Annotated in this window: 48 protein-coding genes and 1 other RNA gene (1 of these 49 running past the window's edge); 46 read left to right on the top strand and 3 right to left on the bottom strand. The window is 45.3% G+C overall.

What is annotated here, in order from left to right:
* The 23 genes from NSB25_RS15800 to NSB25_RS15690 all read left to right on the top strand — a co-directional run.
* Positions 1 to 1684, top strand: partial view of an aminotransferase class I/II-fold pyridoxal phosphate-dependent enzyme gene (locus tag NSB25_RS15800; protein WP_103237722.1) — the 3' portion only. It extends 305 nt beyond the left edge of the window; 1684 of the gene's 1989 nt are visible here — the last part of the coding sequence; its start codon lies beyond the left edge, outside the window; the stop codon is at positions 1682 to 1684.
* Positions 1685 to 1733: 49 nt separating this feature from the next.
* Positions 1734 to 2408 (top strand): hypothetical protein, encoded by a 675-nt coding sequence (locus tag NSB25_RS15795; RefSeq protein ID WP_103237648.1) that lies wholly within the window; start codon positions 1734 to 1736, stop codon positions 2406 to 2408.
* A gap of 382 nt (positions 2409 to 2790) precedes the next feature.
* A complete protein-coding gene (locus tag NSB25_RS15790) occupies positions 2791 to 4029 on the top strand; it encodes a 6-hydroxymethylpterin diphosphokinase MptE-like protein (protein WP_103237646.1) in 1239 nt (412 codons plus the stop codon).
* Positions 4030 to 4140: 111 nt separating this feature from the next.
* On the top strand, positions 4141 to 5106 hold the full coding sequence (locus tag NSB25_RS15785) for an NAD-dependent epimerase/dehydratase family protein (RefSeq protein ID WP_103237645.1): 966 nt from the start codon (positions 4141 to 4143) through the stop codon (positions 5104 to 5106).
* 8 nt (positions 5107 to 5114) lie between these two features.
* Complete coding sequence (locus NSB25_RS15780) at positions 5115 to 6707, top strand: aldolase catalytic domain-containing protein (protein WP_103237644.1); 1593 nt, start codon at positions 5115 to 5117, stop codon at positions 6705 to 6707.
* Positions 6704 to 7381: an acylneuraminate cytidylyltransferase family protein gene (locus tag NSB25_RS15775; RefSeq protein ID WP_103237643.1), complete on the top strand. Its 678-nt coding sequence runs from the start codon at positions 6704 to 6706 to the stop codon at positions 7379 to 7381. The genes NSB25_RS15780 and NSB25_RS15775 overlap by 4 nt, the downstream gene beginning before the upstream one ends.
* Positions 7378 to 8526, top strand: coding sequence for a 6-hydroxymethylpterin diphosphokinase MptE-like protein (locus NSB25_RS15770; RefSeq protein WP_103237642.1), 1149 nt, complete (start codon positions 7378 to 7380; stop codon positions 8524 to 8526). Before NSB25_RS15775 ends, NSB25_RS15770 begins: the two co-directional genes overlap by 4 nt.
* Complete coding sequence (locus NSB25_RS15765) at positions 8523 to 10121, top strand: cytidylyltransferase domain-containing protein (RefSeq protein ID WP_103237641.1); 1599 nt, start codon at positions 8523 to 8525, stop codon at positions 10119 to 10121. Before NSB25_RS15770 ends, NSB25_RS15765 begins: the two co-directional genes overlap by 4 nt.
* Positions 10122 to 10144: 23 nt before the next feature.
* The gene (locus NSB25_RS15760) at positions 10145 to 11182 is read left to right on the top strand and encodes an N-acetylneuraminate synthase family protein (protein WP_242982240.1); all 1038 of its coding nucleotides are present in this window, start codon (positions 10145 to 10147) and stop codon (positions 11180 to 11182) included.
* Positions 11183 to 11214: 32 nt separating this feature from the next.
* A complete protein-coding gene (locus NSB25_RS15755) occupies positions 11215 to 12375 on the top strand; it encodes a glycosyltransferase family 4 protein (RefSeq protein ID WP_103237640.1) in 1161 nt (386 codons plus the stop codon).
* Between the two features lie 119 nt (positions 12376 to 12494).
* Positions 12495 to 13631: a glycosyltransferase family 2 protein gene (locus NSB25_RS15750; protein WP_172454912.1), complete on the top strand. Its 1137-nt coding sequence runs from the start codon at positions 12495 to 12497 to the stop codon at positions 13629 to 13631.
* On the top strand, positions 13612 to 14733 hold the full coding sequence (locus tag NSB25_RS15745) for a polysaccharide pyruvyl transferase family protein (protein ID WP_146039943.1): 1122 nt from the start codon (positions 13612 to 13614) through the stop codon (positions 14731 to 14733). The genes NSB25_RS15750 and NSB25_RS15745 overlap by 20 nt, the downstream gene beginning before the upstream one ends.
* A gap of 41 nt (positions 14734 to 14774) precedes the next feature.
* The gene (locus NSB25_RS15740; RefSeq protein WP_103237637.1) at positions 14775 to 15896 is read left to right on the top strand and encodes a DUF5672 family protein; all 1122 of its coding nucleotides are present in this window, start codon (positions 14775 to 14777) and stop codon (positions 15894 to 15896) included.
* A gap of 6 nt (positions 15897 to 15902) precedes the next feature.
* Positions 15903 to 17021: a rhamnan synthesis F family protein gene (locus tag NSB25_RS15735; RefSeq protein ID WP_103237636.1), complete on the top strand. Its 1119-nt coding sequence runs from the start codon at positions 15903 to 15905 to the stop codon at positions 17019 to 17021.
* A 14-nt stretch (positions 17022 to 17035) separates the two neighbouring features.
* Positions 17036 to 18466 carry a DUF4422 domain-containing protein gene (locus tag NSB25_RS15730; protein WP_103237635.1) on the top strand — a complete coding sequence of 477 codons (1431 nt, stop codon included), beginning with the start codon at positions 17036 to 17038 and terminating at the stop codon, positions 18464 to 18466.
* A gap of 41 nt (positions 18467 to 18507) precedes the next feature.
* A complete protein-coding gene (locus NSB25_RS15725) occupies positions 18508 to 19827 on the top strand; it encodes a glycosyltransferase family 2 protein (protein WP_146039942.1) in 1320 nt (439 codons plus the stop codon).
* 348 nt (positions 19828 to 20175) lie between these two features.
* Positions 20176 to 21159 (top strand): Rpn family recombination-promoting nuclease/putative transposase, encoded by a 984-nt coding sequence (locus tag NSB25_RS15720; protein ID WP_146039941.1) that lies wholly within the window; start codon positions 20176 to 20178, stop codon positions 21157 to 21159.
* Between the two features lie 105 nt (positions 21160 to 21264).
* Positions 21265 to 21456, top strand: coding sequence for a hypothetical protein (locus NSB25_RS15715; RefSeq protein WP_103237632.1), 192 nt, complete (start codon positions 21265 to 21267; stop codon positions 21454 to 21456).
* Between the two features lie 76 nt (positions 21457 to 21532).
* Positions 21533 to 23980 carry an adenylyltransferase/cytidyltransferase family protein gene (locus NSB25_RS15710; protein ID WP_242982239.1) on the top strand — a complete coding sequence of 816 codons (2448 nt, stop codon included), beginning with the start codon at positions 21533 to 21535 and terminating at the stop codon, positions 23978 to 23980.
* Positions 23981 to 24237: 257 nt separating this feature from the next.
* Entirely contained in the window at positions 24238 to 24432 is a 195-nt protein-coding gene (locus NSB25_RS15705; protein WP_103237631.1) for a hypothetical protein, read from the top strand.
* Positions 24429 to 25688 (top strand): sugar phosphate isomerase/epimerase family protein, encoded by a 1260-nt coding sequence (locus NSB25_RS15700; protein ID WP_103237630.1) that lies wholly within the window; start codon positions 24429 to 24431, stop codon positions 25686 to 25688. The genes NSB25_RS15705 and NSB25_RS15700 overlap by 4 nt, the downstream gene beginning before the upstream one ends.
* Positions 25689 to 25875: 187 nt before the next feature.
* Complete coding sequence (locus NSB25_RS15695) at positions 25876 to 26817, top strand: sugar phosphate isomerase/epimerase family protein (RefSeq protein WP_103237629.1); 942 nt, start codon at positions 25876 to 25878, stop codon at positions 26815 to 26817.
* 187 nt (positions 26818 to 27004) lie between these two features.
* Positions 27005 to 27364 (top strand): transcriptional regulator, encoded by a 360-nt coding sequence (locus NSB25_RS15690; protein ID WP_103237628.1) that lies wholly within the window; start codon positions 27005 to 27007, stop codon positions 27362 to 27364.
* A gap of 128 nt (positions 27365 to 27492) precedes the next feature.
* Here the strand turns inward: NSB25_RS15690 and fliD are convergent, their stop codons facing one another.
* On the bottom strand, positions 27493 to 28791 hold the full coding sequence (gene fliD, locus NSB25_RS15685; RefSeq protein WP_103237627.1) for a flagellar filament capping protein FliD: 1299 nt from the start codon (positions 28789 to 28791) through the stop codon (positions 27493 to 27495).
* Between the two features lie 263 nt (positions 28792 to 29054).
* Here fliD and NSB25_RS15680 point away from each other — a divergent pair, with 263 nt between their 5' ends.
* The 15 genes from NSB25_RS15680 (at position 29055) to NSB25_RS15610 (ending at position 46260) form a co-directional block, all read left to right on the top strand.
* Positions 29055 to 30671, top strand: a complete 1617-nt coding sequence (locus NSB25_RS15680; RefSeq protein ID WP_103237626.1) for a xylulokinase — start codon at positions 29055 to 29057, stop codon at positions 30669 to 30671.
* Between the two features lie 71 nt (positions 30672 to 30742).
* Positions 30743 to 31444 carry an L-ribulose-5-phosphate 4-epimerase gene (locus NSB25_RS15675; RefSeq protein WP_103237625.1) on the top strand — a complete coding sequence of 234 codons (702 nt, stop codon included), beginning with the start codon at positions 30743 to 30745 and terminating at the stop codon, positions 31442 to 31444.
* A 112-nt stretch (positions 31445 to 31556) separates the two neighbouring features.
* On the top strand, positions 31557 to 32399 hold the full coding sequence (locus tag NSB25_RS15670; protein WP_103237624.1) for a transketolase: 843 nt from the start codon (positions 31557 to 31559) through the stop codon (positions 32397 to 32399).
* The gene (locus NSB25_RS15665; RefSeq protein ID WP_103237623.1) at positions 32399 to 33340 is read left to right on the top strand and encodes a transketolase family protein; all 942 of its coding nucleotides are present in this window, start codon (positions 32399 to 32401) and stop codon (positions 33338 to 33340) included. Before NSB25_RS15670 ends, NSB25_RS15665 begins: the two co-directional genes overlap by 1 nt.
* A gap of 282 nt (positions 33341 to 33622) precedes the next feature.
* Positions 33623 to 34528 carry an NAD-dependent epimerase/dehydratase family protein gene (locus tag NSB25_RS15660; RefSeq protein WP_103237622.1) on the top strand — a complete coding sequence of 302 codons (906 nt, stop codon included), beginning with the start codon at positions 33623 to 33625 and terminating at the stop codon, positions 34526 to 34528.
* Between the two features lie 170 nt (positions 34529 to 34698).
* Positions 34699 to 36063, top strand: coding sequence for a peptidoglycan recognition protein family protein (locus NSB25_RS15655; protein WP_242982238.1), 1365 nt, complete (start codon positions 34699 to 34701; stop codon positions 36061 to 36063).
* A gap of 112 nt (positions 36064 to 36175) precedes the next feature.
* Positions 36176 to 36844, top strand: a complete 669-nt coding sequence (gene rpe / locus NSB25_RS15650; protein ID WP_103237718.1) for a ribulose-phosphate 3-epimerase — start codon at positions 36176 to 36178, stop codon at positions 36842 to 36844.
* Entirely contained in the window at positions 36837 to 37610 is a 774-nt protein-coding gene (locus NSB25_RS15645) for a hypothetical protein (protein ID WP_103237621.1), read from the top strand. The genes rpe and NSB25_RS15645 overlap by 8 nt, the downstream gene beginning before the upstream one ends.
* Positions 37611 to 37983: 373 nt before the next feature.
* Complete coding sequence (metG, locus tag NSB25_RS15640) at positions 37984 to 39984, top strand: methionine--tRNA ligase (protein WP_103237620.1); 2001 nt, start codon at positions 37984 to 37986, stop codon at positions 39982 to 39984.
* 49 nt (positions 39985 to 40033) lie between these two features.
* On the top strand, positions 40034 to 40993 hold the full coding sequence (locus NSB25_RS15635) for an alpha/beta fold hydrolase (protein WP_103237619.1): 960 nt from the start codon (positions 40034 to 40036) through the stop codon (positions 40991 to 40993).
* Positions 40993 to 41478: a GNAT family N-acetyltransferase gene (locus NSB25_RS15630; RefSeq protein WP_103237618.1), complete on the top strand. Its 486-nt coding sequence runs from the start codon at positions 40993 to 40995 to the stop codon at positions 41476 to 41478. The genes NSB25_RS15635 and NSB25_RS15630 overlap by 1 nt, the downstream gene beginning before the upstream one ends.
* Before the next feature lie 58 nt (positions 41479 to 41536).
* A complete protein-coding gene (locus tag NSB25_RS15625; RefSeq protein ID WP_103237617.1) occupies positions 41537 to 42259 on the top strand; it encodes a YesL family protein in 723 nt (240 codons plus the stop codon).
* Positions 42260 to 42496: 237 nt separating this feature from the next.
* Positions 42497 to 43612, top strand: coding sequence for an ABC transporter ATP-binding protein (locus NSB25_RS15620; protein WP_103237616.1), 1116 nt, complete (start codon positions 42497 to 42499; stop codon positions 43610 to 43612).
* 107 nt (positions 43613 to 43719) lie between these two features.
* Complete coding sequence (locus NSB25_RS15615) at positions 43720 to 44808, top strand: PucR family transcriptional regulator (protein WP_103237615.1); 1089 nt, start codon at positions 43720 to 43722, stop codon at positions 44806 to 44808.
* Between the two features lie 165 nt (positions 44809 to 44973).
* Positions 44974 to 46260 carry a DUF6128 domain-containing protein gene (locus NSB25_RS15610; RefSeq protein ID WP_146039939.1) on the top strand — a complete coding sequence of 429 codons (1287 nt, stop codon included), beginning with the start codon at positions 44974 to 44976 and terminating at the stop codon, positions 46258 to 46260.
* Positions 46261 to 46272: 12 nt separating this feature from the next.
* On the opposite strand, the gene NSB25_RS15605 is transcribed toward NSB25_RS15610, so the two are convergent.
* Positions 46273 to 47193 (bottom strand): radical SAM protein, encoded by a 921-nt coding sequence (locus NSB25_RS15605; RefSeq protein WP_416385562.1) that lies wholly within the window; start codon positions 47191 to 47193, stop codon positions 46273 to 46275.
* Positions 47194 to 47340: 147 nt separating this feature from the next.
* An RNA gene (ffs, locus tag NSB25_RS15600) (signal recognition particle sRNA small type) lies at positions 47341 to 47440 on the bottom strand.
* 296 nt (positions 47441 to 47736) lie between these two features.
* Here ffs and NSB25_RS15595 point away from each other — a divergent pair.
* The 8 genes from NSB25_RS15595 (at position 47737) to NSB25_RS15560 (ending at position 57492) form a co-directional block, all read left to right on the top strand.
* Positions 47737 to 48693: an ABC transporter permease gene (locus NSB25_RS15595; protein WP_242982237.1), complete on the top strand. Its 957-nt coding sequence runs from the start codon at positions 47737 to 47739 to the stop codon at positions 48691 to 48693.
* Positions 48694 to 48707: 14 nt separating this feature from the next.
* A complete protein-coding gene (locus NSB25_RS15590; protein WP_207656122.1) occupies positions 48708 to 49613 on the top strand; it encodes a carbohydrate ABC transporter permease in 906 nt (301 codons plus the stop codon).
* A gap of 129 nt (positions 49614 to 49742) precedes the next feature.
* On the top strand, positions 49743 to 51365 hold the full coding sequence (locus tag NSB25_RS15585) for an extracellular solute-binding protein (protein ID WP_172454911.1): 1623 nt from the start codon (positions 49743 to 49745) through the stop codon (positions 51363 to 51365).
* 25 nt (positions 51366 to 51390) lie between these two features.
* Positions 51391 to 52563: an oligogalacturonate lyase family protein gene (locus tag NSB25_RS15580; RefSeq protein WP_103237612.1), complete on the top strand. Its 1173-nt coding sequence runs from the start codon at positions 51391 to 51393 to the stop codon at positions 52561 to 52563.
* Complete coding sequence (locus NSB25_RS15575; protein WP_103237611.1) at positions 52560 to 53573, top strand: glycoside hydrolase family 88/105 protein; 1014 nt, start codon at positions 52560 to 52562, stop codon at positions 53571 to 53573. The genes NSB25_RS15580 and NSB25_RS15575 overlap by 4 nt, the downstream gene beginning before the upstream one ends.
* Positions 53570 to 54499, top strand: a complete 930-nt coding sequence (locus NSB25_RS15570) for an AraC family transcriptional regulator (protein ID WP_172454910.1) — start codon at positions 53570 to 53572, stop codon at positions 54497 to 54499. Before NSB25_RS15575 ends, NSB25_RS15570 begins: the two co-directional genes overlap by 4 nt.
* Positions 54500 to 54523: 24 nt before the next feature.
* The gene (locus NSB25_RS15565) at positions 54524 to 56323 is read left to right on the top strand and encodes a hypothetical protein (protein ID WP_103237609.1); all 1800 of its coding nucleotides are present in this window, start codon (positions 54524 to 54526) and stop codon (positions 56321 to 56323) included.
* Between the two features lie 308 nt (positions 56324 to 56631).
* Positions 56632 to 57492 carry a tyrosine-type recombinase/integrase gene (locus NSB25_RS15560; protein ID WP_103237608.1) on the top strand — a complete coding sequence of 287 codons (861 nt, stop codon included), beginning with the start codon at positions 56632 to 56634 and terminating at the stop codon, positions 57490 to 57492.
* Positions 57493 to 57671 lie beyond the last annotated feature (179 nt).

The raw sequence follows: 57671 nt of genomic DNA, 5'->3' as shown, positions 1-57671 counted from the left end.
GATCAGGCAGCTTTTGGAAGCTGGTATTAAAGAAATTGTGGTAGTTGTGGGATATTTAAAGGAACAGTTTAAATATTTGCAGGATAAATATGGTGTGATTATTGTTGAGAATGATGACTATTATCGATACAATAATATTTCTTCTCTTTATGCGTCAAAAGACTATTTGAAAAATAGTTTTATTTGCTGTTCAGATAATTATTTTAATGTAAATATTTTTGAAGAATATGTTTATGATTCCTATTATTCCTGCAAATATACCAAGGAATATGCCGAGGAATATTGTGTTACCAAGATGGAAGGGGATTATATTGCAGAGATTCATAAGGGCGGAAGTAATGCGTGGTATACCATAGGGGAGGCTTATTTTTCAAAATCTTTCAGCAGCATTTTTCTAAAATATCTGGAGTCAGAATATGAGAATTCAGAAACTAAAAAGATGCTTTGGGATGATTTTCACATTAGACATATAGAAGAACTGCCTTTGCTGTTGGTGAAATATGATAACACTATTGTGCAGGAGTTTGACACGGTTGAAGATGTGGCAGCCTTTGATCCGGATTTCAGAAAATATCAAGACAGGATATTGGAGTCAAATGCAAATACAGCCGCAAAGCTGCCTACTATCTTTGTAAAATATGATGATGTGGAACGTTATAATTCTGCTGTAACAGATCAGCATTCAGGACGTCTCCATTTGAATGAAAATACATTTGGACCGAGTCCTAAGTGTATGGATGTCCTGAAAGAGATACGAGTACAGGATTTATATGAATATGATATGGCATCAAAGGACTTTCTGGTTGAGGAGATATCAAAGGTTTTTTCTATTCCGGAAGACGATATTTATATCCATAATGGTTCGGCGGAACTAATCAAATCTGTCTTTTCTATCACGTTGGAAAGAGGGGACAGCATTTTAGTTTCAAATCCGGGGTGGAGCTATTATGCGAGTCTGGCAAGGGAAAAATTCTGCAATGTATATTACTATGATGTTCTGAAAGACGATTATGCATATTATATGGATGTGGAAGACATTTTGAAAAAGGCAAAGCAGCATCAGCCGAAAATTATTGTCATTACAAGTCCTCATAACCCAACGGGGTGTAAGATAGATGGAAATGTACTCGAAATGATTATAAAGGAAAATCCGGATTCTCTGGTGTTGTTGGACGAGGCATATTGGGGATTCTCAGAGGAAAACATTGATGTACGCAGACTGGTAGAAACATATACCAATATTATAATATCCAGGACATTTTCCAAGTATTATGGGCTGGCAAATATGCGGGTGGGGTATGGCTTCTGCAATTCTAAGGTAAAACATATTTTCGGCTTGGATCTTCCATTATTCCGGGAGAGTACTCTATCCCGCAGGATGGCAGTAGCAGCAATGCATGAGGAAATATACTATGAGGATGTGACTCATAAATTAAATGAGATTAAGACATGGTTTATGGATGAATTGAATCAGCTTTCAGGTGTCAGGGTATTTCAGTCATGTTCCAACTTTGTGGCAGTTAAGATTGAAAATGCGGATATGCAAAAGATAAGAGAAATATTAAAAGAAAATGGTATTTTGATACGCCTGTTTGAGGATAAAGAAGAAGTGATTGCCAGAATTACGATATCTGAAATGGAAATTATGAAGAGAACAGTGGATATCTTTAAGGAAAATTTGTGAGTATTTTAAACATATTTATTCAAAATGGAATGGATAGGAGGGTATAGAAATGGTAAAGGTCCTGGATGAGTTTAGAAAAAGATTAGATGATGTAATGATAAAGGCGTTCGGACATAGAGTGGTTTTGTTCGGATATGGATATTCAGGGCGTTTTCTTGAGTGGTATGCGGAATATTATCATAGTATCAAAGTGGATTTTATCATCAAAGAGGGATATGCGAAGGACATACCATATGAATTTCCTATATTCAGAGATTCCTTATTTGAGTTTGACTATATGGATGTAAAAAATGCTTTGGTATGGTTGGCAATTCCAGAAGATGAGGAAGTAAAAAGGAAACTTGAGGAGGCCGGTTATATAAAAGATAAAACATATTTTAATTTTCTGGAGATTGTATATGGTAAGGATTACATATGTACAGAATCTGAGGAAAAGGATATTTTTACCCGAAAGAAAACAGGTATACGGGATGTACAGTTTATGGAATGGTTGGAATATGTATACGATTGCAATTTTGTCACAGCTATAGAAAGCAAGGATTTTGTAGAAGGGATAGCCGGGGGACATAGTTATCGAATAAGTACGCAAAAAGAAATTTTTCCAATTTTAGATAAATGTCACTGTATGCCGAAAGATGGGGACGGAATTTTTGATTTCGGTTGTGGTAAAGGCGGGGCAATGATTGCATTTTTGGATTATGGTTTCCAGAAGATTGGGGGGTAGAATATGAAGCACCCATTTATGAGGAACTGGTAGCTAATTTTAGAAAATTGGGTATTGGGCTGAATGATCATAAAAACATTATCTGCATACATGGGGATGCAGGTAAGATTACTGCAGAATTAGATGATTATAATTGGTTTTATTATTTTGATCCGTTTGGAAATCCTGTCTTTGAACAAACGATCAGCAACATATGTGATAGCTTGAAAAGAAAGCCAAGAAAGATACATATTATAAATATTAATCCCAGATTTAGTGATGCTATTTTGAGTAGCGGGTGCTTTGAATTGACAAACCAATTTCTGGCTACTACGCGTCAGAAGGTGGTGAATATCTTTGTTTCAAAAAGAGAGTATGAGCCAAAGGTATAACGGAGGTTGGAATGAAACGTTATTACTTATATGGGGCAGGACAGAACTGTAAAGGTGTAATTAAATTTTTTGGCGCAGAAAATATTACTGCAATCATAGACAGTGATGAAAAAAAGAATGGAAAGAAATTTGATGGCATTCCTATTGTTTCATTGCAACAGTATATTGCGCAGGAAAGTAATGAAGAAATTATTATTACAAGTGTTTTGGCGAATAAAGAAATTGCAGAAGTATTGGAATTTAATGGAATTAGAAATTATTACAAATGTCCTTATATGTTAACAGGATTTTATGAAAATGGAAAAGATATTGTGGATAAGTTAGAATTGAAAAAATATCCTGAAATAGTCTGTTGTAGCTGTAATCCAATATCAGAATCCATAGAGGAAGAGGTAAAAAAGAAAGATAGTAGTATTGTTTTTAAATATATAGACAGAGATAATCTGAAAGAAGTAAATAATAAAATCCCGATTTTGGTAACGAATGAAGATGACGAATATATCTGGAAGAAATTGAATAGGGCTGATGGACTGGAAAATGTGATAGATATCAATAATATTTATAGAGCAAAATATGGCTTTATTAATAAAGATATTGTCAAATTCAGAGATATTCATAAGGGAAAGCGTTGCTTTATAATTGGAAATGGCCCAAGCTTGAGATATACGGATCTGGAAAAATTGCGTGAGGAAAAAGAAATTTGTTTTGGATGTAACAGAATATATTTGGCATATCCCAATACAAATTGGAGACCTGATTATTATGTTGCAGTAGATCACATGATAATCCAGAATGATTATGCTAAAATACTGGAGCTTGGAGGGATCAGATTTGTCCGTCATTCTTATTGTCAGGTGGAAAATTGGGCAAAATACGGTATATATGAATTTAGAGGGTTGGCATGTCCGTCTCAACAACCACAAGTATCCTATGACATATTAGAAGGAATTTATATGGGGAATACAGTAGTTTATGATGCCTTGCAGATAGCCTTATATATGGGGTTCCAGGAGATTTATTTATTGGGTGTGGATATGACTACAGGTATAAGATATGAAGATGAGGGATCGCATTTTTATAAGTCTCCGGATACCAAAGAAAATCTGGGTACAAGTAATTCCTTGGAGGCGAGAAAGAATCTTGGATATGCAGCAGAAGAAATAGCAAAGTCGGGTTGGATATTACGAAACGCAACAAGAGGTGGAGAACTGGAAGAGGTGCCCAGGGTAGATTTTGATCTATTGTTTTAAATAAAGATAATCTTTTGAAGTACTTAAGCAAGTGCCATATAGAAGGGCGCATCGAAATATTATAATATAGGGAATTGGGGAAAATTAAGGCGTATAAGCGAAGCGTGGAATATGAAGGGAACAGATGTGATGAAGACAGATTTGGTTACAGGAGCAGCAGGTTTTATAGGGGCAGAAATAGCAAGAGAACTATTGAAACAGGGACGTCAAGTAGTGACAATTGATAATTTATCTACTGGAGCAGAGGAACATATACCTGAAAATGTAATTTTCATTAAAGGAGATACTTTTGATAAAGAAGTGTTAGAAAAACTGGAAAAGTATAATATTGAAAATATATATCACATAGCAGGACAAAGTGGTGGTATTACCAGCTACGATGACCCTGTATATGACATGAATTCTAATATCAAATCTACACTGCTGTTACTGGATTATGCTGCAGAACATAAGTGTCAGAGTTTTATTTATGCAAGTTCGATGGCAGTATATGGTGATGAAAATCAATGCCCTATTATAGAAGAAACAGCTATTATAAAGCCGAACACTTTTTATGGTATAGGGAAAATGGCAAGTGAAAATTATATGAGAATTTATGCCGAACAATTTGGAATAAAATGTACAGCACTTAGATTCTGTAATATTTATGGACCAGGACAGAATATGGAAAATCTGCGCCAGGGGATGGTCAGTATATTTATGTCTCAGGCGATAAAAAATAAACATATTCACGTGATGGGGAGCGAAAAGCGATTCCGTGACTTTGTATATATTGATGATGTAGTGAGAGCCTGTATTATGGCGGCTGATGGAAAAGAGAAAGAAAGATTCAATGTATATTCCATCGCAACAAATAGGAAAACAACTGTAGAAGAGTTAATTAGACTTATTCAGAAAGTAATGCCCTTTGAAGTGTCAGTTGAGTATAAGGGAAGTACGCCAGGGGATCAATTTGGTGTTTATTGCAGTTATGAATTGATTAAAAAAAATTTAGGCTGGACACCCAAAATAGATTTGCAGAACGGGCTTGCCAAAATGTCAGGATGGGCTTTAGGCGATAAACAGAAAGGAAAATAAAATGCCATATGAAAAGAATCCAGGTGTTGGACTGTACCTTAAGGGATGGGGGTTATGTCAATTCATGGAATTTTGGAAGAGACAAGATACAGTATATAATAGATGGTTTGATGGCGGCGAACATTGATTACATTGAATGCGGTTATTTGACAAATAGTGCGAGTGAAACAGCTTATGACACGACATTATTTAAAGAAGAGCAGCAGATAACAGATACTATCCGTGATATTCATAGGATCAAAAATTTGGTGGCAATGGTAGATTTTGGAAAGTATGATATTTCTGCTCTGGCAGAGAGGTCAGCAGACAGTCTGTTTGGTATTCGTCTGGCGTTTCATAAACACGATTCTGATAAAATAGAGGATGTCTGTTATCAGATTAAGAAAAAGGGTTATCACTTATTTATGCAGCCCATGCTGACAATGAATTATGCGGATGAGGAATTGGTGGAATTGATACATTCAGTCAACCGTATTCATCCATACGCATTCTACATAGTAGATAGCTTTGGCAGCTTAAAAGAGAATGATCTGCAACGTATGTTATATGTGGTGGACCATAACCTGGAGGATGATATCATTCTGGGATTTCATTCGCATAATAATCTCCAACTGGCATATTCAAATGCACAGTTAGTGACGCAACTGCAGACAAATCGTCAAATTATTATTGATTCAAGCATCTTCGGTATGGGAAGAGGAGCGGGAAACCTTAATACAGAATTGTTTGTTGAGTATTTAAATGATTATTATTTTGGAACATATAATATAAAGCCATTGTTGCGTGTTATGGATGATACCCTTAATGGTATATACAATGAAAAGTATTGGGGGTATTCACTGGCATATTACATATCAGCAGTATATAATTGCCATCCGAATTATGCGTCTTATCTTTCTGAAAAGAACTCACTGCTGTCTGATGACATAGAAAGTATTATTTCCAAAATTGATAGTATGCATAAGGAGCATTATAGTGAAAAATATATAGAACAGGTGTATTTATCATATTTGTCTGAACAAAAGGAAAAAAGTGATGCAATGGCCGTCTTAGGAGGAATATTTAATGAAAAAGATATATTAATGATAGGGCCCGGAAAGAGTGTTCTGGAACATCAGGAGCGCCTTTTACAACTGATTTCGATGGAAAAAGTTATTGTAGTTTCTATAAATTGTATTCATGAATGGTTGAGAGATCAGATAGATTATATATTTGTAAGTAATAAGCGGCGCTTTGAAAGGATGCCGACCGATCTATACGGAAAACTGATTATAACTACTAATATAAAATGCCCAGAGGCGTTATATAAAGTACCCTATGAAAATCTGCTTAATGATCAGGAAGACGTTGAAGATAATTCAGGCATGATGTTTTTGAAGTTATTGACTTCTTTTAGTGTAGATAAAGTATATATAGTGGGACTGGATGGCTTTTCTTATGACATGGATGAAAATTACTATACGGAGGATATGAAGTTTTCATTGAATAGAAATAGGATGAAGAATCTGAATGATGGAATGAGAAAGTTGATTGGAGATTTTCAAAAAATTATAGATATTGAGTTTCTGAATTCACCCAGATTTTTAACGGAGGGATTATGAAAGTAATAGCAGTAGTACCAATTAAATTGAACAGTGTCCGGTTACCGCAAAAAAATATTAGGAGTTTTAAGAATGGACAACCATTATGCTTCTATATTTTAAATACATTACTGGCAGTTCAAAATATTGATGAGGTATATGTGTATTGCAGTAATCCAAAAATCAAAGATTATATACCGAAGGAAGTAAAATTCCTGCAAAGGAGTCCGCAATTGGACCTGGACACTACAAAGATGAATGAAGTTTTGAAAAGCTTTGGAGAAGAAGTGTACGCGGATATTTATGTAATGACACATACAACAGCACCCTTTGTAAAGAAGGAGTCTATTGAAAAAGGATTGCATGCTGTTCTTGAGCAGGGATATGATTCTGCATTTGCAGTAAAAAGGCTTCAGGATTTTCTGTGGAAGGATGGCCGACCTTATAATTACAGTCTGGAAGATATACCGCGTACACAAGATCTGGAAGCTGTTTATGAAGAGACCAGTGGATTTTATATTTTTGAGAGAAGTGTAATGACGGATTATAATAGACGAATAGGAAAAAGACAGTATATGGTGGAGGTATCAGAAATAGAGGCGATAGACATTGACGAGGAAGAAGACTTTATCATTGCAGATGCAATATTTAATTATTTAAGGATTCTTCCAGGTGGTGAGAGGGTGACACTGTGAGAAATTATCATAAAACAGATGAATTGATTGGAGCGGTTCAATCGTTAAGAGGAAACAAACTCTATATTGCCGGGGCGGGAAAATATGGTGAATTTCTGGGGCAGTTTTTTGACAAGCATAAGATTGCATGGGAGGGATATGCGGATAAAAGAAAATCAATACAAAAGCTGAATGGGAAGCCGGTATACACTTATGATAAATTAGATGTGGATGGATATTATGTGGTTTCTACCTGTAATTATAAAGATGAAATAGAAGAGGAATTGAGAAACGCCGGCATCCGGCCAGAACGGATAATTTCTTATGATAATCCGGAAGTAATATATGAATTATATGCAGATTGGATTGATTGGAGAAAATATACTAAGAGACTCAAGAAGTTTTATGGGCGGCATAAGGGTAAGAGATGCTTTATCATCGGTAATGGTCCCAGCCTCAGTCTTCAGGATTTGGAGAAATTAAAACAGGAAATTTCTTTTGGTTCAAATTCGATTTATGCATTATATGCACATACTGCCTGGAGACCTACCTATTACTGTGCCTGGGATCCTGTTTTCTGTAAAGAGATGATGTCTGAAAAGAAGAGTATGTTTCGGCTGATGGAAGGATGTGAGGCAACGTTTACCTCATTGTTTAATGATGCGATTCAATATAGAGACGACGCTGATATGGAGAAGCTTTATTACATGCGTACTATGCATGAGATCGCGAACAATGGTCTGCCGAAGTTTTCGGAAGATTGCGCAGAATGTGTATATACTTCGGGAACGATAACCTATGGAATGCTGCAGTTAGCGGTTTATATGGGATTTAGACAGATATATTTATTAGGTATGGATTTTAGTTACTCTCATGAACGGTATGCAGATAGTACTATCGTTGTAAAAAATACAATGAATCATTTAGATATTATTGAAAAAGTGCAAGAGCGATATTATAAGCCATTGACAGAGCATTACGGAGTACAATATATGGCTGATATAGATTTACAACGTTCAGGTTATGAAGTTGCTAAAAAATATGCGGATACCCACGAAATTAATATATATAATGCTACCAGGGGAGGAAAACTGGAAGTATTTAAAAGAGTAAGTTTTGATGGTTTATTTGATGGTATTTTTAGTCAAAAAGAGGGAAAACAGTGAACATTTTAGCAATAATCCCCGCACGGGCAGGCTCCAAAGGGATTCCAAACAAGAATATCAGAATAATAGGTGGCCATCCGCTTATTTATTATACCATTAAGAATGCAATAGCCTCTAAATATATTACTGATATAATTGTATCTACAGATTCCGTAGAAGTAGGAATTATTGCGCGTCAAATGGGAGTTAAGGTAAAATGGCGAGATGCAGAGTTATGTGGAGATGCAGTTACGCTGGATGCGGTAGTTGCTGATGCTGTTTCAGATGGAAACTGGGATTATATTGTTACGATGCAGCCAACATCACCTACTTTGCAGGTTGATACTTTAGATAGGGCAATTTTATATTCTATCGAAAACAATCTCGACACAGTAATATCTGCAATAAATTCTCCACATTTATCGTGGGGAGAGAAAGATGGAAAGAAAGTGCCCAATTATATAGAGCGGCTTAACCGACAATATTTGCCTCCCTGCTATATGGAAACAGGAGCCTTTGTAATTTCGAAAGCATCTGTAGTAACTCCAAAAACCAGAATTGGAAAAAGAATTGAAGTATTTGAAATACCAGAGGATGAGGCATATGATGTAGATACTTTTAATGATCTTCATAATGTGGCAATGATTTTGGACAGGAAAAAGGTTGCGATTTATGTGAATGGCAATAATAAGCGAGGTATTGGTCATATTTACCGGGCATTGGAAATCGCAGATGAATTTTATACTAAACCGGACATATATTATGATATCAATCAAACGGAAGTCAAAGTGTTTGGAAAGACAACGCATAATCTGATTCCGGTCAATGGGATTGCAGAACTTTTTGAAATATGTAAAAAAAATAATTATACATTATTTATCAATGATATTCTTACAACGTCAATTGACTATATGATAGGTTTGCGATCGGTTCTTCCAAATGCAAAAATTATTAACTTTGAAGACGATGGAGAAGGAGTTATTAAGGCCGATTTAGTCTTCAATGCACTGTTTAGCGGGGCGGAACTTCCACAAATACATGCAGGAGAAAAATATTACATTTCTGGTAAAACCTTTATGTTTTATGAACCTATTGAAATTAAGGAAAAGGTAAAAAGGATATTTATTTCTTTTGGTGGTGCGGATCCGCAAAATTATTCTGACAGGATATTAAATATGTTGACTAAAACTGAGTATCAAAAATACCAGTTCGTTATGGTTTTAGGACGTGCAAAGCAGAATGTGGAGAAGCTGATGGAATATAATAATTTCCCCAATATTGATGTCCTTTATGATATATCCAATATGCCTGAAATTATGGCCGGATGTGATATAGGGATAACTTCCAGAGGGCGTACAGGATACGAACTGGCAATGTTAGGTATACCTTCCATTGCAATGGCCCAGAATACGAGGGAAGAAAAGCATGGGTTTGTAAGTAATGAAAATGGGTTCAGCTATATTGGGCTGAATCCAGCTGATGAAATAATTGAAAGTACCATAAGAATGTATTTATCAATGTCAAGGGAGAGTCGGCAAAAATTTCAGGATATGCTTCTCAGTCATGACTTACGTGACGGACGAAAAAGGGTAATGGGATTGATTAATTCACTATGATAAATATGGAAGGAGAGAATTAAGTGAATAAACCATATATAATTGCAGACATGGGAGTCAATTTTTTTGATACTGCAAAAGTGATGAACATTAGTCCGATGGAGGCTGCAAAGATTTATATTGATAAAGCTGCAGAGGTGGGAATTGATTGTGCTAAGTTCCAATCGTATAAAGCAAAAACCATTGTGTCCAGAAATTCACCGGCATATTGGGACTTGAACAAAGAACCTACAAAAACACAATATGAACTTTTTTTGAAGCATGATTGTTTCGAAGAAAAAGACTATTTAGAATTGAGTAGGTATGCACATGCGAAAGGCATGGATTTTACATCTACTCCATTTGACTATGATTCTGCAGATTACTTGGAAACAATGATAGATTTTTATAAAGTTTCTTCTTCTGATCTTTCTAATTTGCCTTTTATTCATCATATAGGGAAAAAGGGAAGGCCAGTATATATATCGGTGGGAGCATCTTATCTTTCGGAAGTGGATGAGGCATTGAGAGCTTTGAAAGAAGTTGGTTGTAAAGATATAGTTGTTTTGCATTGTGTATTGTGTTATCCGACAAAACCGGAAAATGCAAACCTTCGTATAATTGAAACACTTAAAAGAGATTTCCCTAATGTTCGAATTGGATATAGCGACCATGTAGCACCTGATGATACGATGATGACTCTGTCTACAGCCTATTTACTGGGTGCTGAAGTCATTGAAAAACATTTTACACTTGATAAAACATTATTGGGGAATGACCATTATCACGCAGGGGATCCGGATGATTTCAGAAAAGCTATAGCTAATTTTAAATGGATTGATACAGTGTTAGGCTCGGAAGAAAAAATAGTATTAGATTGTGAACAAATTTCACGACGGGAAGCAAGAAGATCGTTAGTGCTCACTAAAGAGATGAAAGCAGGCGAAGTAATAAAAAGAAAGGACATAATGGCCAAACGTCCAGGAACAGGGATTTCTCCGGAATATTTGGATGTTGTTATAGGACGAAAGGTCGTGAAAGAACTGGCCGAGGACACAATTTTAACATGGGATATGATATAGATTTTATTAGAATGAAATAGATTGAGGAATGTATGAAAATTCTTTCTTATGCATGGTACATATATGATTCACGGTTACAACAATATATAAATAACTGTACTGGCGGCGGACTTGTGGTTCGTGATTTATGTGAATTTTTAGGACAAAAAGAAAAGTCTTATTTGTTTATTGGGCAATATGTGTTTCCTGAAATGAAACTTGGTAATATAAACTTGGTAAAGACAGATTATCAAGCGGATATGAAAAAATCAGCAGGCAAGGATGAGACATATATTGCTTATATGACAAAAGTCTTCGAGAGGACTATAGAAGAAGTACGACCAGATATCATTCATTTTCATGACTGTGGAGATTTAGCATATTCAATTATTAAAAATGTATGTATTCCTCATAAATTGAAATATGTTATTACCTGCCATCTTTACATTGGCAAAAATCCGGAATTTGCAGGGTATGAAAGATCTTTAGCCGTTGAAGAGAGAATGCTGGAGTTAAGTAATCTGAACCTTATTACTGTCAGTAGTGGCATGAAAAAAAAGATTTTAAGAGATTATCCGAAATATGATGAGAAAAATATAACACCAATATTGAATGGAACAAGTTTCAAAGCTGCTTATATGAAAAGTGACTACAGAGATTATCTGGAAGTCGGTGATAGAAAAGTCCTGTTATGTGCTGGTTCGATTTGTTATAGAAAGAATCAATTACAGATTTTACGCATATTCGAACAATATTCCCAGTTAAAAGAACAAATATATGTCATTTTTTGCGGAAATATGACAAAAACGATGACTGAGAATTTTGAAGAAGAAATAGAGAAAAGAAAATTGAGCCAGTGCATGCATTATATTGGGGCATTATCCAGTGAAGAAATGAAGAAGATGTATTCTATTTCAGAGGGCCTTATTATGCCAAGTTATGCCGAAGGTTTGAGCATTTCTGCGCTGGAAGCAATTGCTTATGGGGTACCGGTTATTATGTATGATGATTCAGAGTGCGCATTGGATTTAGATGATGAAAATGTTGTAAGCTTTGCAAAGAGCCATACGGATGAAAGCATGGTAAATGCAATAATTCATTGGTATAACAAGGTATGGGATAGAGATTATATTATAAAGTATGCTGAGTATTTTAAGATGGAACGAATGGCAGATGACTATATAAGATATTACAAAAATTATGATTTAAAGTAAGCATAGATATTTCCATTTATAAAAGCTATAAAGCAGATTAGGCTAGTGTTTTTCCATGGAAAGGGTAAATAGTGGAATAGGTGGAATTTTATCAGTGTATTAAAAACGGGTGAGCAATATTGGGAAAAAATAGGAAAATAAGTATTATAACCGTTGTATATAATGCAGCAGATACCATAGAACAGACAATCAAAAGTGTAATCAGGCAAAAGACAGAAAATGTGGAATATATACTGCTTGATGGAATGTCCACAGATGGTACATATGAAATTATACGGAAGTATAAAGACGATGTGGATATTATAGTACATGAAAAGGATAATGGACTGTATGATGCTTTGAATAAAGGGATAATGCTGGCTTCTGGAGAAATCATAGGGATAATCCATGGCGATGATTATTATGCGGACGGGACAATTTCTAAAGTTGTTGCATATTATGACACTCAGGACGCAGATATTCTGTATGGAGACGCGTTATGGTTTGACAAATCAGGGGAAGATGGTTTATATGCTTGCTATAATATTGAAGAACTCTGGTATAGGATGGCTGTTCCCCATCCTGCTGTATTTGTGAGAAAAGAAGCGTACCTGAAGCATGGTTTATTTGATGTACGATACGCCATAGCGGCGGATTATGAGCTGATGTTAAGAATGTATAGTGAAAAGGCCAGGTTCGTCCATGTGGATGAGGTTCTGGCGTATTTCCGAAAAGGCGGATTGAGTGCAAAGAGGCAAGAGGAATGTATTGAAGAGGCAAAGTCAATTTCGCTGCGATATATTGGTCGATGTGGCGAACCAGATAAATGGCTGCACAAAATAGAAGAAACTTATGCTATCCGAAAGTTTGAACAATTAAGCGAGAGAGAAGAAGGATTGCTAATTCAGGGAATAGAGCGGTTTATGGGTAATGAGGGCGGTAATCTGACAATATTTGGCATTGGAAAATGGGGGAAGCGTTGTTTTCAGGTTTTGGAGTCGTCCAACATAGAGGTGGATTCCTTTGTTGACAATAATCCGGCCCGGTGGGGAGAAAGATATCATGGTATCTTAATCAAATCACCAGATACATTAGTAGATTATTGTGGCAGCGTGTTGATTGCCACATCAAAATATGAGGATGAAATAAAACGGCAGTTGGAGGGAATGAGTAAGAAAATATCAATCCTTTCCTTGTCCGACTGGGCAAGAGAAGTGTTGGATTGTTTGCAATATATAGAGTGGGAGCCGGAGACATATGAGAACGATATTGGCTAATACAATTGCCCCATTAAAGAAACGAAAAGGGCAATTATCTGATTGTAGAGAAATGATACAGCGCTGCGGCGCGAATACTGGAAATGTTTGTTTTGTAGACGCCATGTACCAGCAGCTGGATTTTGAAAAAGAAGTGGTATGCAATGATATAGATGTAGACAACTTAGAGGATGCGGTGTGTGTGCTTCCGGCCTCTAATTGGATAAATCATGATGGAAAAGTATTGGGACAAATTTTTCCTCGTTTGAAAACTACAAATGTTAAGTTAGCGGTACTTGGACTTGGAATACAGATGGAATTGGACCAGACAATAGAGGACTTTATTAAGGGGCTATCATCAGAAACCATTACCGCGTTGAAGATAATGAGTGAACATTGTGCATGCATTGGTGTACGGGGGGGCATTACTGGAGAGATTCTGGATAGATTGTCAATTCATAACTGGCAGATTGTCGGATGCCCATCTTTCTATGAACCTTATAGAAAAACGGGAACGATTACATTAAAAGAACCATCTGCTGAGAAAATCTGTTATAATACAAAGCCCGGTTTGGATAAGGAACATAAATTGATGGAGATGGCATTATCGGCAAAGGCACCTATTGTGCTACAGGCTATGAGTGATTTACCGCTGACTTTGACAGAGGGAAGGACTGTTGAACAAAGGCTGCTGGATGACAGGTATCCAGGGGCAAAATTTACAGCAGAAGAACTTGAAAATTATATACGGGAATCTGGACATATTTTTTATAATCGTGATGATTGGAGTCATTATCTGACAGGGAATAATGTGACATTTTCCGCAGGTGGAAGATTCCATGGCAATATGATGGCTTTTTCAAATGGGATTCCGGCTGTTTGGATTGTTCATGATATAAGGGGAAAAGAATTGGTGGATGCAATGGCTTTGCCTTTTATTTTTTATAATGCCCTGGAAGATATGAATACACCGGACAAGCTGTTAGCTGTTTGTAAGTATGATAATAAATTTGTTCAAAACTATAAGAAAATGGGAGAGGACTATGTAAATTTTCTGGAAAAGAACGGTATCAGACATACGTTTGGATCGGCCTATAACGGTGGTACTGTGAAAAAATCATAAGAGAAGATTATAATTAAACTATTTTGGAGAGTACATAATCAATGAAAAAAGAGGTGGCAGTTGTAATTCCATATTATCACTATGAACTGACAGAAATGGAAAGTATTTCTTTTCATAGATGCCTGAATGTTCTTGGAAATTATCCGATTGTACTTATAGTGCCGGAAAATATGGGGAAAGAAAAGTATCCGCCAGTTTCCGGGCTATTGTTTGAGGTGGTACCTGATGAGTGGATGGAGAGTGTGGAAGCTTATAACCGCATGATGCTTCTTAAGGATTTCTACAGACGTTTTTTGCAGTATGAGTATATATTGGTTTATCAGCTTGATGCATTTGTATTTTCGGATTCTTTACGGCACTTTTGTAGTTATGGATATGATTTTATTGGCGCTCCGTGGTTGCCGGGAATGTATTATATTCATGACTTGAAAAGATGTATGTGGTATGTGGGAAACGGAGGATTTTCTCTCAGAAGAGTTTCAGCTTTTTTTAATGTGCTGAAGACGTGTTCCACCGAAAATGTTATGGTACACGAGGATATTTTCTGGTCCAGCCGGGAGTCAGAATATTTTCATGTCGCACCGGTTGAAATAGCATTACAATTTTCTTTTGAACGTTATGTCCGCCAATGTTATTCACTGAATCATAATCATCTGCCTTTTGGATGCCATGCATGGGAAAAATATGACTTTGATTTTTGGAACCCTTTTTTTGAGGAAAGAGGGTATCACCTGTCCGGTCAGATACCAGAAGGGATTGATATAGATATGGAATATCCAGCCCCCTTTTTGCATTATTTGAATGCGGATAGTGCCATAATCAGAAATTGCTATAATGGTCTGATGGAACAGCGACAAACAGTATATGTCTTCGGAGCGGGAAGAAGGGGAAGCGAATGTATTTGGCTGCTGCGCCATGCGGATGTAGAAAATATTCGTTGTATAGACAACAATATGGCGGTTTGGGGGAACAGGCTATTTGATGTTCCGGTGGAGGAACCAGATATTTTGAAGTATGAAAGAAAAGAGGAAATACTGGTATTGATTGCTGCTAAATACTCGGAGAATGAAATATTAAGGCAATTGAAGGAATGGAAGCTGGAGTATGGACGTGAGGTTTTTTTCTATAGGGATTTGACCGAAAAAATTACAGCGGGATTATGAGATAAAATGAAACGTTTGGGAATAATCGTGTTATTTGACAGCAGTGGGAACGTAGATAATTATATAAAAGTTTTACTATCTTCCTTACAAAGTGAATTGCATGAAATATTGATAGTAATAAATGGCTATATGGACAATAATTCCTTAAAAATACTCTACAATTATACAGATATGGTTTTTTGCAGGGAAAATATCGGATTTGATGCGGGAGCTTATAAAGATGTTTTTCTGCATTTTTTTGGCCGTGACAGGTATGAAATGTATGATGAAATTATATTAATGAATGATACCATTTTTGGCCCTTTGAGTTCGTTAAAGATGCTTTTTGAGAGATTTGAAGCTGAAAATGTAGATTTTTGGGGACTAACTAAGCATCCGGAAAAAGTATGTAATAATGGAAAAGTAATTGAAAGTCATATTCAGGCGTATTTTCTGGTTATTAGGAAAACTCTTTTCACTGATTCTCTGTTTGAAACTTTTTGGCGGGAACTGGATTATCCTCAGTCTTATGAAATGGCAGTCAGAAATTTTGAAATAAAGTTTACAGTTTTTTTCACTGAGAAAGGATTTCAGGGGAATTCATTGATGGAATTATATCAGGGGCTTCTTTGGGAAAAGGAAAATCCTTATTTATTACATAGCTATGAACTTATAAAGGAACTAAAGGTTCCTTTTTTCAAAAAGAAATGCTTGCAGTTTCAAAATGAGGGATATATAAATGCACTTAAAACACTGGAATATATAGAAAAGGAAGATAAATATGATACAAGTCTGATTTGGGATAACATTTATCGTCTATGCAGAGAAAAAAAATATTTATCTGTACTTGACTATGCCGATCTTGATAAATTCTATGCAGTTCATAATCGAATATTTATATATGGAAATGGAAAGTATGGACAGAAAATGGAGAAATATTTTCGATATCGGAACTGGACATTTGAATGTTTTTTGTCTTCTGAAATAACAGATACCTTCGTAAATTGTTGCAAATATTCTGAGATAGACTTTAACTCTGATGATGGCGTTATACTGGCATTGGGAAAGGCAGCATTTGCGGAAGTATATCCTGTTGTTAGAGAAAGGATGGATGATACACAAATGTTCATTTTACGGTATGAGTGAAAATGAGGAATTAGATGAAGCGAATTGTAATATATGCCAGAGGGCGCCTGTTAAATAGATATATTAAGAACATAAAGTGGAAAGAAGTAATTGTTATTGCAGATAAATCAGCAGAAAGCGGAGAGATTTACAAAAATAAGGCGGTAATCCATCCGGATAATTTGGTGCGGTATCAATATGATTATATTGCTGTTTTTTCGGACCGTTATTTTGATGAAATATACGCAGAGCTGGTAGGCAGCTATTATATTCCGGCAGCTAAAATTATTTCATGGAGAGCGGTGACAGGTGTAAATATCCCGAAATTTGAGTTTGCCAATTTTTTGCAGAAGTATTTGAACAGTGATAATTTTGTAAGTATACTGGATTGTCACCCTTCCCCAATATACCAGACTTTTATGACAAAAGAGTCGCTGAGTGAGAAAATTGTCCGGTTGGATAGGATTGGGCAGTGCGGATGCCCTGTGATGAAAAACTTATATGATCATAAGTATATGGACTTAGCCAATGTGGATTTTTCCTTTTATGATTTGGCATTATTATGGGAAAAGCCAGAGCCAATGGAGATTATTGGCCAGATCATGGGAAAATCAAGAAGCTGTCTGATACTAATGAATTATGCGGAGGCAATAGAATGGGATATAGATAATAAAGTAAATATTTTAAAACAATATGGAAATGTTCAGCTTTTAAAAAATAATTTAGGCTGTATCATCAAGATAGAAAAGAAGTCTGCAGAGAAGCAGTTCAATACACGTATTTATGTAGTGACACATAAAAAGTATAATATAAAAAATGACGATTTGTATAAACCAATTTGTGTAGGTGATAACTATTATAATGAGACTTATTTGTCTGAGAAAAATGGAGATAATATTTCTGCTTTAAATGAGAAAATTAACGAATGTACAGCTTTATATTGGATATGGAAAAATACAAAAGAGGAATATATTGGATTAAATCATTATCGAAGATATTTTTACGATAGTAATATGCGGATATGCGGCAATTTTCTATGTAAAGAAACCATTGAAAGACAGTTTGAGAAATATGATATTCTTCTGCCCAGTCTGAGTAGAACATACTATGTGTTGGAAGAGATCAGAAGAAGTGTCAGTGACGAAGAGACATTTAAACGTGGCTATGAAATAATCAGAAGTAGAATTGAAGAACAACAGCCAGATTATATAGCGGCTTTTGACAGTGTAATGCATGGTCACAGAGAATATATATGCAACCTTTTTGTAATGAAGAGAGACATATTTGAGGCCTATTGTGAGTGGCTTTTTTCCTTTTTAATTGATGTGGCAAATCAAATGGATGTAAGCAGGTGTACTGGCAACAGCAGACGTGTAATAGGCTTTTTTGCAGAGAGAATGCTGACTGTCTGGCTTTTCAGACAGGATTTGAGGATAAAGGAACTTCCTATTTTAAAGCTGTTTTGAGTAGAGTAAGAAAAAATGTTGAATACGGGAAACTCAGAAATATGAAAAATACTAAAATAAGGATTACGGTCATAGTCACAATACATAATGCACAGGCCTATATCCGGGAATGCCTGAACAGTGTGCAGGAACAGACCTTTTCTGACATAGAGGTTCTGTGCATGGATGGAGGCAGTACGGATAGAACGCCGGTAATATTAAAAGAATACGCCGGTGCAGACTCCAGAATCCGTATCATCAATGATGCGAATACCAGCTATGGACATAAGGTGAACAGAGGAATAGCGGAGGCCCGGGGTGAGTATATATCTGTCTTGGAATCGGATGATATGTATGAACCCTATATGTTAGAAAAACTGTATGAAGCAGCAGAACGGTATCATGCGGATTTTGTAAATGGAGATTATACCAACTTTTTTGATGCTGACGGACATCGCTTCGGCTATGTGACAAAAATGTATCAGAAGGAGGACTATAACTGCCTGATAAATTATAAAGAGCACCCGGAGAAGTTTGGGGTAATTCCCAGATATTGGACAGGGCTGTTCAGAAAAGAATTCCTACTAAGGGAAGATATTAAAATGAACGAATCGCCGGGAGCTTCCTATCAGGATATGTCGTTTCGATTTCTGACCAGCATATTAGCGAAGCGAGTGTATCACCTGGACATTCCACTTTATCGGTACCGGGTGGACAATCCCGGCTCTTCTATGGTTGATTCGAAGAAAACCATCGTGATAGCGGAAGAACACGAATTTCTAAAGAAAGAGCTGCTGAGGCGAAATATCACCAGCCGTTTTATATGGCATAATGCATATCAGTGGAAATATATGGACTTTCGTGGGAATATGCGGCATTTGAAGGGAGAATACAGGCAGGAATTATTCGACAGGTATCGAAGTGAATTGGAAAAAGACAGAGAGCTGTTAAAAAGCTTTTGTGATTTGGGATACAGCCAATTTGTCAGTGAGATGATATGGGAATCTCCGCAGAGAGTCATGGAACTGCTGGAGCAGGATGAGACAACCGAGCGTGAAGAAAGGAAGCGCCTGTATCGTTTACCGGATAAAATATCAAAACTTGAAAAGAACCGGAAGATAGTCCTTTTTGGATGCGGTCAGAGAGGAGCAGCGGTTTTGGGACAGCTACGATTTGAGAGGGAGCGAATAGGGTGTCTGACGGACAACGCAGAAGATTTATGGAATACAGTTATGGAAGGATACAAAATACATTCGCCGGAGGATGCGGTATGCAGATATCCGGATGCATTCTATATTATTGCAAATAAAATGCATTCTTCTGACATTGCGCAACAATTAAACAATATGGGAGTTCCGGAGGAGCAGATCTGGATTTACTGAAAGATATAAGGGGGGAATAAACGAAAAACCAATTATTTCACTTTGTAATAGGATATGCTATAGTAAATCCATAAGATCTGATTCGATAAGCAGGATATTCTAACCGCGGGCAGACAGTCCGTGAGACCTTAACAATCTGAGTTTCTGTCATTCAAAATCCCTGCTTACTATCACAAAATATGAATTGAGCAGGGAGAAGATGGCGGTGTGCTTCAATGCTGCTGGGAATTGGCAATATTCTGGCACATCCTGACTTTACAACGAAAGCGATACAAAGGTCTGATTCTTGTATTCGTCAGTAAGACAGGCCGGTTCGCCTGCACTTCCTTCCCTGCGGAAAGGCGGAACATGGGAGAACCCAACAATGCGCTGAGCGTGTACATGAACAGGCCGGACAGGATAAAGTCTGTGTTGGAGTACTATTTGGGAGAAAAGCTGCCACAGGACTGGCAGTGCGAAGAGGTGAGAGGCCTTACTACCCTTCGGAACGGGAAGGGGAAACTATCCTTTCGGCAGAGGGATTTCTATGGGAGGGGCCATGCCTGGGGGAAGGATTTCTGGCTGGGGATTGAGAATCAGGACAGTATCAATCTTATTTTTCCATGGCGGATGATGGAACTGGACAGCCTGGCTTATGGGGCAGAAATAGAAGAAATTCAGGAGAAGAATAGTCAGGAAAATGTGCATTATGGTATAGAAGATGATTTCAAGTACCATTACAGGAAAGAGGACCGTCTGGAACCGGTACTGAATCTTACATTATATTGGGGCAGGCAGGAGTGGGTGAACCCTTTATCCATCGGAGATATGGCGGATATAGACACGCTGCCAGAGGCATTGAAAGGGCTGTTTGAGGATTATAAGGTGCACTTGATTCCTATGCGTTCCATTCCGGATCCTGAATTGGAGAAGATGGGTTCCGATCTGAAATATGTATTGGGACTGATGAAGCGTACCGGCTCAAAGAAAAAGTATGTGGAATATATTCAGAAGAATCGAGAATATTTCAGCCGGATACCAAAGAGTGCGGTGGATGTGATAGATGCATGTACGAATATAAAGAATATCAGGGAGCATATGCAGTTTCAGGATGCGCAGATTACCCGGAGCGGAGAGGAGGAAGCGGATATGTGTTATGCGTTGGATGCCATTATCAGAGATGCGGAGAAGAAGGGGAAACGTCAGGGAGCCAGGCAGGGTGTGAAGCAGGGAATAGACCGAACAAACAGATTAATACAACTGCTGCTTGCAGACGGCAGGCAGGCGGACCTGTTGAAATCCACCACGGATACGCTTTTTCAACAAAAATTATTCAAGGAGTATCACATCTGAAAGAAATGAGGGAATCTTGATTTAGGGGAAGGAAAACGACTTTCTGAATACAAGGCACGGAGAGAATGCAAAAGTTATAGTAAAACGAGCGGGGAGGAAGCAGATATGTGTTATGCGTTGGATGCCATTATCAGAGATGCGGAGAAGAAGGGGAAACGTCAGGGAGCAAAGCAGGGAATAGACCGAACAAACAGATTAATACAACTGCTGCTGGCAGACGGCAGACAGGCTGACCTGCTGAAATCTACCACGGATACGCTTTTTCAACAGAAGCTATTCAGAGAGTATCATATTTAAGAAAATGCAGGCATTATGTTTGACAGGCAAAAGAAAGCAAAATATTTTCTGAATACAGAGTGTGGAGAGAATGAAAATGTCACAATCGGAAGAATTGATAAGAGATATGCAGAAAGGGTTGCTGCAGTGGTATGATTTTACAGCCTGCCTTTCTGTACAGGATGAGAAGAGGGAAGAGGGAAAGAGGAGGGCCGGTGCGGATGGATGCAGGCCGGACGCCTGTATTCTATATATAGGTAAACTTCAGGAACCTCTGGCGGAGCTGTTCACAACGCATTTCCCACAGATGCAGACGGTGTGTGCATCCATAGAGGAGACGCTGGAGGAGAACTGGCGGCAGGCATATGGGAATTATTTTGATTATCTGATTGCCATTGAGACACTGGAGCAGCAGTCGAATCCGGAAGCGATCCTGCGAAGCTGGAAGAAGCTTCTGAAGCCGTCAGGCAGAATGCTTCTGGGAATGAACAATCGTTTCGGGATCCGATATTTCTGCGGGGACAGAGATCCTTATACAGAGCGGAATTTTGATGGGATAGAGAATTACCGCAGAGCATATTCCAAAAAAGAAGACATTTTTCGGGGACGTATGTATGATCAGGAAGAGCTTCGGCAGATGCTGACCAGTGCGGGATGGAATTCCTGTCGCTTTTATTCGGTGATTTCTGATTTGCGGAATCCGGCGTTGATTTATGGGGAGGACTACCTTCCCAGGGAGGATCTGGCCAATCGGGTGTTCCCTGTGTATCATAATCCGGAGACCATATTCCTGGAGGAGGAAAGTCTGTATGGAAGCCTGGCTGAAAACGGATTGTTCCATAAGATGGCCAATGCCTGGCTGATTGAGTGTTCTTTGGACGGAGAGCACTCCGATGTGCTTCATGTCACAAATTCCATGGAGCGGGGCAGGGAGCATGCACTTATCACCGTGATCCATAAGTCCGGAATCGTTGAGAAGCGGGCCGCTTATGCGGAGGGACAGCGTAGGCTGGAGAAACTGGTGGAACATGGCCGGGAACTGGCGGGGTATGGAGTTCCGGTGGTGGAGGCCAGGATGGAGAACGGCGTCTATGTCATGCCCTATATAGAGGCGGAGGTGGGCCAGGTTTACCTGAAAAGGCTGCTGCAGACGGATCAGGAGAAATTTCTGCAGGAAATGGACCGGTTTCGGGATTTGATTCTGCAGTCTTCCGAGTCGGTGGAGGAGACTGAGGAAAGTGGAAAAAGTGCAGAGATTCAGGAGAAAACCAGGGAGAGGGGAAAAAGCGCAGAGCCTTCGAAGGAAGCCCGGGAGAAGGGAAATGGTATGGAGCCGGACAGAGGAGAGAACCAGGGAGTCATTCTGCGGCGCGGATACTTGGATATGGTGCCCCTGAACAGCTTTTATATAGATGGGCAGTTCGTATTTTATGATCAGGAATTCTGTCAGGAGAACTATCCGGCCAATGCGATTATCACCCGGATGATTGCCACATTTTATGCGGGAAATGTGGAACTGCAGAAGTTATTGCCGATGACCGCATTATTTGAGCGCTATGGACTGACGAAGAATCTGGAGCTGTGGCGGAGAATGGAATGGACTTTTCTCACGGAGCTTCGGAAAGAAAAAGAACTCCGCCGATATCATGAGCTGCACCGGTGTAACGGGGAGACAGTCAATTCCAACCGCCAGCGCATGAATTATTCGGATGAGGCTTACCAGCGGCTGTTTATTGACATTTTCCGCAATGCTGACACAAGGAAACTCATTCTGTTCGGATCCGGCATTTTTGCAAAAAAGTTTCTTGCCCTGTACAGTCAGGATTATCCGGTATATGCGATTATTGATAACAGTCCGGAAAAGTGGGGACAGGAGCTTGAGGGAATCCCCATACAGTCGCCGGAGCTGTTGAACCGGCTGCAGAGCGGAGAGTATAAGGTACTGATCTGTATCAAGAACTATCTGTCTGTCATGAAGCAGCTGGATACCATGGGAGTGACAGAGTACAGCATTTATGATTCCCACAGGGATTATCCCAGGAAGAGGAAGCCTGTTGTGGAAGCAGGGTATGCGGAGGCAGGCAGTCCGGGGATATGGGGAAAGGGCAGAGAGCCGAAAAAATATCATGTGGGTTATATTGCGGGAGTATTCGACCTGTTCCACGTAGGACATCTGAATATGTTCCGGCGGGCGAAGGAGCAGTGCGACTATCTCATTGTCGGCGTGGTCTCGGATGAAGGCGTTCGGAAGTACAAGGAGGTAGATCCCTTTATTTCTTTTGCCGAGCGGATTGAGATGGTGCGTGCCTGCCGTTATGTGGATGAGGCGGTGGAGATTCCCCTGAACTATGGAGGTACCAGGGACGCCTGGCGTCTGCACCATTTTGACTGTCAGTTTTCAGGAAGCGATTATGTGAACAATCCGGACTGGCTGGCGGAAAAGGAATTCCTGGAGAAGCATGGGGCTGAGATGGTCTTTTTCCCTTATACAGAGACCACAAGTTCCAGTCGGATCAAGGCGCTGATTGAGAAGAAGCTTTTGTGATTCTATTGTTTGCATATCGAATGAAAAACCAGTCATTGCATTCTGTAATAGGATATGTTATAGTAAAAGTCATGAAATATATTCAATAAGCAGGATATTCTGACCGCGGGCGGTTAGCCCGCGGGTACCTGACAATCTGACTTTCTGATATTCGAAATCCCTGCTTACTATCACAGAAAACTAATTTAGCAGGGAAAATCTGCGGAAAGGCGGAACTGGAGAAGAAGGATTCTGATCTGAAGTATGTATTGGGGATTATGAAGTGTAGCAAAGGCAGCAAAGATAAGAAGCATGTGAGGGACAGTCTGCAGTTTACGATGAATCCGGACAGTGGGGAGGAATCGGATATCTGCCTTTTGTCGGATACTTTTGAGAGCAGACTTCCAGGAGCGGAATTTCTGCGAAGCTGTGTGCTTACGAAATCAATGGAATCGGGAGGGAAGCCATTATGAATATTATATGCAGCCCGGCCGGCATTATGGATCCGGTGTTTCCTGGACAGGGGGTTCTGGACATGGCAGGAGCGGGATTTGAGAATACTGTGCTGGATCTGACCATGTATTGTTCGCCTGGAGAGCTGGAAGATGTAGGAAAGCCACAGACGACGGCGTGGAAAAGGAAGGAAGCGGCGCCGGAACAGAAGAAAAAAGTCCTGATTTCGGAAGAACCTGCCGGACTGTCACATGAGATAAAACCGTTTCTGGAGAAATGTGCCGAATCACGGATAGAGGCATCTGTCGCCATTGCACCCTGCCTGAAGTGGACCACGAGACGGGAAGATCTGGAAGCGCTTCTGACACAGCTGGCACAGGAAAGCCTGAAGGTCTGCGGTCAGACCGGGTGCCGGTATCTGATTGTACAGCCCCTTTTTTCCGGGGTGGCAAAAGGGGAGGAGTGGGAGAAGAATCGGGGATATTTTCTTGAGCTTGCCGGATACGCCAGGGAGAATGGAGTACAGATACTTCTTCAGAATCAGTGCCGTGATATAAACGGGCATCTGAACCGGGGAATCTGTTCCGCGCCTGAAGAAGCAGCTGACTGGATTGACCGGCTGAACCGGGAGGCGGGAGAGGAGCGGTTCGGGTTCTGCATGGATGTGGGAACCTATAATCTGTGCGGCCAGAATATGCGGGAGGCAGCTGTAACCCTGGGGAGACGTGTCAAGGCGGTTATTCTCAGGGACTGCAACGGACGGGACAAAAGTGCAATGCTGCCCTTCACCTGTGTGAACAGAGGGCGGTCAGTGACAGACTGGCTGGGGCTGATACGCGGACTGCGGGAAACTGGTTTTGACGGAGAATTAATTCTGCATTTTGAAGATACAGCATGTGCGTTTTCGCCGCTTCTTCGGCCGGAACTGATGGGCCTGGCGAAGGCCACGGCGGAGTATTTCCGGTGGCAGATTGGAATAGAGAATTTTCTGAAAAAATATAAATCTGTCGTGCTTTTCGGTGCAGGCAGAATGTGTCGGAATTACATGAAATGTTATGGGGAAAAGTATCAGCCCCTGTATACCTGCGATAACAATCCGGAGCTGTGGGGGACTAAGGTCTGCGGACTGCCGGTGAAAGATCCGGATTGTCTCAAGGAACTTCCGGAGGACTGTGCCATATTGATCTGCAATATTTTCTATCGGGAGATTGAGCAGCAGCTTCGGGCGATGGGAGTCGGAAATCCCATTGACTATTTTAATGATGAATATATGTAACGAACCATGATTCCTGTGTTGATACAGGCTGTGGATGATATGGGAAAGGGCCGGGATTCTTTTGGATGATTCTGGACTGTCGGGTAAAGTAAGCAGGACCAGGAAAGAAAAAAGTGGGACCGGAAAAGAAATAAAAGCAGAGCCGGACAGAAAACGGGAAATGGAAAAGAACGAGGAATAAAAAAGAATGAAAATCGGAGTACAGACAAAAAATGTAGTGACGGACGATAATCCGGAAGAGGGATTTTCTCTGCTGAAGCACGCAGGATTTTCCTGTGTGGACTTCAGCCTGAACGGGTATCTGGATAATCAGGCGCTTTACCGCGAGGAGGTAAATTCTTTTTTTGACAGGACGATTCAGGAGCTGGAGCATTTTTTTACGCCCCATAAAATCGGAGCAAAAGCGGCCGGTATGGAGATTGGTCAGATGCATATGCCGTATCCCAATTATGTGCCGAAGGGTGCCAGAGAGCTGAATGAATATCTGAAGAATGTGGTGGCGCCGAAAAGTATGCAGGTCTGTGCTTTTCTGGGTTGTCCGTATATTGTCATTCACGGGTTTAAGCTGGCGGAGCTTCTGGGCTCCGAGGAAGCGGAGTGGGCGGCGACGGAAAGCTTTCTGGATTTTCTTGCCCCGATGGCAAAGGAAATGGGAATTACCATGTGTGTGGAGAACTTATACTGTGGTATAGGTAATCATATTGTGGAAGGGCCCTGCTGTGATGCGGGAAAGGCCGCGGAGCGGATCGACAGGATGAATGAAAGATACCACGCGGAGGTGCTGGGATTTTGCTTTGATACAGGACATGCGAATCTGGTGGGAATTGACTTTGAGAATTTTATGGCTACGCTGGGATATCGTCTGAAGGTTCTGCATATTCACGATAATGACGGCATTGCGGATTTGCATCAGATTCCCTATACTTTTACCAGGACCCGGGAAAATAATTCCTCCACTGACTGGGATGGATTTGTCAGAGGACTGAGCAGAGCCGGATACAGGGGGACTCTGAGCTTTGAAACGGCGCCTGTGCTGACAGCGTTTCCGGGGAGATTGAAAGAGGATGTTCTGAGATTGATTGCGGGTATAGGAGAATGTTTCGCAGAAGGCATGCAATTATATTCTTAAAAGCGTTTGTTTAACTGTGAATTACCTGAATGTTGGATTTTTATGGAAAATCAGCCTGAAATTATTAAGGAATTCTAAAATTTATCAATTAAATTATTAATTTTTAGAATACCTCTTGCAATGGCATACGAAAAATCGTATATTATCCTTGTACGTTTAACTGATGCTTGATATGGAGGAAAAGAAAATGACAAAAGCAGAAATTTTGAAGAAGGAAATACTGGGACAGTATCGCAGTGTACGTCAGTTTGCACTGGAGATGGGAATCCCGTACAGCACTCTGGTTACGGCACTGGAGCGTGGCATAGAGGGAATGGCTTATGGTACAGTGATCAAAATGTGTGATAAGCTTAGTCTGAATCCTGTTGACTTCTCTTCTCTGGAGAGAGATACATCTCTGGGCGCACAGCTGCTGGAGAATCGTGTAATGCAGTATTATGTGAAGCTGAACCAGGTTGGCCGGGATAAGATCCTTGAGCTGATGGATGACTTTGTACAGATTGACAAGTACAAGGCAAAGGCAAAAAGAGGCAAACAGGACAAGTAAACAAAAGAAAAAAGATATCGGACAAAACATATAAAAAAGCTTCCCGCACAGAAGGGAAGCTTTTTTCGGCTGTCGTGGGGAATTTCCTGGAACACTGTAATTCCCTGGCTAAGGCTATAACCCGATTTTTAGAAATAGACATCAAACATCATCCCGGTGTAAGCGCTGGTCACATAGGGGTTGATGAAATTATGGCCGGGATTTTTATAGGCGACCATGACTTTCTCCACGTAATCCATGGGATTCAGAGATACCTGATTGCTCTTCCGCAGGAGCATGTCGGAGAAATTCTTCAGGGAACCGAAGGTCTCGTTGATGTCCGGGGACTGGGAGGCTGTCTGACGCAATGTGTCTTTGTCCACATTCAGGGTTCCGTCTTCCTTCAGATTCAGGCCCATGGGCTCCAGGGAACTGCTGTACACAGAAGCGATTCCGCTGAGTTCGCGTACCAGCTGCCTGCTTTTTGACTGTGTCTCAAGATAGGAAGAAGCCGCTTTGACGAAATCATTGTAGCCGCCTACCAGGTGAAAGACATTGTCGGTCAGGGATTCCACATCCGTTTTCAAACCGATCTGCACGGGCTGTTCATCGGGACTGAGGCCGGTGAGATGGACTTCAAATAATTTATCCAGAGTAAAGTGGTTGGACGGTGAAGTGCTCTCTGCTCCGTTGACTGAAAACTGTGCATTTGCAGGCTCCCGGCTGATATAGTCCAGACCCAGATACTCCACTGCACCTGCAGTTTTACTGGTATGGTCGTCACTGACAGTAAAAATCTGATTCTTCCCGGATGTCAGACCGGTGGACTCCGAAGTCAGCCGCAGGGAAGTACGCCCCTCTGACTCTGCAAGAGTTGCCCGGATGCCGATGTCGGAATTATTGATCAGTCTGACCAGGCGGTCCTGAACATCGCGGTTTGTCTCAGCTTCTCCTACCGAGAACTGAAATTCGTAATTCATGTCATTGATGCCGATATCAAAGGAATACGTATCCGGCGTCAGTGACGTCTTCACATTATTGGGCAGGAACAAGCCCAGGTTTTCCTGAGGAGCCGCCAGCGAATGGACTTCCAGCTGAAAGTCAGGAATTTCCTGTCCAACATCATCTCCGCCCACATAAGAAGCCACCGCCACACCTTCATCGGTGGAATAAGTGCTTTTCTTTCGGAAGAGGCCGTCTTTTTCCAGTCCGCCCAACTGTGCGATAGTATTATGGAGGCCCCGTGCATTTTCCTTCAGCTCGATGGCATAATGCTGTGTATCCTTACTGGTGGTGGGAAGATACCAGGGTTCTTCTTTATTCAACTTGACAATGGAATTGTATACATTGCGGAGCTCGCTTTTCTTATGGGAATCAAACCTGGTCAGCGGCTTCGGTGTATAAGTGGTGAGATAATTGTTATAGACGGTATTCATTACAGCTCCCATTGCCATTCCTCCTTTCGATGAATAAATTTCAATATATGATAACATTATACCACGCCGTTGCGCTGGAAACAAGTGGCAGATGAAAAATGACAGCGAAAAGACAGAGAAAAACGGACAATAATGTGCATATCAGTACAACGATTTAGCAAAAGCCGGAATCCTTACGAAAATATTGACTTTATGCCATATTTTTTCTATACTGATATAGTAAAACTATTGACATTCAGGAACGGAAATCGGGTGGAAGAGAGGTATAGCATAGCATGAGCGAAGCAATCAGGGAAGCAATTCAGGAAGGAAAGACAATTTTGGGGTTGGAGTTTGGCTCTACCCGCATTAAGGCTGTGCTGGTGGATGCATGTCATCAGCCGGTGGCCATGGGAACCTGGGACTGGGAGAACAGTCTGGAAGATAATATCTGGACCTACAGTCAAAAGGAAATCTGGGAAGGACTGCAGGGCTGCTACAGGAGTCTGGCGGAGGATGTGCAGGCGAAATACGGTGTGACCCTGACGAAGCTGGAGGCCATGGGCTTTTCCGGAATGATGCATGGCTACATGCCGTTTGACGGGACAGGAGAGCTGCTGGTGCCTTTTCGTACCTGGCGAAATACCATGACCGGAGAAGCCTGCAAAAAGCTGGTTCCCATATTCAATTTTAATGTGCCGCAGAGATGGAGCATCGCACATCTGTATCAGGCCATACTGAACGGTGAGGAACATGTGAAAGACATCAGCTACCTCACGACTCTGGCGGGATACATACACTGGCAGCTGACCGGTGCGGACAAAAGGGGAGGCGAACGTGTGCTGGGCGTAGGCGAAGCTTCCGGCATGTTCCCCATTGATTCCGGGATCTGTGACTATGATGCGGCTATGGTGGAGAAATTCGACGCTCTGGTGGCAGACAGAGGGTTTGGATGGAATCTGAGGGAGATTCTCCCCAGGGTGCTGCCTGCCGGGGAAAACGCAGGTGTGCTGACCGCCTTTGGCGCGAAGCTGCTGGATCCCAGCGGTAACCTGGAGCCCGGGGTGCCAATGTGTCCTCCGGAGGGAGATGCGGGCACTGGTATGACAGCCACCAACAGTGTGAGAGTGCGCACGGGAAATATTTCCGCCGGAACTTCCATTTTTTCCATGGTGGTAACGGAAAAAGCGCTTTCCAAAGTACATGAGGAAATCGACATGGTGACTACGCCGGATGGAAATCCTGTAGCCATGGTGCACTGCAACAACTGTACTTCCGACCTGAATGCCTGGGTGAATCTTTTTGAAGAATTTGCCGGGAAATTCGGGTTAAAGCCGGACAAAAATGAATTGTACGGGACGCTTTACCGGGAAGCGCTGGCAGGGGATACAGACTGCGGCGGACTGATGGCATATAATTACTTTTCCGGCGAGCCTGTGACAGGATTGAACGAGGGCAGACCGCTGTTCGCCCGAACACCTGATGCGAACTTTACGCTGGCGAATTTCATGCGGAGCCATCTGTACAGTTCTATGGCGGCGCTGAAAATCGGCAACGATATTCTTCTGAAAGAAGAGCAGGTAAAAGTGGACTCGCTGACAGGGCACGGCGGTCTGTTCAAGACGCCGGTGGTTGGCCAGCAACTGATGGCGGCGGCCATGAATGCGCCTGTGACGGTGATGGATACAGCCAGTGAGGGCGGCGCATGGGGAATGGCTGTGCTGGCGGCTTATATGGCGGAAAAGGAAGAGGGAGAGACGCTTCCCGATTATCTGAGCAATAAAATTTTTGCGGGACAGACAGGAACCACCATTGAGCCGAAGCCGGAAGATGTAGCCGGGTTTGACAGATTTATCGCAAAATATAAGAGCACGCTGCCGGCGGAGAAGGCTGCGGTTGAGGGGCTGGTATAAGCCGCAGATCAGGAGAAGAAAGCAAAATTATAAGAGGACGGAAAACAGAACAGAAAGGAAGGACAGGCGACATGTTAGAAGAGTTGAAAAAACTGGTATGTGAGGCAAACCGGGATTTGCCGAAGTACGGGCTGGTGACGTTTACCTGGGGGAATGTCAGCGCGCTGGACAGAGAGTGTGGCTATTTTGTCATCAAACCAAGCGGAGTGGAGTATGATAAGCTGACGCCGGAAGATATGGTGGTGGTAGACTTGAACAATAAAAAGGTGGAAGGACGTTATAATCCATCCTCGGATACGGCGACCCACGCGGAGCTTTATAAGGCATTCCCGGAAATCGGAGGGATTGTACATACCCATTCCACTTACGCCACCAGCTGGGCTCAGGCGGGCAGGTCGATTCCCTGCTATGGCACTACCCATGCTGATTATATTTACGGGGAGGTTCCCTGTGTCAGATGTCTGTTTGCGGAGGAAATCGCAGAAGCCTATGAAGAGAATACAGGGCATCTGATTGTCAACGAGTTCAAGCGGCTGTGCAAGGATCCCGTGTCTGTGCCCGCGGTTCTCTGTCAGAATCATGGCCCTTTCACCTGGGGGAAAGACGCGAAAGACGCCGTACATAATGCCGTTGTGCTGGAGGAAGTGGCCCGGATGGCTTATCTGGCAGAATGTATCAACCATCACATTCAGCCGGCGCCTCAGGAGCTTCAGGATAAGCATTACTACAGGAAACACGGCGCCAACGCGTATTATGGACAGGGAGAGCAGTGAAACTGCTGGACGAAAAATATAAACTGTGATAAAATTTTGACAGGATGATAACAAGCAGATCGTGTGGGGCGCGGACAGGTGAAGAGCTCCATACGGCGGAATGGAGGAGACGATGAACAATTTAGAACTGCAAAAGCGCGCAAATGACGTGCGAAAGGGCATTATTACGGCAGTTCACAGTGCGAAGGCAGGGCATCCCGGCGGATCCCTTTCTTCGGCAGATGTGTTTACCTATCTGTATTTTGAGGAGATGAATGTTGACCCGAAGGAGCCGGAGAAGGAGGACAGAGACCGCTTTGTGCTTTCCAAGGGACACAATGCGCCCGGACTGTACTCAGTCCTGGCTAACAGGGGCTTTTTCCCGGTGGAAGATCTGACCACGCTCCGGAAACTGGGCTCCTATCTGCAGGGGCATCCCTGTATACATATTCCGGGTGTGGACATGTCTTCAGGTTCTCTGGGACAGGGGATTTCCGCAGCCGTTGGTATGGCGCTGGGAGCGAAAATGAATGAGAAAGATTTCCGGGTTTATACGCTCCTGGGAGACGGAGAGATTGAGGAAGGACAGGTCTGGGAAGCGGCAATGTTCGCAGGTTTCCGCAAGCTGGATAATCTCTGTGTTATTGTGGACAACAATGGTCTGCAGATTGACGGTCCCATCGACCAGGTCTGCTCACCTTATCCCATCGACAAAAAGTTCGAGGCGTTTAATTTTCATGTGATCAACGTGGAAGCCCATGACTTTGACGCATTGCGGGCTGCATTCAGGGAGGCAAGAGAGACAAAAGGAATGCCCACCTGTATCGTGATGCACAGTCTGAAGGGCAAGGGTGTCTCCTTTATGGAGAACAGTGTGGACTGGCACGGCAAGGCTCCCAATGACGAGGAGTATGCGGTGGCGATGGCTGATCTGGATAAAATCGAGAAAGAATTAGAGAAAGCAGGTGAAGCATAATGGCAGACCAAATCAAAAAAGTTGCAACCCGTGAGAGCTATGGCAATGCGCTGAAGGAACTGGCGGAAGAATTCCCCGATCTGGTGGTGCTGGATGCCGATCTGGCAGCTGCCACCAAAACAAGTGTATTCCGTAAGGCATATCCGGACCGCCATATTGACTGCGGTATCGCGGAGTCGAATATGATGGGTGTGGCCGCAGGACTTTCCCTGGTGGGCAAGGTTCCTTTTGTGAGTTCCTTCGCCATGTTCGCGGCGGGGAGAGCTTTCGAGCAGGTGCGTAATTCCATCGGCTATCCTCATCTGAATGTGAAAATCGGTGCCACCCATGCGGGGATTACCGTGGGGGAGGACGGCGCAAGCCATCAGTGCAACGAGGATATCGCTTTGATGCGTACCATTCCGGGCATGGTAGTTATGTGTCCTGCGGATGATGTGGAGGCGAAGGCAGCCGTGCGCGCGGCGCTGGAACACGAAGGTCCCGTATATATCCGTTTTGGCCGTGCGGCAGTGCCTGTGATTAACGACAGACCGGATTATCATTTCGAGATTGGCAAGGGCTCTATTGTCCGGGAGGGAAGCGATGTGACCATCGTGGCTACCGGCATCTGCGTGGATTCCGCCATGGGCGCCGCGGAGAAGCTGGCCGCAGACGGTATCAGTGCCGAGGTGGTGAGCATTTGTACCATCAAGCCTCTGGACGAGGAGATTATCATTAACAGTGCGAAAAAGACCGGCAAGGTGGTTACCGTGGAAGAGCACAGTGTCATCGGCGGCCTGGGCAGCGCGGTCTGCGACTGTCTGAGTGCAAACCTGCCTACCAGAGTGAAGAAGCTGGGCATGCAGGATGTGTTCGGCGAATCCGGCTCCGCGGCGGCGCTGGTTGAGAAGTACGGGCTGGACGCGGAAGGCGTGTATAAGTCTGTGAAGGAATTTGTGTAGGGCTGTGATAACAGGACTGTCGCATTAAGATGGGAGCATGCCGAAGATTATGACAAAGTATCTGTTTGATATCGAAGAAGAAAAAATATGTATAATGTGGTAAAGCAGATACAGGATTATGATCAGATTATAAGAGAAAATTTGAAGTAAGAAAAGCATCCAATATCTCTGCTGATATTGGATGCTTTTGAATTTTGACTGTCTTGGTGTAATCAGCCCTGCGGTAAATGGAAAGGCAGGACGGTTTATGCGTTTCCAAGGCAGGAGAGTAAGGGGGTAAGAATGAAGATTTTAGTCATAGGCGGAAGCTACTTTTTCGGAAGGGTCTTTGTCATGCTGGCTTCAAAAGAGCATGAGATCACAGTGGTAAATCGTGGAACCTATTCCCTGGCAGAATTCGGCGTACAGCAGATTAAAGGGGACAGAAGAGATGAGGGGGTGTGGCGTTCTCTGGAAGGGAATTTTGATGTCATTGTGGATTTCTGTGCCTATGAGCCGGGCGACATAGCGCGTGTGCTGGACAATCTGACAGGAAAGGTGAGACAGTATATCTTTATCAGCACCGTGGATGTATACGAGCGGGGAAGTGGGGGCAGAAGGGGCGAGGATGCGCCGCTGGAGACCAGGATTTTCCCGGGGGAGGCGGGGGCCTATATAGCGGGAAAAGTGGCTCTGGAGCGGGAGGTTCGGGAAAAATGTGCCGAGAAGGGCATTCACTGGACCGTGCTGAGACCGGCCATTCTGTATGGTCCCTTTAATTATGCACCCAGAGAATCAGCCTATATCAAGATGATGGTACAGCAGCATGTTCTGCCCAGGATAACGGATTCCAAAGGAGAATTTCAGTTCGTCTATGTGAAAGATGCCGCCGGGGCGGTGCTCAGGTGTCTCCTCAATGAGAAAGCATATGGACAGGCATATAATCTGTGCCAGGACCAGGTGATGACTTACGGGCTTCTGGCGGGAGAACTGAAAAAAGCGGCGGATGTGGATGTGACGGTGCTGTCCATGACGGCGGAGGAGGCCGCGGAGAGGAATGTCCCGCTTCCCTTTCCCGTGACCCAGGAGGAATCTGAGCTGTATGCCAATGACAGGAGCAGACAGGAGCTGGGAATCAGCTATACGGGGATTTCAGAGGGCATGATGAAAACTTACCGCGCGTTTAAAGGGGTGTATGTACAGGCGTAAACCTTGCTTATTTCTTAATGAATCTTAAGGATTTAATAAACAAAAATGATACATTTCTGCCTTATATTGTATTTACTTAATCAGTAATACCGCTCTGTAAATGAAAATCGTTGTCATGTTAAATCAGGGCTGTGGACAGATATTGCTAAAAAGTACGATGAGGTGAAGAAATGTTGAGTCATGATAACCGGGCGCAGAGAAGAGACATCTATGAGGAAGCTGACACCAGACGTAACCCATATCTGGTAGATTATGAACAGCAGCGAAACGGCAGGAATCATTCCGGGCGAAAAGCAATCCATACAGGGATACATACAACTGTCAGACAGAATGCTTCCGACAGAGAGGACAATCGCGTCGTACAGATGAAATCCAGGGAAGATGTTCCGCTGGCATATACAAAAGCCAATGCCGGAGAACGGATGTCACGGCCTGCAGTGTATCGGGGAGAGGAGAAAAGGGAAAAACGGGTATCTCCCGGGACTGTGCTGACAGGAGGGGCTTCTGCTGTGACCCGCCGCCGACCGTCACCTGCAGAATATCAGGAAATGCCGGTTCGCCGCCGGCCATCGCGAGAGGGCTATCAGGAAATGCCGGTCCGCCGCCGGCCATCACCGGAGGGCTATCAGGAAATGCCGGTTCGCCGCCGGCCATCGCCGGAGGGCAATCAGGAAATGCCGGTCCGCCGCCGGCCATCGCCGGAGGGCTATCAGGAAATGCCGGTTCGCCGCCGGCCATCGCCGGAGGGCAATCAGGAAATGCCGGTCCGCCGTCGGCCATCACCGGCAGGATATCAGAAGATGCCGGCGAAGCGTCCGGCGCTGTCCCGTCGCAGAAAGCGCATTTTGATGCAGCGTCTGACTGTCAGCGTATGGCTTCTGTGCATTCTCGCGCTGGCGACTGCACTGGTAATCAGAAATAACAGGGCTGCTGCAGCGGAAAATGGCAATAATCCGCCTGCTCAGGCCGGGGACAGTGGGATGAATGCCGTACAGAATCCGATTTCAGGCAATTCCACGCAGGGGCTTCCCGCAGATGTGTTTGCTGCACATCCTCAGTGGACCGAGGATTTCCTGACACCCAACGAATATTCCAGACCCGGGGACAGTCTGGAGACAGTGAATAATATTTTTGTACATTATACGGCAAACCCGGGAACCAGCGCTGCCCAGAACCGCAGTTATTTCGAGCAGCAGAAGGACATGCATGAAGCAAGTGTCAGCGCACATTTTATCATCGGCTATGAAGGAGAGATTATTCAGTGTGTGCCATTGGATGAGATTGCCTATGCGGTGATGACCCGCAATTTTGATTCGATTTCGATAGAGTGCTGTTATCTGGCGGAAGACGGCTCCTTTACCCAGGAGACCTATGATTCCCTGATTTCGCTGCTGGCATGGCTTACGGATGCCTATGACCTGGACAGCGAGGATATTCTTCGACATTATGACTGCGGAGGTAAAAAATGCCCGCTCTATTATACAAATAATGAGGATGAGTGGGAACAACTGAAAATGGACGTGGACAAGCTTTAATATCTTTGTTAAAATAGACGGTGTGAAGGAAGCAGACAGGATACATATCCACCCTGACGACAGCTGGAAGCAGGGTGAAGAGATTGGGCAGAGAGACATCGTGGAGGTCAGGATGAATATATTATCACCGTCTATTTTGGCAGCGGATTTCAGCAGGCTTGGAGAGCAGATAAGGGAGGCGGAGCACGCAGGCGCCCGCTATCTGCATATTGATGTGATGGACGGGATGTTTGTGCCGGATATTTCCTTTGGAATGCCGGTCATCCTGTCCATCCGGCATTGTTCGGATATTTTCTTCGATGTGCACCTGATGATTCAGAAGCCGGAGCGGTACATAAAGGAATTTGCAGACTGCGGCGCCGATTTGATTAATTTCCATCTGGAGGCCACGGAGGATGTGACAGGTACTATCCAGAAGATTCGCTTCCTGGGTAAGAAGGTGGGAATTACCATCAGCCCGCATACGCCGGCGAAGGCGCTGGAACCGTATCTGAAGCTGGTGGATATGGTGCTGGTGATGACAGTGAAGCCTGGATTCGGCGGTCAGAAGCTGATACCTGAATGTCTGGATAAGGTGCGGGAGGTCCGGGCCATGGTTATGGAAAAGGGCCTGCGCACAGATATAGAAGTGGATGGCGGAATCCGGTTGGATAACGTGGACCTTGCTCTGGAGGCAGGGGCCAACGTGGTTGTGGCAGGCTCCGCGGTATTTCAGAATAAGATATCGGAGAATGTGAGACAGTTTATGGAGAAGCTGAAAAAGGCTGAAGTAAATGACTGAGAGATTGCGAGGTGACAGTATGCAGTTTAATGGAATCGGCAATGGACATGGTGCAGAGATGCATCACGTAACTAATTGTATGCATGATCACAGCCATTATCGTCAGGATGTGGAAGCAACGAAGGCAGCATCCGGGAATATGAGCGCACAGGCGGTGCAGGAGACCGGACAGCAGACAGAAGGGCAGTTTTCCCTGTCAGCCTGGCTGGAGAAGACACTGGGGAGCGGGAAAGGGCTGCTTCGTCATATCTGGGGGACCAATGAGCCGGGCCAAGCCGGAGAGCCGGGAGATAAGGCCGGTGCCGCCCAGGTGCTGGCCCAGGTCAGTGAAAGCACAACGGCAGACAGCCCGGGAATGAGCGCTGTGGGACTGAACATTCATCAGCCGGATATGGCGCAGACACTGCATGCTCCCCAGGTCGCCGCAGCGGCATCAGCGGTGCTGCCCCAGAACTCTCAGGGTAATCCGTATTTTGCGGCGGTGGAAGATACCGGAAGCCGGCAGGAGAATCTGTGGCAGAAGGTGCGGGTAAAGTTCAGGGACATTACCGGACAGCTGGCCGGTCATTTACCCGGGAAATTCATGAATGCGCAGACAAAGGGGTCCTTTCAGGCGAAGCAGGAGCGGCCGAAGGAAGATTTGCGCAGACGAAGTAAGTACCGCAGAGATGAACTGGAAATCGACTGTGTGTTGATGGATGACAGCTATCTTCTGGATTCTTATGATAAAAAGGGAGAGTACAGTAAACTTTCCACGAAGAAATAACAGGTTGACAGTTATCGCGGTTTATGCTATTTTTTATTTAAATGAAAAACGCGGTGACGAAGAGAATACCCTTTGTGGAGGTCTTACAGAGAAGGTTCCGGCAGGCCGATATGTCTGCAATGCTGAGAGGAGCCGGACGGGGTGAAGGGGAAGATGGCTTCCGAGCAGCGCACCGAGTCCGCTTCAGGCAGATTAGGCTGCGACAGGTTCCGCCTGTTATAGCGGACAGGGTTACTGACCCGAGGAGGCCTGCTGTGTGAACAGCAGGTAAAGAGAAGTGGTAACACGGGCATAAGCGCTCGTCTTCTGGTGTATAGTAGATACATGCACCGGCGGACGGGCTTTTTTCAGCATTTGAGAAAGGAGTTTGAAAATGGACAACAAGGGAAAGTATTATCTGACAACAGCGATTGCCTATACTTCAGGTAAGCCGCACATCGGAAATAATTATGAGATTGTGCTGGCGGACAGCATCGCGCGGTTCAAGAGAAAGGAAGGCTATGAGGTATTCTTCCAGACCGGGACGGACGAACATGGTCAGAAGATTGAGCTGAAGGCCCAGGAGGCGGGAACGACGCCGAAGGAATTTGTGGATCGGGTGGCGGGGATTATTCAGGGGATGTGTGATCTGCTGAATATTTCCTATGACAAATTTATACGCACCACCGACGATTATCACGAAACACAGGTACAGAAGATTTTTAAGCGTCTGTATAAGCAGGGCGACATCTATAAGGGGGCCTATGAGGGAATGTACTGCACCCCCTGCGAGTCATTCTGGACAGAGTCTCAGCTGGTGGACGGCAAGTGTCCCGACTGTGGCAGAGAAGTGAAGCCGGCCAAAGAGGAGACTTACTTCTTCCGTATGAGCAAATATGCCGACAGACTGATTCAGCATATCAATGAGCATCCGGAATTTATTCAGCCCGTTGCCCGCAAGAACGAGATGATGAATAATTTCCTGATTCCCGGCCTCCAGGATCTGTGTGTGTCCAGAACGTCGTTCAAATGGGGGGTTCCGGTGGATTTTGACCCGGATCATGTGGTGTATGTGTGGCTGGATGCACTGACCAATTACATTACCGGTATCGGCTACGATGCGGAGGGCGGCAGCACGGAACAGTATAAGAAGTTCTGGCCTGCGGACCTGCATCTGATTGGAAAGGACATTATCCGCTTTCATACCATATACTGGCCCATTTTCCTGATGGCGCTGGGAGAACCGCTGCCGAAGCAGGTATTTGGTCATCCCTGGCTGATGATGAACAGCGGCAAGATGAGCAAGTCCAGAGGGAATGTCATTTATGTGGACGACCTGGTGGATTTCTTCGGCGTGGATGCGGTACGCTACTATATGCTGCATGAGATGCCTTTTGAAAATGACGGAAACGCCACCTGGGAGCTGATAGCGGAGAGAACCAATTCCGATCTGGCCAATACGCTGGGAAATCTGGTGAACCGCACCATATCCATGAGCAATAAGTACTTTGGCGGCGTGGTGGCCTGCAAAGGTGCGGAGGAGGGGCCGGACCAGGATTTGAAAGCCGTGGCAGCAGGTGCATGTAAAAAGGTTACAGAAAAAATGGCGCAGCTGAGGGTGGCTGATGCCCTGACGGAGATCTTTGCCGTTTTCAAGCGCTGTAATAAATATATTGATGAGACAGAACCCTGGATTCTGGCAAAGGATGAGGCGAAGGCCGACAGACTTTCCACAGTGCTGTACAATCTGGTGGAAGGCATCTGTATCGGTGCATCGCTGCTGCAGCCTTTTATGCCGGGGACGGCGGAACGGATTGCCGCACAGCTGAATACCGGTTTGAGGGAATTTGATGAACTGGACAGGTTCGGCCTGTATGAAAGCGGAAGTAAGGTGACGGATCGTCCGGAGATTCTTTTTGCCAGGCTGGACATGAAGGAAGTGGAGAAGAGGGACGAGGAGCTGACAGCAGCCATGCTGGCAGCGGTATCCGCAGAAGGAGAGGCAGCGTCCGCAGAGGAAGCGGCGGATAAAAAAGAGGAAGCGCAGGTTATAGACGTGGAGGCAAAGCCTGAAATTACCTTTGAGGAGTTTGGAAAGCTTCAGTTCCAGGTGGGAGAGATTCTCTCCTGCGAAGCTGTGCCGAAGTCCAGAAAGCTTCTCTGCAGTCAGGTGAAGATCGGCAGTCAGGTAAAGCAGATTGTGTCCGGCATCCGGCCCCATTATTCTCCGGAAGAAATGGCGGGGAAGAAGGTGGTGGTGCTGGTGAATCTGAAGCCGGCCAGACTGGCGGGCGTGCTGTCCGAGGGAATGATTCTGTGTGCAGAAGATGCGGAGGGAAATCTGGCGCTGGTGGTTCCTGAGAAAGAAATGCCGGCGGGGGCGGAAGTAATGTAGCTGATGCGGCAGTGGATGCCTGCGGCAGGGTGCAGAGGGATTGAATAGTATGATAAAAGAAGAGATTTATTTTGACTCCAGGGACGGGAAAAGCAGGCTTCACGGAGTCAGGTATCGGCCGGAAGACCCACGGGCTGTCCGGGGGGTTGTGCAGATTGTACACGGTATGGCCGAATATGTGGAACGGTATGAGGAGTTTGCGGCGTTTCTCACAGCCAGAGGGTATGTGGTGACGGGGGATGATCATCTGGGCCACGGGAAATCGGTGGAAGAAGGCGGAAAATACGGGTATTTCTGTGAAAACGATCCGGCTACTGTCCTGGTGCGGGATGTCCACCGGCTGAAAAAGATGACGGAAGCTCTGTATCCGGACGTGCCCTATGTGATTATGGGACACAGTATGGGCTCCTTTATCACCCGAAATTATCTGTGCCGGTATGGCACGGGAATTTCCGCCGCCATTATCATGGGGACGGGAATGCAGCCCCGGGCCGTTGTGGAGACGGCTGCAGCAGTGACGGCATTGCAGAAGCTGTTCTGCGGTGCCGGGCATGTGAGCCGGCTGATTGACAGGCTTGCCTTTGGCGGGTATAATAAGAAAATCGCAGATGCCCGGACGAAATGGGACTGGCTCAGCCGTGATGAGGACAGGGTGAAGCGATATATGGAGGATCCTTTATGCGGGTTTACCTTTACGGTAAACGGTTTTACCGCCCTGTTTGAACTGATATCCAGACTTTACCGTGGGGAGAACCTGGAACAGATTCCGAAGAAGCTGCCCGTACTCATGGTATCTGGAGATGCGGATCCGGTGGGAGACTGCGGCAAAGGCGTGAAAATGGCATATAATTCCCTTGTGGGGGCAGGCCTGGAAAATGTGAGGCTGAAACTGTACGAAGGGGGCAGGCATGAATTGCTGAACGAGACTAACCGGGAAGAGGTAATGCGCGATATTCATGATTGGCTGGAAGAAACAGTAGGAGGTAATGCTGTGAAGCGGCGGGAGTGATGAATACGAAGACAATATGGAGTCCTTATGAGATCAGATGGGCCAGACCAGAGGAATGGCGGCCGGTGATGCGGATGATCTGGCGGACCTTTATGAAATTTGAAGGAAAGGAATACTCTGAAGAAGGCATCAGGAATTTTTTCTATTTTGTTACGGGGAATGAATTATACACGCTTTTCCTGAGGGGAGAGTATCTGCTGATGGTAGCTCTGGATGAGGGAAACATTATCGGGGCAGGGTCTGTCAGGAACAGAAACCATCTGTCGCTTCTGTTTGTGGACGAAAATTATCATCGAATGGGAGTCGGATGCACTATTCTTGAAAAGCTGTGTGAGTATCTGAAAACAGAGGTGGGGGAACGCTATATGTCGGTACAGGCAGCTCCGTACGCGGTTAATTTCTATAGAAAACAGGGATTCCGCACAGTGAGGCCTGAGATGGAATACGGCGGGATACGGGTGACACTTATGGAGAAAATATTTTAATTCATGACAATAGAATTCTGTTCCTGTATTCTATTGTTTACGGAAAGGCGGTTTTTATATGAGACTATTTAATCTGGACAGTCCTTTGATGCAGGCCCTCAATAAAATGGCGGATTTGCTGTGGCTGAATATTCTGACAATGATCTGCTGCATTCCCATTATAACGGTGGGACCTTCTCTGACAGCTCTGCATTACATGGCGCTGAAGATAGCCCGGGACGAGGAATGTTATATTACCAGGGATTACTTTAAATCTTTCAGACTGAATTTCAGGCAGGCGACCATAATCTGGATTATAGAGCTGTTCGTGATTCTGATCCTGGCAGGCGACTTTTACATCATGCGGAATACGGAGATGCAGTTCGGCGATGTCATCAACATTATCCTGGTGGTGGTGGCGGTTCTTCTGCTGTTTACCAGTACATTTGTCTTTCCGGTGCTGGCCAAATTTGACAACACGATTCCGCGGACGATCAAGAATGCTTTTTTTGTCGGTGTTCTGCAGTTTCCGAAGACCATATTGATGATGATTCTGTCCCTGGTTCCGGCGGTGCTGTTTATTTTTGTGCCGCGGATCATTCCGATTGTGGTTTTATTCTGCTTTTCCGCGCCGGCGTGGGTGTCGGCAAAGCTGTACAACAAATTCTTCAGAAAGCTGGAGGATCAGATTAACGGAGAAAACGCTCCTGAAGAAGCCGAGGGAGGCACAGAGGAAGAGGACGAAAGAATTTTCAGTGATAAGCTGGACGAATCTCTGTTGAGCGATTCACAAAACCAATAACTTCCTTGTATATTCTGTCCAAGGAAACGATGGAAAATTAGTCATATTGACGGTTTGGAAAAAATGACAGGCAGTTTATAAGCATTTTTAACAATCCGTCTCAAAATATTTGTGGAATAGTAGTATGGCGAAAACGGAGGCGATTCGCTATACTGATACATGTAATAAGCGTGAAACGGTGCATGGCCATCGTCAGAGCGGAAGAAAACATGTATACGTGAAAGGAGTTTTTCTATTATGGCAAGTTTATCTTTAAAGAATGTCTGCAAGGTATACCCCAATGGCTTTGAGGCAGTTAAGGATTTTAACCTGGAAATTGCAGACAAGGAGTTCATTATTTTCGTAGGACCCTCCGGATGCGGTAAGTCTACCACACTTCGTATGATTGCCGGTCTGGAAGATATCTCTGCCGGCGAACTGAAGATTGGCGACAGAGTTGTAAATGACGTGGAACCCAAGGATCGCGATATCGCAATGGTATTCCAGAACTATGCTCTGTATCCCCATATGTCTGTATATGACAATATGGCATTCGGTCTGAAACTGAGAAAGGTTCCGAAGGATCAGATTGATAAGATGGTTAAGGAAGCTGCTAAGATTCTGGACCTGACTCCTCTCCTTGATCGTAAGCCGAAGGCTCTTTCCGGTGGTCAGAGACAGCGTGTTGCCATGGGTCGTGCTATCGTACGTAATCCCAAAGTATTCCTGATGGATGAGCCTCTTTCCAACCTGGATGCGAAGCTGCGTGTACAGATGCGTATCGAGATTGCGAAGCTGCATCAGAGACTGGGCACCACCATCATTTACGTTACACATGACCAGACAGAGGCTATGACTCTGGGTACCAGAATCGTTGTTATGAAGGACGGCGTTATCCAGCAGGTAGATACTCCGCAGAATCTGTATGACAAGCCTCAGAATCTGTTTGTTGCAGGATTCATGGGATCTCCTCAGATGAACTTCCTGGATGCAAAGGTTAAGGTGGAAGGCAAGACTGCCAGCCTTGAGATTGCAGGACACAGCATTGCTCTTCCGGAAGCAAAATCCAAGAAGCTGATCGACGGCGGCTATGACGGAAAGGTGGTTACTTTCGGTATTCGTCCTGAGAATGTGGATGATGATCCTGAATTCATCAAGACATGTGATCCGAAGAGTGTGTTCGAGTCTTCCGTAAGAGTTTACGAGTTGCTCGGTGCAGAAGTTTACTTATACTTTGACCTGGAGGAGTTCCCGATTACCGCAAGGGTTGCTCCCAACACCACCTCAAGACCCGGCGATTCTATCAAGTTTGCTTTCGAAGTTGATAAGATCCATGTGTTCGATAAGGAAACCGAGCAGATTATCACGAATTAGTTTTCATACATGCATAGCAGGGGGTGCTGGAAACGGCATCCCCTTTTAAAAATTGACAGCACACCATCTGCGCAGGATGGGTACAGGAAGGACATGGAGAGCAGAGAATGATTTCAAGTCAGACAATTCAGACCAGTATAGACGAACTGAAGGCAATCACAAAGGTTGATTTGTGTGTGTATGATTTATCGGGCGGGGTGGTAGCAGCTACCACGGCACAGCCGGATATTACAGCCGAACTGATCAGCGGATTTGCCTATTCGCCTGCGGACAGCCAGGTAATCGGAGTTCATCATCTGTTAAAGATTATGGATGAGGGAGAACTTTTATATGTCCTGGTGGCAAAAGGCGTAAGCGAAGATGTATATATGGTGGGGAAGATTGCGGTGAGTCAGCTGCAGAACCTTATCATAGCCTACAAGGAGAGATTTGACAGGAATAATTTTTTTCAGAATCTGCTGCTTGACAATCTGTTATTGGTGGATATCTATAACAGGGCCAAGAAGCTTCATATTGAGGCTGCCGTGCCGAGAGCGGTTTTCCTGGTGGAGACTCATTTTGAGAAGGATAATATCGCCACCGAGCTTCTGCGGGGCATTTTTTCCAGTCAGGCCGGTGATTATATCACTGCCGTGGATGAGAGCAGTGTTATTCTGATTAAGGCTTTGGAGCCGGATTATACCAATGAGACGCTGATGGAGGTGGCGGAGGTCATTGTAACCATGATGAACACGGAAGCCATGCTTAATGTGAGAGTCTCCTTCGGCACGGTGGCGCCGGAGCTGAAGGATGTATCGAAATCTTACAAAGAAGCGAAAATGGCTTTGGATGTGGGGAAAATTTTCTATGCGGAGAGAAGAACCATTGCATACAGCGCGCTGGGAATCGGCCGCCTGATTTATCAGCTTCCCATGAGTCTGTGCAAAATGTTCATCGAAGAGATTTTTGGAAATAATGTCCCTTACGATCTGGATGAAGAGACGCTGACGACGATCAATAAGTTTTTCGAAAATGATTTGAATGTATCGGAGACTTCCAGACAGCTGTTCGTGCACAGGAACACGTTGGTATACCGTATCGAAAAGCTGCAGAAGAGCACAGGGCTCGATCTGAGGGACTTTGACGATGCGCTTACCTTTAAAATTGCACTGATGGTTGTTAATTATATGAAATATCAGGACAGTTTGGACTATTAAAAGGGAACCTCCGGTTTTCCCCGGGGAAAATGGGAAAGTAAGCGGATAATGGTCATAAATGAGACAACCCCCTGAATATACTGGAATAACAGTTGGGTCAGCCGGATGGAAAGACATCTGGTGATAGAACTGAAAATTCAGCAAGGTATATTCGGGGGTATTTTTATGCTATATGACAGAAAAATAAAGTATCTGGATTATTACGAAAACGGGGAACGGGTCAGAGGAGGCGGTTTTGCCAAGCTGGAAGTCCGGGATGGAAGCATGCGGCTGGAGCTGAAGGTCACAGGTCTGCATCCAACCGATTCCTTTGACCGGGAAGTCATGCTTCGGGGGAATAAAAAGGAGAAAACTCTGGGCAGCATGGCCATTGTGGGAGGCAAGGGACAATATCTGCATCTGTGTCATGATATAGAAGATATCGGCGGGACAGGTATTAGCTATGAAGAGCTGGAAGGAATCCGCATTCCACTGGGAGCAGGACGGGAAATTTCCTGTGTTCTGCAACAGCAGAGCAGGACCTCTGAAAGAAGAGCGGGCAGCCGGGAGAGGGCCGACACAGGAAGAGAAGAGAGGGTCGGCACAGGAAGAGAAGAGAGGGCCGACACAGGAAGAGAAGAGAGGGTCGGCACACGAATGGAAGAGAGCTTCCAGGCACGGAACGGAAGTTCGGAGGCAGAAACAAGAGAGAATTTCACCGACAGAGGGACAGAAGTGTCTGGCTATGGAAAAGAACGAGAAAGGACACAGGCAGCTGAGATAAGAGAGGAGAGTCAGGGAAGAAATCCTGAATATAAACCACAGGAAGTACCTGAGAAAAGGGAGGAGGAGCAGAAAGGAGAGAGAGAGGAAGCGGCAGAGGTGTGGATAGAGAAACGTCAGAGAGCGCGGGAGAACAGATGGAGAGACCAGCGGAGGAGTGAACAGGCGAAGTGGACAGAGGAACGGAGGAATGAACAGGAGAAGCGGACAGAGGAACAGAGGAAGGAACAGGCGGAGTGGACAGAGAAACGAAGGAATGAACGGGAAAAAGGGGAATCGGAACTGACAGGTGCATCCAGACAGACCGGAAACCGGGAGACAGAAAAACCCATACAGCAGAAAGAGGACAAGTGGGCGCAATTATGGGAGATCTATCCGCATATTCACCCTTTTCAGGACGAGAGGGAGTATTTGTCAATCAGACCGTCTGATTTTGTACTGTTTCCCGCGGCTTCCTACAGAATGGTAAATAACAGCTTTCTGCTCCATGGCTACTATAATTATCATCATCTGCTGCTGGGCAGGGTGGAAAAGAGGGGAGAGAATTTTTATTACATAGGTGTGCCGGGCAATTTTTACGAGAGAGAAAAGCAGGTGGCGATTATGTTTGGCTTTGAGAGCTTTGAATGTGCGGAGGAACCGGCTCAGGCAGGGGACTTTGGTTACTATATGATGCGGACGGAGCTGTAATCTGCTGCTGCCTTACAGGCCGCTGAAATCAAAGGCAGGAAGAAAGCTTTCGTCTGCTGTCCCGCCTTCCTGAATATATCCCTGTTCAATGCCGATGGCATCTGCGAAGGCCAGGACCTTTTCATATTCTTCGGGAGAGACGCATCGCCGGAGCTCCTCCGGAAGGTCCGGACTGCCGGTGGGCGGTGTATATTGATTCAGTATACTGACATATATGTCATTTTGATAGGTGTCGTGGAGGTAGCGAAGGATTCTTTTGGAGTCTGCAGTTTCTCCGGGAAGCAGCAAATGACGGACAATGGTTCCCCTTTTCATCAGAGCGCTGCGAGGAGTGAGAACAGGAGGACCAGTCTGGCGGAACATTTCCGCGATTGCCGCGGATGCCTTCTGAAAGTAATCCGGAGCATGAGAGTACCTGGCCGAAAGTCTGGGAGAATGATATTTCAGGTCCGGCAGATAGATGTCCGCCAGGCCTTCCAGGAGTTTCAGAGAGGAGACTTCTTCGTAGCCGGAGCTGTTATATACAATGGGCAGGGTTAACCCCTGTCCTTTTGCTTTGTGCAGGGCCAGGCATACCTGGGGAAGAAAGTGACCTGCAGTGACAAGATTGATATTTGCCGCTCCTTTTTCCTGCAGCTCCAGGAAAATTTCGGACAGACGGTCTATGGATATGGGCCGGCCGGCCTTTCCCAGGGCGATTTCCCGGTTCTGGCAGAACACGCACTGCAGAGAACATCCGGAGAAAAAGACAGCTCCGGAACCGCAGCTGCCGGAGATACAGGGTTCCTCCCAGAAGTGCAGGGCAGCTCTGGCTGCCGTTATCCCGGCACTCTGTCCGCAGAAGCCTTTGCTGCCTGACAGACGGTCTGCATGGCATCTGCGCGGACAGAGTGTACAGTCCTGCATCAGTTCTTTGATTTTTTCAGGAGTCATTTCCATCAATTTCTTCTCCGGTTCCATGTATCGTGCGGCGGAATCCCCAGCGGGGCTGAAACGTTACCAGAATGCGTGCAGACGGCCTGCGGACTGGTCTGTCATCAGTGATATACAAAGACCGTACACCCCGGAAATCAGATACAGCTCCACCCGGCTGCCTTACGGCACATGAGAGGTTCCGCTTAGTGCTGCTTTGTTCCCAACCTGACACGGTTCGCAGATTCCCATTGCGCAAGACCGAATTTCATCACTGCATTGAAGACCGAAAATGTACGGCTTTTTTAGTATAGACGTATTTGGGGATGTTTGTCAAGAGAAAAAAGATAAATAGAGCGCGGATTGGACAGTCAGTGAAATCTGTGGATTGTCTGGCAGAGGTGCCGTTTTTGCCGGATCATGGGAGGTGATATGATAATATCCGCATATTTTTTGATGATATTGTCAGATACAAATTTGCGCATGTTTTATATAATAAAACACATAAAAACTATAAAAACGACGAAAATAGCAAACAAATGACAAAGCAGAAAGGAGAAAAGATTGGAAAAATTGTCAAAAAAGCCGGCAAATTCTGAAAAAAGCAGGTCTGTCAAGAGACCGCTGCTAAAAGATTTAAGACGTGACAAATGGCTCTATATTTTCCTGGCGCCGATTTTGCTGTACTTCATAATATTCAAATATGTTCCCATGCTGGGCACAGTGATGGCGTTTCAGGATTATAAATTTTCCACCGGATTTTTCGGAAGCAAGTGGGTGGGACTGGAGCATTTCAGGCGGCTGTTTACGGGGAAGAATTTTTATACCATTTTAAAGAATACGCTGCTTTTGAACGCGGGAAGTGTATTGTTTGGGTTTCCGGTTCCGATTATTCTGGCAATTTTCCTCAATGAGGTGAAGCTTAGAGGGTTTAAAAAGATTTCCCAGAGTATTATGTATCTGCCCCATTTTATGTCATGGGTGGTTCTGGGAGGGATTCTCATTGATTTGCTTTCTCCCGGCACCGGGATTGTCAATACGGTTATCAAGGCCTTTGGGGGAGAAGCCATTTACTTTATGGGGAAAAAGGAATGGTGGCCGGCAATGTTTATCATTTCCGGAATCTGGCAGGGAGCCGGCTGGGGGACCATTGTGTATCTGGCGGCCATTACGGGCATTGACCAGGATTTGTATGAGGCAGCCTATATAGACGGGGCGGGAAAGCTGAAACAGATTTGGTATATTACGCTGCCAGGCATAAGGAGCACCATTGTGGTGATGCTGATTTTGCGGATGGGGTCTATGATGGATATTGGATTTGAGCAGGTGTATGTTCTGATGAATCCGGCTGTGCGGGATGTGGCTGAGGTGATCAGCACCTATGTATACCGGGTGGGTATTGAGGGGGCGCAGTACAGCTATACCACGGCCATTGGGCTGTTCCAGTCAGTGATAAGCTGTATTTTGGTATTTAGTACGAACAAAATAGCCAGGAAGATCAACGGTGAGGGACTATGGTGAAAGGGAGGGTATCCGTGGCAGGAAAGGGAAAGACGAGAAGAAAAATCAAGATGTCCTGGGGAGAGCGGGTGTTTATGACAGTGGTTTATACGGTGCTGACGCTTTTTACCCTGGCGGCCCTGTATCCTTTTGTGAATGTGCTGGCAGTGTCTTTCAGTTCCAGCCGTGCGGTAGGGGCAGGGAAAGTGGTGCTCTGGCCGGTGGAACCCAACGCGGATGCCTACAGGCAGTTGTTAAAGGACGGGCAGATATTTGCCTCCATGAAGAACACGGTGATTCTCACAGCCGTGGGGACATTTCTGAATGTAGCCGCAACCACCCTTGCAGCTTATGCTCTTTCAAAGAAGAGGCTGCGGGGACGTAAGATCTTTATCGGAATGATTGTTTTTACCATGTTGTTTTCAGGAGGCATGATTCCGAACTTTGTGCTGATAAAGTCTTTGAAGCTGATGAATACTTACAGCGGGCTTTGGCTGATGGGGCTGATCAGCACTTATAATATGATTGTCATGAAAACTTCTTTTGAGGGGCTGCCGGAGGGGCTGTGCGAGGCGGCTGCCATTGACGGGGCAAACGAGCCTGTCATTTTGACAAGAATTATTCTTCCTGTGTCAAAGCCGGTGATGGCTACCATGGTTTTGTTTTACGCGGTGGGATGGTGGAATGCTTATTTTAATCCTATGCTGTATCTGAGCTCTACCACGAAGTTTCCTATGATGGTGAAGCTGAAGCAGATGCTGGACACGGCGAAGATGATTGAGGTAAGCGCAGGGGAGGGACTTGTGGATGCGACTTTTATTGCGGCGGAGACTTACAAGGCGGCCTCTATTATGGTAGTGACAATTCCCATTGTGCTGATATATCCTTTTCTCCAGAAATATTTTGTGAAAGGTGTGATGGTGGGTTCCATTAAGGGGTAGTGACGGTATCTGCAGTAGTGACAGTATCTGATAAGAAAAGGGCTTTTGGGTCAGGCAGGAGGGCAAAGTAAGGGAAAAGTAAGTACAAAATAAGAACAAATTATAAGGATAATGGCGAAAGGAGAACGTATGAAAAAAGGAAAAGCGGCAGGTATGGTATTGGCGGTGGTTCTGGCAGCAGGAACGATGTTTTCGGGCTGCGGAAACGAAAACGGGGGGAACCCGGCAGGGGAATCCGGCAGCAGTGAGTCCGCAAAGAGCGAGGCGCCTTCCGGCAGCGAAAAGGAGGATGCGGGCCAGGGGGAGAAACCGGAAATCAGCATCAGTATTCTGGAGAGAGGAAACTGTCCGGCAGACGAGGGAACCATGGAGGATAACCGCTGGACCCGTTATATCAATGAGAACAGCCCTGTGACGGTAAAGTGGGTGCCTGTGCCCCGGACGGAATCCGTGGCGAAAATCAACGCCCTTTTTGCCAGCGGGGAGGCGCCGGATCTGGTGTGGGAATTCGGAAAGGGCTTTATGGACAACCTGTATACCCAGGATGTAATCCAGCCTGTGGATGAGTATGTGGAGCAGTACAGCACCTCTTATAAGCAGTATCTGGAGGCCCATCCGGAGTTAAAGCCTTATCTGATTGCGGAGGACGGAAAGATGTACGGTATGACCAGCGCCAGAACGCCCTTAGGCGTGGCGAACCACGGTATGTGGATCCGCAGGGACTGGCTGGATGCCCTGGAGCTTTCCGTGCCCCAGACCATGGAGGAGCTGAATGCGGCGGCTCTGGCCTTTACAAAGGAGGATCCGGACGGCAATGGGCAGAATGATACCTTTGGCATAGGTTTTAACTACAACTGGATTACGATTATGAAATCCATGTACGGACAACCCTCTGAGGGCATGACAGTGGAGGACGGCGTAGTGGGAGACTGGGTGGGCTCCCAGGGGTATGCGGACTGTTTTGCCCAGATAAAGAGCTGGTATGAAAACGGCGTCATTGACCCGGAATATGTAACGGACACCAATTATGAAAAACAGCGGCAGCATCTTGTGACCGGGAAGACAGGAATCTACCTGGGAAGCTATAACCATGAGGCGGAATGGAGAGAGCTGAAGACCAATGTGCCGGAGGCGGAGTGGATTCCCCTGGAGCCTGTGGAGACCTCCTACGGCAGGTTTGGCCTGTACCAGGAGCCGCCTGCCCAGGCAATGATCTGTATGAATAAGGATTGTGAGAATCCGGAAGCTGTCATGATGTTCCTTGACTGGCTCATTGACGGAGGGTGGTATGCGCTGGCCTATGGAGAGGAGGGCGTGCATTATAATCTGGTAGACGGAATTGCCCAGAAGACAGACCCGGACAAAGTGAAAGCCGAGGTGGGCTATGCGGGTGAGTACGCCATTGTGAGAGATGAGGTGATTGACGATGTGGAGAAGTATATCACGGTCACAAGCGCCCAGGATGAGCTTTCCCAGGAGTACGCGCCCATTCGCGCAAATGCCCTGGAGACAGCCATGAAGAACAAGTTCCGCCGGGATGTGCCTTACACGCCGTCCACGGAACTGTCGGCAAAGTATAATGCGGACTTCAATACCATTATCACATCTATCGAGGCGAAGATGATTACGGATTCCGGTTATTCAGTGGAGGACGGTCTGGCTGAGATTAAGGCAGAGCAGGAATCTCTGGGTCTGGCTGATGTGCTGGCGGAGAGACAGGCATGGTATGACGCCAATAAAGATTCCTTTTAAATCCGAATAAGCTGGAGGACAGGAAATGTCGGCGGCATTGCGGCTGCCGGCATTTTTCCTTACAGAGGATGGATTTAGGGCATTTGAGTCGAGAGCTATGGAAAGGAAGAAGATTGTGAGAGAGACTGGAAAGATTTGCAGGCGCAGGTGTGAGCGGTTTGGGACTGTGTATGATACTTTGGAGCAGCCGGGAGGGCATGCGGCACACAGCTATGTGACCAACAATTGCTGGGACGGAAGAGACGCCATTGTCACGGCCAGGGTAAAGAGTCTGGCGGACTTTTCCTGTGAGTTTGTCAGGACGGAACTGGGCACCGGGGAAGAGGAAGTAATAACCCGGGGGCGGTGGCCGGAGTTCGAGGTAAAGAATGGAAACCTGTACCAGTTTTTTGGAAAAGAGGTATTGAGGACCAATCTGAAAACGAAAAAAACAGAGGTGCTCTGGGCAGGGGACTATGAGCTCAGCGGGCCTATCTCGGTTTCGGCGGATGAAAAGCGGGTGAGTGTATCCTGGTTTTACGGGGACGGTACCACCTCTGTGGGCTTTCTGGACACGGAGAAAGGGCAGCATACAGAAGTTTACAGGGGCGGGTTCGCGCCGCCCTTTCAGGATATTTCCCATGTGATGGTAAGCCCCAGGGACCACAATAAGATATTCTTCTGCCATGAGGGAATCACCCAGTATATCACCAACCGGCTGTGGATGGCGGAGGCGGATACGGGTCATGTGGAAAATATATTCCGTCAGAGGCTGGATGAGAATGGCAATAACGGGGATTGTGTGGGACATGAGATGTGGAGTTCTGACGGAAAGGGCATGTATTTTATCAAATATATTTCCACCACCTTACCGCCTAAGGGGGTCTGGTATCTGGATGTGTATACAAAGGAGAGCCGCCCAGTGGCGTCAGGGTATGAATATTGGCATGTAGGCGTATCGCCGGCGGGAAATCTGCTGGCGGCGGATACGCAGATAGGCGGAAGTCACAGTGAGGTGATTTTAATTGACCAGGCAAAGGGGGAGGAAATTCCCCTGGTCTTTGCGAAGACCAACTGGACCCACCCCTGTCACCCTCATCCGGTGTTCAACTGTGACGGAACCAAAGTGTGTTTTGAGACATTAAATGAAGAGGGGAACCTATGTGTGGGAATCGTGGATCTGGTTCAGAAATGCGGTTCGGGAGGTGAGAGAAAATGAGAGAGCTGGAAAGAGTAGCAGACCGTATGATCTATGGGACAGACTCGGAATGGAATATGAATATTCATCATTTTGACTGGGTGCCCGGGGTAGGGCTGTACGGTATCTGGCGAGTCTATGAGGTCACCGGGGAGGAACGGTATTTTCGGTTCCTTACGGACTGGACCCATACGCATTTGCAGGAAGCCTGCATACAGAAAACCGTGAATTCCACGGCGCCCCTGCTCACTATTCTGGAGCTGTACCGGAAGACCGGGGAGGAAGCCTATGGCAAAGTCTGCTTTGACCTGGCGGAATATATTCGGAAAGACGCGCCCCGCACGGTGGACGGCGGGCTGGAGCACACGGTGACAGAGGATGTGGATGCCCTGGTGAATCAAATGTGGGCGGATACACTGTTTATGGTCTGTATTTTTATGGCGCGTCTGGGGAAACTGTCCGGGGAGAGGAAGTACACGGAGTTTGCGGTAAACCAGTTGGTTCTGCACCAGAAATATCTCTGGGACGAAAGCGCGCAGCTGTATTATCACGGTTGGAACGGCAGTCTGCGAAATCATATGAGCGGGATTTTCTGGGGCAGGGCAAACGCCTGGACTATCTACAGCACAGTGGAAATTCTGGCAGCGGCTGGGGATTTTCCGGAAAGAGGAGAGGTGCTTAAGAGGCTTGAGCGGCATGTGCAGGGATTGGGCAGATGGCAGCGGGAAAACGGCCTTTTCGGCACGATATTAAATGATCCCGGGGCTTATGACGAGCTGTCCGCCTGCGCGGGGATTGCCTGCGGCATCCGCAGGGCAGTGGCCGGGGGATTGATAGGCTCTTCTTATCTGGAGATTGCGAAAAGGACGGAGCGGGTTTTGCCGGAGTATATTGACGAGCAGGGAAATGTGCTGCAGGTATCTACCGGGACACCGATTCTGGCCTCGGCAGAGGATTACAAAAAGGTTCGCCTATGCCCTACCCTGTACGGACAGGGGCTGACGGCGCTGGCTCTGGCAGAGCTTGTGTGAGAAAGCCAGAAGTAAGAAGAGAGATTTTGGACAGAGGCGGCAGCGGGGGAGATTGTATGGATATGGGATCCGACAAAAAGGAATATTACGCGGTACAGGAGCTGTATCAGGAAAATGTGTTTGTGGCCCATAATATATGTCCCTCCCATATGCACCGGATGCCTGCCCTGCATTTTCATGATGGCTATGAGATTTTCCTTTCACTGTGTGACGGTTGTGTATATGTGGTGGAAGAGGAAATCTATTCTCTGAACAGAGGCGGGCTGATTATGGTAAATGACAGGGAGCTTCACAGGACCTATGCGCCTTCCCAGGGGATTTATGAGAGGTGTATCGTGTCTTTTGTGCCGGACTTTATATCAAATCTGGGCATGGAGGAGGAATTATTTGAGGGCTTTCTCAACCGTCCCGCCGGAAAGCCGCGCTGCATCTGTCTTACGGAGGAGCAGATACAGGAGCTTTTGCAGGTCATCGGACTGTTGCAGAGATATATCGAAGAACAGAGGCCGGGGGGTGAGATGCTTCGAAAGCTGGCCCTGTCTCAGGTAGTGGTTCTGTGCAACGGCTATCTGAAAGGAGAGGCAGGGAGCGCTCAGCAGATGATAGTATCCAGGCGCCTGCAGCCCGCCTTTGCATATATTAGGGAGCATATCGGGGAGATAATCCGCCTGGACGACCTGGCAGAGCATTTATTTCTCAGCAAGGCCCAGCTCATCCGCCTGTTTAAGGCGGAGACCGGCATGACGCCAAACGAGTATATCACTCTGTTTCGCATTATGAAATCAAGAGAATATCTGACAGAGGGAAATTCCCTGCTAAAGGTATGTGAGCTGGTGGGCTATGCGGACGAATCCCATTTTATCAGGACTTTTAAGAAAATTATGGGAATCACGCCGAAGCAGTACGGAAAATTACGGAGACACTGACAAGAGCACAAGGAGGAGGCTTCTATGCTTTTTTTCAAGAATGATAAGGAAAAGACTCTTTATGAGGAGATTATGAGGAATTTGGACGCCCGCTATGACGAGAACGTGAAGATGCTGCGGGAATGGCGGGGGGAGAACGGCTATCACAGCCTGTTGGTGAATCAGTATGTGCATTCCACCAACGCCTCCCTGGGCTATGCCTATGAGCTGTTAAACCGGGGCGGGAAAGGGGACTTTCAGCGGGCCGCGGACATTCTGCGCAAGGTGGTGCCGCTGCAGGATGTGAATCCGGAGAACCATACTTACGGAATCTGGTCTTATTTTGTGGAGGAATCTCTGGAGGAGATGAATCCGCCGGACTGGAACTGGGCGGATTTCTGCGGAAAGCGGCTGATTCAGATTTTCGTGGAATTCGGCAGCGGGCTCCCGGAAGATGTGAGAAATATGGTGCGGGAAGCCATTCTGCACGCCTGCAATTCCATTATTCGCCGGGATATGGGGCCTGGCTATACCAATATTTCCATTATGGGAACCCTGGTTACCATGGCCGCGGGCGAGAATCTGGGGGAGGCTTATCTGACAGAGTATGCCCAAAAGAGGCTGGGGGTGCTGTATGATTTCAACATGAAAAAGGGGTGTTATCAGGAGTACAACAGCCCCTCTTACACATGGGTGGTTATTGACGATATTGCGTCCATGATTTGTTATATCAGGGATGAGGAGAGTCTGGGGCTGTTCCGGGATCTGAATGACCTGGCCTGGCGCTGTATTGCGGAGCATTATCATTATAAGACGGGGCAGTGGGCAGGACCTCACGCCCGGTTTTACGCCATGCTGGAGGACGACCAGCTTCTTATGCGGATACAGCGTTCTCTGAACTATCAGATTCATCTGGTGGATTTGGAGAAAGAGGGGCTGGCGGACCGGCTTCCGGCGGGATTCTTCAGCTTTGACAGCATATGCCCGGACCGGTTTCGGAATTATTTCGTCACGCCAAATCAGGATGCTGCCATTGACGCGGTGTATGTGCGGTCGGAAAGGCAGGAGGGCAATGAGATTGCCGTGTGCCGTCAGTCGGAGGCCTATACCCTGGGAAGCTTTTACAGATCCACATTCTGGAATCAGAGGCGGAACCATATAAGCTACTTTGGCACTGCAAAGGCGCCGGTGTATTGTGCGCTGAAATGTCTCCATGACGGATATGACTATTCCTCCGGCCTGATTGTGACGGCCCAGGAGGGGATGCGCACGGTATCTGCCATTAGCTTTGGCACCAACGGCGGGGACACCCACTGTAATCTGGACATGGTGCAAAATGCCGCCATCAGCGCTGCGGATATGCGGATTCGCTTTGAGATTGGAGGCGCGGTGGAGGATGTGGCGCTGAGCCAGGTGGATGAGAGGACTTTTTTGGTCCACATGGCTGATACCTCTGTGAAAGTGCGTTTCCCCTATGGGAAATACGGAGAGGAAGAGGTGCGCTTTCAGATTACGGAGGAAAGGGAGCATGCCAATGAGACGGGAGTGCACAGGGAGGTTCTGCATGTGAAGTGTATTGACGCGGTGCTCTATGCGGGAGAGAGAAAGGACCATTGTTTCCGGGAGATGGAGGAGTGCTGCTGCGGAGTGAGCTTTGAAATTGTGCCGAAAGAGGGCCGGTTCCATGAGGATGCCTCCGCCGTGGTTTGTGACGGTATTCTGACTGTCTCTCAGGAGGGGCTGGAGGTAAAAGCTCCTGCCACGCCCTGCAGGATGGAGGAGTTCCCTGAGAAAGCCAGGGCATTCCGGGCAGGGAAAGAATATGGTGAGATTTACCTGGGATAGATAAGAGGCTGGCCAATAACAGATAAAGGGTACCCTGACAGTGGGGATAGGGCTGTCAGGGTATCCTTTTGTGTGTTTTAAATTCCTTATCCCACATTGCAGGCATTTTTCATACCTGCTTATTTGCCATCGAATGATTTCCGGGATTACTTTCATGTCTTTTTATCGTATAATGAGTATTTACAGCAGATATTCAAAATGAACAGACGCAGCATCTGTTGCTGCAGATGCGTATTATGCAGCTGGAAATTGCTCCCGTTAAGGGGCATGAACACTTTGTGACGGAACTATAATAGGAGAGAAAAAGCATGGCACATCAGATTACAAATGAAGAAATTACCAGTTACCGAAAATACCTGACAGAGGAAGAATATGCGGATGGAACCGTACAGAAATATCTGCGGGATATCCGGGCATTCAGCGCGTGGCTGACAGAACGTGGGAACAGTGAAGAGAGAACGGTTGATAAAGAAGCCGCAACCGGATGGAAGGCCTGTCTGGTGGGCCGGGGATATGCTCCGGTTACGGTCAATGCAATGCTTTCGTCGCTGAATGGATTCTTTGGCTTTCTGGGGTGGGAGGAATGTAAGGTAAAGTTTCTGAAAATACAGAGACGGACATTCCGCGACCAGGGCAGAGAGCTGGGCAGAGCAGAATACGAACGGCTGCTGAAAGCGGCAGGAAAAGCAGGGAACGCCCGGCTGGCGATTCTCCTGGAGACCATCTGCTCCACGGGAATCCGAGTGTCGGAAGTGAAATATATCACGGTGGAAGCGATTCGGCGAAAGCGGACGGACATCTCTTTAAAGGGAAAGATAAGAACCATTCTTCTGCCGGGAAAGCTCTGCAAAAAACTGAGAGAGTATGTGAAAAAAAGGAAAATCAGATCAGGCGAAATATTTGTCACCAGAAATGGGAAGAGCATGTGCAGACGTCAGATCTGGGGAGAAATGAAGCAGCTGTGTGAAAAAGCGGGTGTAAGCGCATCCAAAGTCTTTCCGCACAATCTGCGTCATCTGTTTGCGCGGACCTTTTACGGTCTGAGCAGAGATATTGTAAAGCTTGCGGATGTGCTGGGGCACAGCAGTATCGAAACTACCCGTATTTATCTGATTTCCACCGGGGAGACTCATGCGCGCCAGATGGAACGGCTGGGACTGATCAGCTGACCGGAGGGAAGATATAGTGAGTGACAATAATTTGGCCAACGGGATAATCACCACAAAATTGTCATTTTGCAGTTTCGCAAAGGCAAAATACACCTCTTTATACCTGTCATTAACTCCAGTATAGCACTGAAATCTGTGGTTTTCAAGATTATTTTATGCGTGGCACAGGAGGAAAGTGA

The sequence above is a fragment of the Acetatifactor muris genome (assembly GCF_024623325.1).
Taxonomy (GTDB): domain Bacteria; phylum Bacillota; class Clostridia; order Lachnospirales; family Lachnospiraceae; genus Acetatifactor; species Acetatifactor muris.
Note: the sequence above shows the minus strand (reverse complement) of the source record. Positions and strands in the feature narration are given on the sequence as shown.

Bases quoted from the DNA above. Each gene is read 5' to 3' on its own strand.
- NSB25_RS15620 (WP_103237616.1), top strand. From the start codon at position 42,497: ATGGCAAGTTTATCTTTAAAGAATGTCTGCAAGGTATACCCCAATGGC.
- NSB25_RS15730 (WP_103237635.1), top strand. From the start codon at position 17,036: ATGAAGCGAATTGTAATATATGCCAGAGGGCGCCTGTTAAATAGATAT.
- metG (WP_103237620.1), top strand. From the start codon at position 37,984: ATGGACAACAAGGGAAAGTATTATCTGACAACAGCGATTGCCTATACT.
- NSB25_RS15705 (WP_103237631.1), top strand. From the start codon at position 24,238: ATGAAGTGTAGCAAAGGCAGCAAAGATAAGAAGCATGTGAGGGACAGT.
- NSB25_RS15610 (WP_146039939.1), top strand. From the start codon at position 44,974: ATGCTATATGACAGAAAAATAAAGTATCTGGATTATTACGAAAACGGG.
- NSB25_RS15725 (WP_146039942.1), top strand. From the start codon at position 18,508: ATGAAAAATACTAAAATAAGGATTACGGTCATAGTCACAATACATAAT.
- NSB25_RS15575 (WP_103237611.1), top strand. From the start codon at position 52,560: ATGAGAGAGCTGGAAAGAGTAGCAGACCGTATGATCTATGGGACAGAC.
- NSB25_RS15745 (WP_146039943.1), top strand. From the start codon at position 13,612: ATGAGAACGATATTGGCTAATACAATTGCCCCATTAAAGAAACGAAAA.
- NSB25_RS15665 (WP_103237623.1), top strand. From the start codon at position 32,399: ATGGCAGACCAAATCAAAAAAGTTGCAACCCGTGAGAGCTATGGCAAT.
- NSB25_RS15715 (WP_103237632.1), top strand. From the start codon at position 21,265: ATGTGTTATGCGTTGGATGCCATTATCAGAGATGCGGAGAAGAAGGGG.
- NSB25_RS15670 (WP_103237624.1), top strand. From the start codon at position 31,557: ATGAACAATTTAGAACTGCAAAAGCGCGCAAATGACGTGCGAAAGGGC.
- NSB25_RS15710 (WP_242982239.1), top strand. From the start codon at position 21,533: ATGTCACAATCGGAAGAATTGATAAGAGATATGCAGAAAGGGTTGCTG.
- NSB25_RS15565 (WP_103237609.1), top strand. From the start codon at position 54,524: ATGCTTTTTTTCAAGAATGATAAGGAAAAGACTCTTTATGAGGAGATT.
- NSB25_RS15700 (WP_103237630.1), top strand. From the start codon at position 24,429: ATGAATATTATATGCAGCCCGGCCGGCATTATGGATCCGGTGTTTCCT.
- NSB25_RS15630 (WP_103237618.1), top strand. From the start codon at position 40,993: ATGAATACGAAGACAATATGGAGTCCTTATGAGATCAGATGGGCCAGA.
- NSB25_RS15785 (WP_103237645.1), top strand. From the start codon at position 4,141: ATGAAGGGAACAGATGTGATGAAGACAGATTTGGTTACAGGAGCAGCA.
- NSB25_RS15625 (WP_103237617.1), top strand. From the start codon at position 41,537: ATGAGACTATTTAATCTGGACAGTCCTTTGATGCAGGCCCTCAATAAA.
- NSB25_RS15795 (WP_103237648.1), top strand. From the start codon at position 1,734: ATGGTAAAGGTCCTGGATGAGTTTAGAAAAAGATTAGATGATGTAATG.
- NSB25_RS15615 (WP_103237615.1), top strand. From the start codon at position 43,720: ATGATTTCAAGTCAGACAATTCAGACCAGTATAGACGAACTGAAGGCA.
- NSB25_RS15735 (WP_103237636.1), top strand. From the start codon at position 15,903: ATGAAACGTTTGGGAATAATCGTGTTATTTGACAGCAGTGGGAACGTA.
- NSB25_RS15580 (WP_103237612.1), top strand. From the start codon at position 51,391: ATGTCGGCGGCATTGCGGCTGCCGGCATTTTTCCTTACAGAGGATGGA.
- NSB25_RS15790 (WP_103237646.1), top strand. From the start codon at position 2,791: ATGAAACGTTATTACTTATATGGGGCAGGACAGAACTGTAAAGGTGTA.
- NSB25_RS15780 (WP_103237644.1), top strand. From the start codon at position 5,115: ATGAAAAGAATCCAGGTGTTGGACTGTACCTTAAGGGATGGGGGTTAT.
- NSB25_RS15635 (WP_103237619.1), top strand. From the start codon at position 40,034: ATGATAAAAGAAGAGATTTATTTTGACTCCAGGGACGGGAAAAGCAGG.
- NSB25_RS15605 (WP_416385562.1), bottom strand. From the start codon at position 47,193: ATGACTCCTGAAAAAATCAAAGAACTGATGCAGGACTGTACACTCTGT.
- NSB25_RS15655 (WP_242982238.1), top strand. From the start codon at position 34,699: ATGTTGAGTCATGATAACCGGGCGCAGAGAAGAGACATCTATGAGGAA.
- NSB25_RS15675 (WP_103237625.1), top strand. From the start codon at position 30,743: ATGTTAGAAGAGTTGAAAAAACTGGTATGTGAGGCAAACCGGGATTTG.
- NSB25_RS15560 (WP_103237608.1), top strand. From the start codon at position 56,632: ATGGCACATCAGATTACAAATGAAGAAATTACCAGTTACCGAAAATAC.
- NSB25_RS15775 (WP_103237643.1), top strand. From the start codon at position 6,704: ATGAAAGTAATAGCAGTAGTACCAATTAAATTGAACAGTGTCCGGTTA.
- NSB25_RS15690 (WP_103237628.1), top strand. From the start codon at position 27,005: ATGACAAAAGCAGAAATTTTGAAGAAGGAAATACTGGGACAGTATCGC.
- fliD (WP_103237627.1), bottom strand. From the start codon at position 28,791: ATGGGAGCTGTAATGAATACCGTCTATAACAATTATCTCACCACTTAT.
- NSB25_RS15645 (WP_103237621.1), top strand. From the start codon at position 36,837: ATGACTGAGAGATTGCGAGGTGACAGTATGCAGTTTAATGGAATCGGC.
- NSB25_RS15720 (WP_146039941.1), top strand. From the start codon at position 20,176: ATGGGAGAACCCAACAATGCGCTGAGCGTGTACATGAACAGGCCGGAC.
- NSB25_RS15755 (WP_103237640.1), top strand. From the start codon at position 11,215: ATGAAAATTCTTTCTTATGCATGGTACATATATGATTCACGGTTACAA.
- NSB25_RS15680 (WP_103237626.1), top strand. From the start codon at position 29,055: ATGAGCGAAGCAATCAGGGAAGCAATTCAGGAAGGAAAGACAATTTTG.
- NSB25_RS15695 (WP_103237629.1), top strand. From the start codon at position 25,876: ATGAAAATCGGAGTACAGACAAAAAATGTAGTGACGGACGATAATCCG.
- NSB25_RS15740 (WP_103237637.1), top strand. From the start codon at position 14,775: ATGAAAAAAGAGGTGGCAGTTGTAATTCCATATTATCACTATGAACTG.
- rpe (WP_103237718.1), top strand. From the start codon at position 36,176: ATGAATATATTATCACCGTCTATTTTGGCAGCGGATTTCAGCAGGCTT.
- NSB25_RS15585 (WP_172454911.1), top strand. From the start codon at position 49,743: ATGAAAAAAGGAAAAGCGGCAGGTATGGTATTGGCGGTGGTTCTGGCA.
- NSB25_RS15660 (WP_103237622.1), top strand. From the start codon at position 33,623: ATGAAGATTTTAGTCATAGGCGGAAGCTACTTTTTCGGAAGGGTCTTT.